At 40.7% G+C, this 57,671-nt stretch carries 48 protein-coding genes (2 of these 48 cut by a window edge); 35 read left to right on the top strand and 13 right to left on the bottom strand.

Features of this window, described 5'->3' with window-relative positions:
- The 6 genes in view from hisC to hisIE are tightly spaced (at most 33 nt apart) and all read left to right on the top strand, a layout consistent with a single transcriptional unit that may run on beyond the window.
- Nucleotides 1–593, top strand: the 3' portion of a protein-coding gene (hisC, locus tag DSM08_RS16780; RefSeq protein ID WP_187773896.1) for a histidinol-phosphate transaminase. 463 nt of this gene lie to the left of the window's left edge; the window shows 593 of its 1,056 coding nt (coding positions 464–1,056); its start codon lies off the left edge, out of view; the stop codon is at nt 591–593.
- A 2-nt stretch (nt 594–595) separates the two neighbouring features.
- A complete protein-coding gene (hisB, locus tag DSM08_RS16775; protein ID WP_149527221.1) occupies nt 596–1,735 on the top strand; it encodes a bifunctional histidinol-phosphatase/imidazoleglycerol-phosphate dehydratase HisB in 1,140 nt (379 codons plus the stop codon).
- Nucleotides 1,736–1,768: 33 nt separating this feature from the next.
- The gene (hisH, locus tag DSM08_RS16770) at nt 1,769–2,359 is read left to right on the top strand and encodes an imidazole glycerol phosphate synthase subunit HisH (protein ID WP_149527220.1); all 591 of its coding nucleotides are present in this window, start codon (nt 1,769–1,771) and stop codon (nt 2,357–2,359) included.
- 15 nt (nt 2,360–2,374) lie between these two features.
- The gene (locus DSM08_RS16765; RefSeq protein WP_149527219.1) at nt 2,375–3,127 is read left to right on the top strand and encodes a 1-(5-phosphoribosyl)-5-[(5-phosphoribosylamino)methylideneamino]imidazole-4-carboxamide isomerase; all 753 of its coding nucleotides are present in this window, start codon (nt 2,375–2,377) and stop codon (nt 3,125–3,127) included.
- Nucleotide 3,128: 1 nt separating this feature from the next.
- Nucleotides 3,129–3,884 carry an imidazole glycerol phosphate synthase subunit HisF gene (gene hisF / locus DSM08_RS16760; RefSeq protein ID WP_149527218.1) on the top strand — a complete coding sequence of 252 codons (756 nt, stop codon included), beginning with the start codon at nt 3,129–3,131 and terminating at the stop codon, nt 3,882–3,884.
- Between the two features lie 12 nt (nt 3,885–3,896).
- Nucleotides 3,897–4,484: a bifunctional phosphoribosyl-AMP cyclohydrolase/phosphoribosyl-ATP diphosphatase HisIE gene (hisIE, locus tag DSM08_RS16755; RefSeq protein ID WP_149527217.1), complete on the top strand. Its 588-nt coding sequence runs from the start codon at nt 3,897–3,899 to the stop codon at nt 4,482–4,484.
- A gap of 224 nt (nt 4,485–4,708) precedes the next feature.
- On the opposite strand, the gene DSM08_RS16750 is transcribed toward hisIE, so the two are convergent.
- Complete coding sequence (locus tag DSM08_RS16750) at nt 4,709–6,484, bottom strand: aminopeptidase P family protein (protein WP_149527216.1); 1,776 nt, start codon at nt 6,482–6,484, stop codon at nt 4,709–4,711.
- Between the two features lie 128 nt (nt 6,485–6,612).
- On the opposite strand from DSM08_RS16750, the gene dacB reads away from it, so the two are divergent.
- The 5 genes from dacB (at nt 6,613) to DSM08_RS16725 (ending at nt 12,395) form a co-directional block, all read left to right on the top strand.
- Nucleotides 6,613–8,043: a D-alanyl-D-alanine carboxypeptidase/D-alanyl-D-alanine endopeptidase gene (gene dacB, locus DSM08_RS16745; RefSeq protein WP_246172323.1), complete on the top strand. Its 1,431-nt coding sequence runs from the start codon at nt 6,613–6,615 to the stop codon at nt 8,041–8,043.
- A 38-nt stretch (nt 8,044–8,081) separates the two neighbouring features.
- Entirely contained in the window at nt 8,082–10,361 is a 2,280-nt protein-coding gene (locus DSM08_RS16740; protein ID WP_149527215.1) for an NADP-dependent malic enzyme, read from the top strand.
- A 9-nt stretch (nt 10,362–10,370) separates the two neighbouring features.
- Nucleotides 10,371–10,955: a Holliday junction branch migration protein RuvA gene (ruvA, locus tag DSM08_RS16735; protein ID WP_149527214.1), complete on the top strand. Its 585-nt coding sequence runs from the start codon at nt 10,371–10,373 to the stop codon at nt 10,953–10,955.
- Nucleotides 10,956–11,030: 75 nt separating this feature from the next.
- A complete protein-coding gene (locus DSM08_RS16730) occupies nt 11,031–11,513 on the top strand; it encodes a GAF domain-containing protein (RefSeq protein ID WP_149527213.1) in 483 nt (160 codons plus the stop codon).
- Nucleotides 11,514–11,606: 93 nt separating this feature from the next.
- Entirely contained in the window at nt 11,607–12,395 is a 789-nt protein-coding gene (locus DSM08_RS16725; protein WP_187773895.1) for a hypothetical protein, read from the top strand.
- Here DSM08_RS16725 and DSM08_RS16720 read toward each other — a convergent pair.
- The 4 genes from DSM08_RS16720 to DSM08_RS16705 form a co-directional block, all read right to left on the bottom strand.
- A complete protein-coding gene (locus DSM08_RS16720; protein WP_149527211.1) occupies nt 12,373–13,278 on the bottom strand; it encodes a WD40 repeat domain-containing protein in 906 nt (301 codons plus the stop codon). The two genes, DSM08_RS16725 and DSM08_RS16720, sit on opposite strands and share 23 nt — an antisense overlap.
- 302 nt (nt 13,279–13,580) lie before the next feature.
- Nucleotides 13,581–14,699, bottom strand: coding sequence for an IS110 family RNA-guided transposase (locus DSM08_RS16715; protein ID WP_149526577.1), 1,119 nt, complete (start codon nt 14,697–14,699; stop codon nt 13,581–13,583).
- 679 nt (nt 14,700–15,378) lie between these two features.
- Complete coding sequence (gene rpsO, locus DSM08_RS16710) at nt 15,379–15,657, bottom strand: 30S ribosomal protein S15 (protein WP_149527210.1); 279 nt, start codon at nt 15,655–15,657, stop codon at nt 15,379–15,381.
- A 118-nt stretch (nt 15,658–15,775) separates the two neighbouring features.
- Nucleotides 15,776–16,987: an acyltransferase family protein gene (locus tag DSM08_RS16705; protein ID WP_149527209.1), complete on the bottom strand. Its 1,212-nt coding sequence runs from the start codon at nt 16,985–16,987 to the stop codon at nt 15,776–15,778.
- 213 nt (nt 16,988–17,200) lie between these two features.
- On the opposite strand from DSM08_RS16705, the gene DSM08_RS16700 reads away from it, so the two are divergent.
- From DSM08_RS16700 to DSM08_RS16675, 6 genes are all read left to right on the top strand, one after another.
- On the top strand, nt 17,201–18,388 hold the full coding sequence (locus DSM08_RS16700; RefSeq protein ID WP_149527208.1) for an ROK family protein: 1,188 nt from the start codon (nt 17,201–17,203) through the stop codon (nt 18,386–18,388).
- A gap of 11 nt (nt 18,389–18,399) precedes the next feature.
- Entirely contained in the window at nt 18,400–21,483 is a 3,084-nt protein-coding gene (locus DSM08_RS16695; RefSeq protein WP_149527207.1) for a SusC/RagA family TonB-linked outer membrane protein, read from the top strand.
- An 18-nt stretch (nt 21,484–21,501) separates the two neighbouring features.
- Nucleotides 21,502–23,415, top strand: coding sequence for a SusD/RagB family nutrient-binding outer membrane lipoprotein (locus tag DSM08_RS16690; RefSeq protein ID WP_149527206.1), 1,914 nt, complete (start codon nt 21,502–21,504; stop codon nt 23,413–23,415).
- 151 nt (nt 23,416–23,566) lie between these two features.
- Complete coding sequence (locus tag DSM08_RS16685) at nt 23,567–25,363, top strand: alpha-L-fucosidase (RefSeq protein WP_149527205.1); 1,797 nt, start codon at nt 23,567–23,569, stop codon at nt 25,361–25,363.
- Nucleotides 25,364–25,515: 152 nt separating this feature from the next.
- Entirely contained in the window at nt 25,516–27,708 is a 2,193-nt protein-coding gene (gene pnp / locus DSM08_RS16680; RefSeq protein WP_149527204.1) for a polyribonucleotide nucleotidyltransferase, read from the top strand.
- Between the two features lie 251 nt (nt 27,709–27,959).
- Entirely contained in the window at nt 27,960–28,841 is an 882-nt protein-coding gene (locus tag DSM08_RS16675; RefSeq protein ID WP_149527203.1) for a collagen-like domain-containing protein, read from the top strand.
- A gap of 40 nt (nt 28,842–28,881) precedes the next feature.
- On the opposite strand, the gene DSM08_RS16670 is transcribed toward DSM08_RS16675, so the two are convergent.
- Nucleotides 28,882–29,205, bottom strand: coding sequence for a DUF493 domain-containing protein (locus tag DSM08_RS16670; RefSeq protein ID WP_149527202.1), 324 nt, complete (start codon nt 29,203–29,205; stop codon nt 28,882–28,884).
- Between the two features lie 74 nt (nt 29,206–29,279).
- Nucleotides 29,280–31,541 (bottom strand): GH92 family glycosyl hydrolase, encoded by a 2,262-nt coding sequence (locus DSM08_RS16665; RefSeq protein WP_223110833.1) that lies wholly within the window; start codon nt 31,539–31,541, stop codon nt 29,280–29,282.
- 160 nt (nt 31,542–31,701) lie between these two features.
- Between DSM08_RS16665 and DSM08_RS16660 the strand changes: the two genes are divergently transcribed.
- Entirely contained in the window at nt 31,702–32,736 is a 1,035-nt protein-coding gene (locus DSM08_RS16660) for a LacI family DNA-binding transcriptional regulator (RefSeq protein WP_149527201.1), read from the top strand.
- On the opposite strand, the gene DSM08_RS16655 is transcribed toward DSM08_RS16660, so the two are convergent.
- Nucleotides 32,696–33,160 carry a methionine-R-sulfoxide reductase gene (locus DSM08_RS16655; protein WP_149527200.1) on the bottom strand — a complete coding sequence of 155 codons (465 nt, stop codon included), beginning with the start codon at nt 33,158–33,160 and terminating at the stop codon, nt 32,696–32,698. The two genes, DSM08_RS16660 and DSM08_RS16655, sit on opposite strands and share 41 nt — an antisense overlap.
- A gap of 240 nt (nt 33,161–33,400) precedes the next feature.
- Between DSM08_RS16655 and DSM08_RS16650 the strand changes: the two genes are divergently transcribed.
- The 16 genes from DSM08_RS16650 to DSM08_RS16575 all read left to right on the top strand — a co-directional run bounded on the left by DSM08_RS16650 (nt 33,401) and on the right by DSM08_RS16575 (nt 50,511).
- On the top strand, nt 33,401–34,681 hold the full coding sequence (locus DSM08_RS16650) for a cytochrome c3 family protein (protein WP_149527199.1): 1,281 nt from the start codon (nt 33,401–33,403) through the stop codon (nt 34,679–34,681).
- Between the two features lie 41 nt (nt 34,682–34,722).
- Nucleotides 34,723–37,734 carry a TAT-variant-translocated molybdopterin oxidoreductase gene (locus tag DSM08_RS16645; RefSeq protein WP_149527198.1) on the top strand — a complete coding sequence of 1,004 codons (3,012 nt, stop codon included), beginning with the start codon at nt 34,723–34,725 and terminating at the stop codon, nt 37,732–37,734.
- Between the two features lie 27 nt (nt 37,735–37,761).
- The gene (gene nrfD, locus DSM08_RS16640; protein ID WP_149527197.1) at nt 37,762–39,243 is read left to right on the top strand and encodes an NrfD/PsrC family molybdoenzyme membrane anchor subunit; all 1,482 of its coding nucleotides are present in this window, start codon (nt 37,762–37,764) and stop codon (nt 39,241–39,243) included.
- A gap of 5 nt (nt 39,244–39,248) precedes the next feature.
- A complete protein-coding gene (locus DSM08_RS16635) occupies nt 39,249–39,785 on the top strand; it encodes a DUF3341 domain-containing protein (RefSeq protein ID WP_149527196.1) in 537 nt (178 codons plus the stop codon).
- The gene (locus tag DSM08_RS16630; protein WP_149527195.1) at nt 39,757–40,407 is read left to right on the top strand and encodes a c-type cytochrome; all 651 of its coding nucleotides are present in this window, start codon (nt 39,757–39,759) and stop codon (nt 40,405–40,407) included. Before DSM08_RS16635 ends, DSM08_RS16630 begins: the two co-directional genes overlap by 29 nt.
- Nucleotides 40,408–40,425: 18 nt before the next feature.
- Nucleotides 40,426–41,661, top strand: coding sequence for a quinol:cytochrome C oxidoreductase (locus DSM08_RS16625; protein WP_149527194.1), 1,236 nt, complete (start codon nt 40,426–40,428; stop codon nt 41,659–41,661).
- Nucleotides 41,662–41,704: 43 nt separating this feature from the next.
- Nucleotides 41,705–43,048: a cytochrome c oxidase subunit II gene (locus DSM08_RS16620; RefSeq protein ID WP_246172318.1), complete on the top strand. Its 1,344-nt coding sequence runs from the start codon at nt 41,705–41,707 to the stop codon at nt 43,046–43,048.
- 27 nt (nt 43,049–43,075) lie between these two features.
- On the top strand, nt 43,076–44,947 hold the full coding sequence (locus DSM08_RS16615) for a cytochrome c oxidase subunit I (protein ID WP_187773894.1): 1,872 nt from the start codon (nt 43,076–43,078) through the stop codon (nt 44,945–44,947).
- Between the two features lie 54 nt (nt 44,948–45,001).
- The gene (locus DSM08_RS16610) at nt 45,002–46,072 is read left to right on the top strand and encodes a COX15/CtaA family protein (protein WP_149527193.1); all 1,071 of its coding nucleotides are present in this window, start codon (nt 45,002–45,004) and stop codon (nt 46,070–46,072) included.
- A 14-nt stretch (nt 46,073–46,086) separates the two neighbouring features.
- Nucleotides 46,087–46,992 carry a heme o synthase gene (cyoE, locus tag DSM08_RS16605; protein WP_149527192.1) on the top strand — a complete coding sequence of 302 codons (906 nt, stop codon included), beginning with the start codon at nt 46,087–46,089 and terminating at the stop codon, nt 46,990–46,992.
- 6 nt (nt 46,993–46,998) lie between these two features.
- The gene (locus DSM08_RS16600; protein WP_246172316.1) at nt 46,999–47,601 is read left to right on the top strand and encodes a cytochrome c oxidase subunit 3; all 603 of its coding nucleotides are present in this window, start codon (nt 46,999–47,001) and stop codon (nt 47,599–47,601) included.
- 9 nt (nt 47,602–47,610) lie between these two features.
- A complete protein-coding gene (locus DSM08_RS16595) occupies nt 47,611–48,348 on the top strand; it encodes a cytochrome c oxidase subunit 3 (RefSeq protein ID WP_149527191.1) in 738 nt (245 codons plus the stop codon).
- Nucleotides 48,349–48,380: 32 nt separating this feature from the next.
- Nucleotides 48,381–48,758, top strand: a complete 378-nt coding sequence (locus DSM08_RS16590; protein ID WP_149527190.1) for a cytochrome C oxidase subunit IV family protein — start codon at nt 48,381–48,383, stop codon at nt 48,756–48,758.
- A 95-nt stretch (nt 48,759–48,853) separates the two neighbouring features.
- Nucleotides 48,854–49,492: an SCO family protein gene (locus tag DSM08_RS16585; protein ID WP_246172314.1), complete on the top strand. Its 639-nt coding sequence runs from the start codon at nt 48,854–48,856 to the stop codon at nt 49,490–49,492.
- 1 nt (nt 49,493) lies between these two features.
- Nucleotides 49,494–50,036, top strand: coding sequence for a DUF420 domain-containing protein (locus DSM08_RS16580; RefSeq protein WP_149527188.1), 543 nt, complete (start codon nt 49,494–49,496; stop codon nt 50,034–50,036).
- Between the two features lie 13 nt (nt 50,037–50,049).
- The gene (locus DSM08_RS16575) at nt 50,050–50,511 is read left to right on the top strand and encodes an ABC transporter ATPase (protein WP_149527187.1); all 462 of its coding nucleotides are present in this window, start codon (nt 50,050–50,052) and stop codon (nt 50,509–50,511) included.
- A 36-nt stretch (nt 50,512–50,547) separates the two neighbouring features.
- Here the strand turns inward: DSM08_RS16575 and DSM08_RS16570 are convergent, their stop codons facing one another.
- The gene (locus DSM08_RS16570) at nt 50,548–50,943 is read right to left on the bottom strand and encodes a DoxX family protein (RefSeq protein ID WP_149527186.1); all 396 of its coding nucleotides are present in this window, start codon (nt 50,941–50,943) and stop codon (nt 50,548–50,550) included.
- 148 nt (nt 50,944–51,091) lie between these two features.
- Between DSM08_RS16570 and metG the strand changes: the two genes are divergently transcribed.
- Nucleotides 51,092–53,158 (top strand): methionine--tRNA ligase, encoded by a 2,067-nt coding sequence (gene metG / locus DSM08_RS16565; protein WP_149527185.1) that lies wholly within the window; start codon nt 51,092–51,094, stop codon nt 53,156–53,158.
- Nucleotides 53,159–53,495: 337 nt separating this feature from the next.
- Here metG and DSM08_RS16560 read toward each other — a convergent pair whose 3' ends face one another.
- From DSM08_RS16560 to DSM08_RS16545, 4 genes are all read right to left on the bottom strand, one after another.
- Nucleotides 53,496–54,572 (bottom strand): IS110 family RNA-guided transposase, encoded by a 1,077-nt coding sequence (locus DSM08_RS16560; protein WP_149527184.1) that lies wholly within the window; start codon nt 54,570–54,572, stop codon nt 53,496–53,498.
- A gap of 406 nt (nt 54,573–54,978) precedes the next feature.
- Nucleotides 54,979–56,271 carry a branched-chain amino acid transport system II carrier protein gene (brnQ, locus tag DSM08_RS16555; RefSeq protein WP_223110832.1) on the bottom strand — a complete coding sequence of 431 codons (1,293 nt, stop codon included), beginning with the start codon at nt 56,269–56,271 and terminating at the stop codon, nt 54,979–54,981.
- 9 nt (nt 56,272–56,280) lie between these two features.
- Nucleotides 56,281–57,045 (bottom strand): dihydropteroate synthase, encoded by a 765-nt coding sequence (folP, locus tag DSM08_RS16550; RefSeq protein ID WP_394344159.1) that lies wholly within the window; start codon nt 57,043–57,045, stop codon nt 56,281–56,283.
- Between the two features lie 240 nt (nt 57,046–57,285).
- Nucleotides 57,286–57,671: the 3' portion of a DUF4920 domain-containing protein gene (locus DSM08_RS16545; RefSeq protein ID WP_149527181.1), read on the bottom strand. 94 nt of this gene lie beyond the right edge of the window; 386 of the gene's 480 nt are visible here — the last part of the coding sequence; the start codon falls outside the window, past its right edge; it ends in the stop codon at nt 57,286–57,288.

The following is a 57,671-nucleotide window of genomic DNA, read 5'->3' as shown; positions in this document are numbered from 1 at the left end:
ATCCGACCGGGAACAGTATAAACGCGAAAGATATCGAAACGATTCTTGTGAATTTTACAGGCATCGTGGTGGTCGATGAGGCCTACATCAATTATTCTAAACAAAAGTCTTTTACACAGGCTCTACCCGAATTTCCAAACTTAGTCATCTTGCAAACGCTCTCGAAGGCTTGGGGATTGGCGGCATTACGTTTGGGTTTAGCTTTTGCCAGCAAGGAGATTATCGAAGTTTTCAATAAAATTAAACCACCATACAATATTAACCAAGCGACGCAAGATTTAGTCTTGGAGGCCTTGGAGGGGGTAGATATCATCAACGAATGGATAAAGGCAACGGTTGCTGAACGTGAGATCTTGGTGTCTAAACTAGCGGCATTGGAACAAGTTGAACATATTACGCCTTCCGATGCTAACTTTGTTTTGGTGAAACTCGCAGAGCCGCGCGCTTTATACAGTAACTTGGTAGAGCAGGGTATCATCGTTCGCGATCGCTCAAAAGTGGAGTTATGTGAAGGATGTCTTCGCGTAACAGTGGGTACAAAACTGGAAAATGAACGTTTATTAGAAGCAATCCAAACCTTTTACAATAAATAATAATGGCTGATCAACTAAAGCGTGTTCTTTTTATCGATAGAGATGGAACATTGATTCTGGAACCTGAAGACGAGCAAATCGACTCTTTTCAGAAACTGAAGTTCTATCCCGGCGCACTTCAATATTTACCTCGTATTGCTAAGGAACTTGATTTTGAACTGGTATTGGTTTCTAATCAAGATGGCTTAGGGACAGATTCTCATCCGGAAGCTAACTTCCTGCCTGTGCATTCCTTTGTAATCGAGACTTTTAAAGGTGAGGGCGTTGAATTCGTAAAGGAGCATATCGATAAGACTTTTCCTCATGAGAATGCAGCAACGAGAAAACCTGGAATCGGGATGTTGACTGAGTATTTCGATGAGACGGCGTATGATCTAAAAAACTCATTTGTTATTGGCGACCGTGTCAATGATGTGAAATTAGCACAGAACCTTGGCGCTAAAGCAATCTGGCTTCGTAATAATGATGAGTTGGGAAAACTAGAGAACCATATTTTTGAGAATGATGCCATCGCATTGGAAACGAAGGACTGGAAGTCTATCTACGAATTTCTGAAATTAGGGACCCGCGTTGCGGAGCATCATCGCAAAACCAATGAGACTGATATTTACATCAAAGTGAATTTAGATGGTTCCGGGAAATCGGAGATTGAGACCGGCTTGCCATTCTTTGATCATATGTTAGATCAACTAGCACGTCACGGTGCCCTTGATTTGACGATCAAGGCAAAAGGCGATCTGCATATCGATGAGCACCATACCATCGAGGATACAGGAATTGCACTTGGCGAGATCTTCTTGAAAGTATTAGGCGATAAGCGCGGTATTGAACGCTACGCTTATACTTTACCGATGGATGATTGCTTGGCACAAGTTGCCTTGGACTTTGGTGGTCGTAACTGGATCGTATGGGATGCGGAGTTCAAGCGTGAGAAAATCGGGGATATGCCGACAGAGATGTTCTACCATTTCTTTAAGTCGTTTTCTGATGCTTCAAAGTCGAATTTGAACATTCAGGCGACAGGTGATAATGAGCACCACAAGATTGAGGCGATTTTTAAAGCCCTTGCTAAGACAATAAAAAAAGCCGTTCGTCGCGATGCTGAGAATATGCAGCTACCGAGTACGAAAGGCGTATTATAAGATTTTTGAGCCGATAAGGCTAGAGAAGAGCGTATGATTGGGATTGTAAATTACGAAGCGGGAAATATTTTTTCTATTACTGCAGCTTTAAAGCGTCTGAATATAGCGCACGGGATGGTGAATACTCCGGAAGAACTGGAGCAGTATGATAAGATTATCATTCCCGGCGTAGGTCACGCTGGAGCAGCTATGGCAAAGCTCGAAGCGCGGGGGATGGTTGAGCCCATCCGACAATTGAAGAAGCCTGTACTGGGCATTTGTGTAGGGATGCAATTGCTAACTGGCTTTTCAGAAGAGGGGAACTCTGATTTAGTGGGTATTATCCCACTAAAGACGTTACATTTTGACGAAAGGATTCAACAAAAAGTTCCGCATATGGGCTGGAACAGCATCGTATTTGAAAATACCTGTCCTCTTTTTCAAGACATTCCGAATAATTCCTATTTTTATTTTGTGCACTCTTACTTCATTGAGTATGATGCAACCTATACCATAGCTAGATGTGATTATGGATTACCATTTTCTGCAGCAATTTCCAAGGATAATTTCTGGGCGGTACAATTTCACCCCGAAAAATCAGGAACTGCAGGAGAGCAACTTTTGCTTAACTTTGCTAAGTTTTAACCGAAATTAACGAATATGTATATAATACCTGCAATTGATGTGTTGGACAAAAAGGTTGTCCGCTTAAGAGAAGGAAACTACGACGACGTAACGACATACCCTATTTCATTAGAAGAACAAATTGAGAAGTACCACGCGAATGGTACCGAGATTGTTCATATTATCGACCTGAATGGCGCGAAAGGCGACTTCAGCAATCAAGCTTATTTGTTCGATATTATCCGTAGAACGGAGATGAAAGTACAATATGGTGGTGGTGTTCGTAGCATCGAAAAGGTGAAAGAGTTGGTGGATGCAGGTGTTTACCGCGTAATCGTTGGCACACAGGCGATCACTAATCCGACTTTCCTTGAAGAGCTAAGTAAATTAAACGAAGGCCGCGTTAAATACGCTGATCATATCGTGATTGCAATCGACGTGTTGGATGAGGTCATCAAATACTCCGGCTGGTTAGAAAGTTCGCCAATCAAATTGGTAGAATATATCGATAAATGTTTAAGCCTAGGTTTCTACCGTTTCCTATGTACGGATATCTCAAAAGACGGAAAACTTGGTGGCGCTGGTGTTGAATTATATCAAAAGCTATTGGATCACTCACCTATTATTAAATTGATTGGGTCAGGAGGTATCAGTTCCATGGCGGATATTGAAGCGCTAAATGCTTTGGGAAGAATGGAGTCTGTGGTTGTAGGTAAAGCGATCTACGAAGAACGCATTACGATTGAAGAGATTAAGGATTGGAACTTAAAAGCGCTAATTAGATTCTAGAATGCTTGCAAAGCGTATAATTCCCTGTTTAGATGTAAAGGATGGTCGCACCGTAAAGGGAGTCAACTTTGTTGATCTTCGCGATGCAGGTGACCCCGTGGAGCTTGCTTGGCAATATTCGCAACAAGGAGCGGACGAGTTGGTGTTTCTGGATATCACAGCAACGCATGAGCGCCGTAAGACCACCGTTGATTTGGTAAGGGCCGTTGCTTCGCAGATCAACATTCCATTTACGATTGGCGGAGGTATCAATGAGCTCAAAGATGCGGATATATTATTGAACGCAGGGGCGGATAAAATATCGATTAACTCCACTGCGGTCAGAAATCCGAAGCTCATTGATGAGTTGGCGGCGACCTTTGGCGTACAGTTCGTTGTCGTTGCGGTGGATACACGCTTTGTAGACGGTAGGAATTATGTGCATTTACGAGGGGGAAGAGATATCACAGAAATTGAAACCGAAGACTGGATCAAGGAGGCTGAGAGCAGAGGTGCCGGGGAGATCTTGTTGACCTCTATGGATCATGACGGCACCAAGAATGGTTTTGATATCCATTTACTTGATAAAATAAATAAGCAAATAAGTATTCCTTTGATCGCTTCTGGAGGCGCAGGGAATCAACAGCATTTTGTTGATGTATTTGAAAAGGCGCAAGTGGATGCTGCACTAGCAGCTTCTGTATTCCACTACGGCGAAATACTAATTCCAGAATTGAAACAAACCCTACAGGAAAATCAAATCCCTGTAAGACTATAAGCTATTTGTAGGATGACAATAGATTTTAATAAAGGCGACGGTTTAGTGCCTGTTGTAATTCAAGATGATCAAACACTGGAAGTGCTGATGTTGGGTTACATGAATGAAGAAGCTTGGAATAAGACCCAGGCAGAAAACAAAGTAACCTTTTATTCGAGAAGTAAGAATAGACTTTGGACAAAAGGTGAAGAGAGTGGAAACTTTTTAGAAGTGGTAAGCTCGCATATCGATTGTGATAATGATACCTTACTGATTAAAGTCCATCCTGCAGGACCTACTTGTCATACCGGAAGCAGAAGCTGCTTCAATACCGAATACAATCAGAACTTCCTTCTTAAGTTAGAAGCTATCGTCAAGAGCCGTTTCGACTTCCCTACGGAAGAGTCTTATGTAAACAGACTTCGTAGTAAAGGAATTAATAAGATCGTTCAAAAGGTCGGAGAAGAAGCCGTAGAGACGGTGATTGCTGCACTTAACGAAACTGAGCACGACTTTATCAATGAATCTTCAGATTTATTGTTCCACTTGATCGTGCTATTGCGCGAAAAAGGAATCAGTCTGAAAGATATCGCTAAGAATCTAGAAGGAAGACATCAGTAGGTATTAGATGTTAGATATAAGATGTTAGATATTAGTGGAGCCGATTAGGCTCCATTTTTTTTGTTTGAACCAGGAAAGGAAGGATGTAGGGATGGGCAGGATCTTGCTTATCCTTAAATCCTTTCTTTCCTGGTTCAAGACAAATTTTCCTTCAACAGTCTAATGTCTAAAATCTAAAATCTTATATCTAAATAAAAAAAGCCCATTTCAGGGCTTTTTTTATTTTAAATTGCTTTTGTTTTATCAGCTAACCAAGTTTTCTCTTCTTCCGATAGGCTTGGGCTTAATTGATCGAATACCCAACTATTGTACTGGTTCAACCAATCGATATGTTTTTGATCAAGAATTGTTTTATCGACTAAGTCCGTAGCGATGTAGCATATTGTTAATGTTTCGAAGTCCATAAACTCACCGAAGTAATTGGATTCGATTACTTTGGAGTGTACCAGGTTTTCAATACGGATACCGTATTGGCCTTCGCGGTATAGACCTGGCTCGATGGAGGTAATCATTCCTGCTTCCACTGGGATATCGATAGCGGCGCTATTGAACACATGTGGACCTTCGTGAACATTCAGGAAGAAGCCAACACCATGACCTGTTCCATGCCCGTAGTTACGAAGTTTGCTCCATAATGGATGTCTTGTAATCGCATCAATTTGGTAGCCGCGAGTACCTTTCGGGAAGATGGCGGTGGAACCTTCGATAGTACCTTTTAATACGAGCGTATAGTCTACACGTTCTTCAGCAGTGATGTTACCTAGCGACACCACGCGTGTGATATCTGTTGTGCCGTCAAGATACTGACCTCCGGAATCTACAAGTAATAGACCTTCTGGTTTCAAGGTCGCATTGCTCTCATCTGTTGCTTTGTAATGTGGCAAAGCTCCGTGCTCTAGATATCCGGCAATCGTATCAAAAGAAATATCTACAAAGCCATCTAATTCCGAACGGAATTGCTGCAAGCGCTCAGCAATGGAGATTTCGCTTAGATTTCCGGAAGCTACATTCTCTTCCAACCATTTAAAGAACTTCGTCAAAGCGACGCCATCCTTGCGCATTGCATTGCGCGTATGCTCTAATTCGGTCTCGTTCTTTACGGCCTTCAATAAGGTTGATGGGTTCAGATCCTCGATAATCTTTACGCTATCCGGAACGGCATCATAGATAGCGAAACAAGTGCGCTTCGGATCTAATAATATATTCTCGCTGTTTATTTGACGAATCGCTTCGAAAGCCTTTTCATAATCTTCAACGGTAACATCGGATGCATTCAAGCTTGCTATATCCGCATCAGATAACTTACCTGCTTGGATGTAAAGTGTATTTTTATCTCCATCGATCAAAAGGAAGCCCAATACAACAGGATTACATTTCACGTCATTACCACGGATGTTCAATATCCATGCTAAGTCGTCTAACGATGATACAAAGTGTGTCGTCGTACGCTTAGCTTTTAGCTTTCCGCGGATAGCCGCTAATTTATCTTTCGTGCTTTGACCGGTGGTCGCAACGTCTAGCAAGTAGGCTTTTGCCGTAGGCAATGCCGGACGTCCTTCCCAGATATTGGCAAGGATATCGATATGGCCATCCACTTGAATACCTAGTGGGAGCAATTCGTCTTGCACTGCTTGTGCTACAGCGACAGCTGCTAAGTTACCGTCGAAAGCAACTAACTGTCCTTTCTCAAGTTTATTCGCCAACCAGGTTGCATATTCTGGTTTCCCTTGTGCTTGTAATTTAACCAATTCGAAACCTGTACCTGCTAGCTGTTCGTTAGCTTGTACAAAATATCTGGAGTCGGTCCATAAGCCTGCGAAGTCTTGTGTAATCACAAGTGTACCTGCCGAACCGGTAAAGCCGGAAGTCCATGCAATACATTTGTAACGATCTGGAAGATATTCGCTGATATGCGGATCGGAGGAAGGAATAATATAGGCATCTACACCCTTTTCTTTCATCACTTGGCGGATGGAAGCTAATTTTTCGATGTATTTCATTATGTTATTTTTAATAATCCGTGCAAGTTATAAAAACTATAGTAATTAAAAGTTTTACTTCATCATAGAATTGAAATTTTACAAGAATTATGTACTACTTGTAGACTATAATGCGATATTTGCTTCCTATGAGAAGATTTTTTTCTTGTCTTTGTCTATCAGCTCTTTTAGTAGTTGGAGGAATTGAAACTACTTTCGCACAAGAGACAAAGACAAAAATCCAAAATGCTTATCAGCAATTTAAGAATGCGCCCTCTTTAACGAACGGGGTTGCGGCACTAACGGTTATCAATTCCAAAACCGGAGAAATTGTATTTGAGGAGAACAGCAAAATCGGTCTTCCCACCGCTTCTACATTGAAGGTAATGACCTCCATTACGGCCTTAGATCTCTTAGGTCCCGATTATACTTTTCCGACGCATTTATATTATACAGGTACGGTAGATTCCATCGGCACACTGAATGGGAATTTAATCATTGAAGGCTTAGGCGATCCTACCTTGGGAAGCGAGCGCTATCCTTCGCATAACGCGGAAACTATTTTAAATAAATGGAAAGCCGCTATTAAGGGACTCGGCATTAAGCAAATCAATGGTCTTGTTATCGCTGATGATAAATTCTACAAGGGAAACCAAGTACCGGGTACATGGATGTGGACCGATATGGGAAATTATTACGGTGCGGGCGTATCGGCTTTGAACTGGAAAGAAAATGCCTATGATGTTAATTTTTCAGTAGGCCGCCCAGGCTCTGCAGCGAGTATAAAATCACATAATATCCCGCCTTTTTATCAGGTTATCAATGAAGTAACGACCGGGTCAAATGGCTCTGGCGATAATGTTTATGGTTATTCCGCACCTTATTCGAACGTTATTTATCTACGTGGAACCTATGGTGCAGATCTGAAAAAGACCATTGAGCTTTCTACGCCAGATCCGGCATTAAGCTTAGCTTACGATTTATCGAAGGTATTAACGGCTGACTCTATCGTCGTGGCAGACAGCATGATTACCACAGCGACCTTATTAAAAAATGCTGGAATAAGCAACTGGGAGGCTAATAAACAGAAGCTATTAACCATTCAATCACCTAAGCTTATTGAGATTATCCATTGGTTCAACCAAAAAAGTATTAATTTGTACGGTGAGGCAATATTGAAAGTGATCGGTGGGATTTCGGCAAATAAATATGAAACCGAGGATGCTGCGACTTTAGTAGCGAAATATTGGGAAAATAAATTGAAGTTGCCGATCGGAGAGATCAGGACGTACGATGGTTCCGGATTATCTCCTCAAAACCGGGTAACCAGCAACGCCTTAGCCCGCGTGATGCAATATGCGCAGGGCAGACCATGGTTTGCAGATTTTAAGAAAGGCCTTCCGACAATCAATGGTATGACCATGAAAAGCGGCACAATTGGGGGCACTTTGGGCTATACAGGCTACCAAAAGGCTGCCGATGGCACAACCTATACTTTCTCCTTGCTAGTAAACAACTACCATGGTGGAGCTGGGCGCATGCGCCAGCAGATGTTTAAATTATTGGATGTATTAAAATAGAGAACAACAACTACTAGAATAGTAAATTTAGAAACGTTATGAACAATAACAACAGAAAAAAGGACGCCTTGCAATACCATGCAATGGGACGTCCCGGAAAGATTGCAGTCGTTCCGACAAAACCACACAGTTCACAGAGAGATTTATCATTGGCATATTCACCAGGCGTTGCTGAGCCATGTTTGGCAATTGCAGAAAACAGTGAAGATGCATACAAATATACAGCGAAAGGTAACCTTGTTGCTGTAATCAGTAACGGTACTGCCGTTTTAGGATTAGGCGATATCGGTGCGCAAGCTGGTAAGCCAGTAATGGAGGGTAAAGGTCTATTATTTAAGATCTTTGCTGATATCGACGTGTTCGACATCGAATTAGATACCAAAAATGTAGACGAATTCGTCAATATCGTAAAAGCATTGGAGCCTACTTTTGGAGGTATCAACCTAGAAGATATTAAAGCTCCTGAGTGTTTCGAAATTGAACGTCGTTTAAAGGCGGAGATGAACATTCCTGTGATGCACGATGACCAACACGGTACAGCGATCATCTCTGGTGCTGCATTAATCAATGCTTGCGAATTGCAAGGGAAGAACATCTCTGAAGTAAAGATCGTGGTAAACGGTGCTGGAGCAGCAGCTATTTCATGTACAGCAATGTACGTAGCTGTTGGTGCTAGAAAAGAAAATATTGTGATGTTGGACAGCAAGGGTGTAATCCGCGCTGATAGAGAAGGTTTGGATACAACCAAAGCAGAATGGGCAACTAATCGTGATATTCATTCGCTAGAAGAAGCTGTAAAAGATAGCGATGTTTTTATCGGTTTATCAAAAGCAGATGTATTGACGCCAGAAATGTTGAAGTCAATGGCTCTAAAACCAATTGTCTTGGCGATGGCAAATCCAAATCCGGAGATTGCTTATGAGCTTGCAGTAGAGACTCGCGATGATTTAATCATGGGTACAGGTCGTTCTGACTTTCCTAATCAGGTAAACAACGTATTGGGATTCCCTTATATCTTCCGCGGCGCTTTAGATGTACGTGCTACTGCGATCAACGAAGCGATGAAGATTGCTGCTGTAAAAGCAATTGCTGAATTAGCAAAGCAACCGGTTCCTGAAGAAGTTAACATTGCGTACAACGCAAACAACATCCGTTTTGGTGCTGACTATGTAATCCCTAAACCTACTGATCCTCGCTTGATCACCGAAGTTTCTATCGCTGTTGCAAAAGCAGCTATTGAATCAGGTGTTGCTCGCAAAGTTATTGAAGACTGGGATGCATACCGCGAAGAGCTTCACAAGCGTTTAGGAAAAGAAGACCGTCTGATCAGAAACTTGACTGCTAAAGCGAAGAACAGCCCTAAGAGAGTTGTTTTTGCAGAGGCAGATAACTATAAATCCTTACGCGCGGCTCAGATCGTGAAAGAAGAAGGAATTGCATTCCCTATTCTACTGGGTAATGAACAAAAAATCAAAGGTTTGATTGAAGAATATGCTTTCGAATTAGATGGTGTAGAGATTATCGACCCATTAGCAGAAACGAAGTCAGAGCGTTTTGAAAAATATGCTGAGCATCTTTATACCAAAAGACAACGCCGCGGGATTAATAAATTAGACTCTCGGAAGTTGATGACTAATAGAAACTACTTTGCCGCGAGTATGGTAGAATTTGGTGATGCAGATACATTAATTTCTGGATTAACGAGAAACTACGCTTCTACGATTCGTCCGGCATTGCAGGTTATTGGTGCTAAACCAGGATCTCGCGTTGCAGGTATGTATATCATGATGACTTCTAGAGGACCTTTATTCTTTGGTGATACGACGGTGAACGAGAATCCGAACGCACAAGAGCTTGCGGAGATCAGTGTTTTATTAGATGCTGCTGTAAAGCGTTTCAATGTGAAACCTCGTCTTGCGATGTTATCTTACTCTAACTTTGGCTCAAACGATGGCGTTATCTCCGATAAAGTTCGTGACGCTGTAAAAATCTTGCACAAAGAGCATCCGGAAATCGTTGCTGACGGTGAAGTTCAAGCAAACTTTGCACTGAACAGTGAGATGCTTGCTGATAACTTCCCATTCTCTACATTGAACGGTGCGCCTGCAAACACTTTAGTATTCCCGAACTTAGAATCTGGCAATATTGCCTATAAGCTTTTACAATCAGTTGGAAACGCTGAAGCGGTTGGTCCTATTCTATTGGGTATGAACAAGCCGGTACACGTATTGCAGTTAGACAGCTCCGTTCGTGAGATCGTCAATATGGTTACTATTGCTGTTGTTGATGCGATTGAGCATCAGGCAATGAACAAATAAACATTCGAGATGTACGAATATTTTAAAGGAAAACTAGTATTCAAAGCGCCTACCCACGTTGTTATCGAGGTAGGCGGTATTGGATACTATGTGCATATTTCATTGACTACCTTTAGCCAGATTAAGGATCAGGAAGATTGCAAGCTCTTTATCTCCTTTCAGGTTCGCGAGGATTCACAAACTCTTTTCGGATTTGCGACAGAGGCAGAGCGCCATCTCTTCCATCACCTCATATCGGTATCCGGTATCGGACCGAATACAGGACGTATGATGTTATCCTCGATTACTCCGGAGGAAATCCAACAAGCGATTGTGGCAGGGCAGGTCAATGTTATTCAAAAGATTAAGGGTATAGGCCCGAAGACCGCTCAGCGCGTTATTCTTGAGCTCCAGGATAAGCTTAAGAAACAAGGCCCAGATGCATTAATCCCATTGGTTGTGAGTAAACCTTCTTCGGCAGAAGAGGCCCTGACAGCCTTAGTTATGTTAGGTTTTCCTAAGCAGCAGGCGGAGAAGGCGCTACAAGTCATTACGACTACTGACCCTGACCTCACTGTTGAACAACTTATAAAAGCAGCTTTAAAAAGGTTGTAATGCAAAGGAGGAAGTCTCTATTCCTCCTTTGATCATATTTTCTTTTCAGATTAACTTCATAAATACTTCCAGAATATGGCAGAAGACTTATCCATAGCGCAGGGTAGCAAAGAAGACCAATATCTTTCTTTAGTTCCGCAGATTAAAGGATTGATCAGCGGGGAGACGAATCAAGTTGCGAATATGGCGAATATAGCAGCAGCATTGAAAGAGCAGTTCAACTTTTTTTGGGTTGGATTCTATTTAGTGGAGGGCGAGCAGCTTGTGTTAGGTCCTTTTCAGGGGCCTGTTGCCTGTACCCGCATAGCCTACAATAGAGGCGTTTGCGGCACTGCATGGGCTAAGCAAGAAACCTTGGTTGTACCCAATGTTGAAGAGTTCCCAGGGCATATTGCCTGCAGTTCCCTGTCTAAATCAGAAATCGTTGTTCCGATCCTCAAGGATGGCCAATGTATTGGGGTTTTAGATGTAGATAGTGCCGAGTTAAATACGTTTGATGATGTTGATGTAAAATATCTTCTACAAATAATAAAATATTTCGTAGAGAACATTATTTAAGTATATTTGTTCAACAAACGTACAAACCAACACTAACTATTTAAAATGGATGGAGTTCGGAACCTAGCTCTATTTAACCTGATTATTGTCAGTTTGAATTTTATCTGGATTTTGATCATAGATGGGAATTCCATTTTTGGGGTCTCCCTCTTTCGTGCGTTCAATCTATTCCCAACCCATCTCACGCCGGCAGACTTTACCTTTAAAGCTTGGTTAGTGATTGCTATAGCAATGATAATCGTCACAGCTTTGATGTATAGAGAAACTGGCAATGAGCATTTAAATATTCGCAGCGTACGCAAGGTGATGCGTATCGACTATATGCTGATTCTCAACCAGCTGTTTTGTGGCATGAGTATGGTGCTAAAGTTGAATCAATTTATGATTATTTCCATAATCTTCACAGTAGCCTGCATTATTACCTTACTCATTATCAACAACCGTATGGAGATCGAGAAATTAACAGCTCACTCGTTCACCAAATATTTTATACGTCTAGCTTTCGGGATGTATACGGGTTGGTTACTGTTCGTATTTGCTTTTAACATGGTGACAACTTTTGTGAAAGCGGGGGTCGTTCATTCCGAAACCGAGCAGTTTATCATTGATGTCAGTATATTAATACTAACTTTCGGTTTTGCTATGTTTTACTCTTATTTGAAGATGCTCCCGACAGTTTCAGTTGCTTTTTCATGGGGAATATTTGGGATCATTCATCAAAACTTGAATCATCCAGCCTATGAGCAGCATAACATTCTGATCCTTCTATATGTTCTTTTCGGATTAGGATCGCTGGTATCCATCTACAATTTTTACCGCTGTACCATCAAAAGAGCTGCGAATAATGTTGCGTCGCAGACTAGCCCACCTTCCATACCTTAACCAACTTATCATCGGAGACGGTGAAAATTCTATCCTTATTCCAGATCATCGAATTGATAGATAAGTGGTGTGAATCATAAAAACGATCTCTGGATATATTTTTCAAGAGCGTAAGATCTTCTTCTTTCCAGACCTTCCAGGTCTTATCGCGGCTTGCTGTGGCAAAAATATCATCATGTCCGCCATTATCAATGCTATAGACGGTAAACATATGCGGGGTAATTTGCTGTATCGTATCTAAGGTATTAGTTTCCAACTTAAATAACTGCGCATCTCGGCCACTCGAGATCAGATGATTATTCATAAAGATCAAGCTTGTAATTGGCATGCTATGAACCTGCTTTTTAACACGCTCCTGATAATCGTCCGCTTGGTAAAGATGGATCATACCATTCTTATCACCAAATGCTAATTGCTTTTGGTCTTTAGATACCGCAATAGCGCGAACTGTAGTATCTGCAATCTTAAACCTATATAAGAGTTCGTAGTTACGTAAATCCCAAACATAAGCATAACCTTCCTCACCGATCGCTATCATCTCATGCTTATCAGTTAGAAACGCTATGGAGAATATGGCTCCATGCTCGGTTTTCAAGTTGGCAACCAAAGTTTGATCGGTGGTATCCACTAGCAATACTTGTCCGGAACGCATTCCAATAGCTAATAAATCTGTATCGGGAACAGCCTTCAGTACATATACGGAAGAACCCACCTTGCACAGAAGTTTTTGGAAAGCCATCTTCTCTAAATCCCAAACAACAACGCCTTTATCATTTCCAGCGGTGTAGAGAAGCTGGGAATTGCTCGTTTGCGCGAGGGTAAATATCGGATTTTGATGACCTACTAAAGTGGCTTCTAGGGTGATGTCGATCTTGTTCTGCATGGTAAACAAAGATACATGGAATAGCTCGGAATAGGTAGTATTTAGTATTTAGTATTTCCTCTATAAATACTAATCGAACAAGCCTTTAAAGATCATCTAAAGGCTTGTTTCTATTTGATTAGGCATAGTCTTGCTTTACCAGGCATTTGCCTAGTCCGCTTTTAAATAATAATAATTTCCTCTACGAGCTTTTAGCTCACACGCAATTTCTTGCCAGAAAGTTCCTTATTATGCCAGTTTAGAAATCGGGGTATAGTCCACCATAAATACTAGGGCCTTGGTACTTTCCTTTAAAAGGCCTGCTAGATTGCTTGGGCAAAATAGGGTTCCTTTTTGGCTAATATGTTCCAAATTATCACCAACAGCTTTCTAGCATTTGCTATAAGCGCTTTGTTGTGGTGCATTCTTTTTCTGAATCGTTGATATCGCGCCATAAAAGCGCTTCCCTTTGTTCTGGATGCTCCCCAAGCACATTGTACGAGCATCAAGCGAAGATATTTATTTCCGTGTAGGGTCTTTCTTCCTTTAATCTTACCCGCACTTTGGTCGTTCCGCGGTCTAAGACCGGTCCAACCTACTAAGGCTGTTGCCGATGTAAAGAATTTCATGTCCGTCCCTATTTCAGAAATGATACAGGCAGCTGCGTGCTCTTTCACTCCAGGTATGGTCACCAATAGTTCCATTTGAAGATTGAAATGCTGATAGCATAGCTTCAGTAACTCTTTCTTGCAGAATTCGAGCTGATCATGGTGGAAATTGATATCCTCCACGATCATCCTCAATATCTCGATGTCTACTGAAGTGAATGTTCCTGTAAGCGAAGCTCGGATCGTTTCCGCGCCGCTTTTCCTAACAATCCGAGCATGGACCAAGCTCAATAAATAATCCGGGTTCAAATGATTCTTAGCGATAGCCTGAACAACTTTCTTCATGGACTTGCAGCCGATATCAGAGACGTAATTACTCAAACGGATGTTGCATCTTTGAAGCATCTCATCCATTTCCTGTTCACTGCGACGCAATTGTTTGTTGAGCTTGGTAATCTTACGGTTGTAAAGCCGCAATTGTTGGATGATGCTAGGAGGAACAAAGCTCCCTTTAATCAGATCCTTCATCAATACCGTAGCGATCCACTCGGCATCCTTGACATCGGACTTCCTTCCAGGAACCTGCTTGATGAACAGTGGATTGACCAATTTAACATCAAAATCCGATTCTAGAATATTCCATAACGGGTACCAATAGATACTGGTGCTCTCCATGGCAACAAGTCCGACACCATGATCAACAAGCGTGTCACGAAGCCGTTCAAGGTCAGGGGTTAAAGTCTTAAAAACCTCTTCATACTTTTCGTTGTTTTCACTTAGAATGCACATAAAAACACTATCTTTATGTACATCAAGACCACAAAATTTTTCCATAATTATGTTCTATAATTAATACTATAATGGAAACAAAGTTGTGGTCTTCTTGATTTTTATTCCACGCAGTTATAATTCTACAAATTCATATATCAGTTTAGTATTTAGACCTATGGTTTAGATAAGAGGGGGGTGAACTAAGAAAGGGAGGAAAGTTTGTTTTGAACTAGGAAAAAGGATTTAAGGACGCTTTGTCTTTGAACCAGGAAAGGAAGGATGCAGGGATTGACAGGATATTTTGTATGCCGTAAAAAATGGAGACCATATTGACCGCCATAGATCTTTATACTAAGTACTAACTACTAAATAATATTTCTGAACCAGGAAAGTAAGGATTTTAGGATTAGCAGGATCGTGCGTGGTTTTGGATAACGGTATGGGCATCGTGAGTTAAAGGAGACGTTTAGTGAAACGTCTCCTATATAAAATACAAGCCACCCCTTCATATGTCACATTACCCGATCCTGCAAATCCTTGCATCCTTTTTTCCTGGTTCAAAACAATCCCTCTTGTTTAAACCAAACGTTCAAAACAGAATACTTCCAGCTATGACAAACCACTTTGAAAAGGAAAACAATGTTTACTGTCTAATATCTATTGTCTAACATCTAAAATCTAGACAAAAAAAACCGTCTTTGATTATCTCAAAGACGGTTTTAAAAAACTTTGTACTAAAAGCTTACTTGATGATATCACGTAAACCTAATGCTTTAATAATAGCACGGTATCTTTCGATATCTTTTTTGTACAGATAAGCTAATAATGAACGACGTTTACCTACTAATTTTTGTAGAGAACGTTGTGTGTTAAAATCTTTTCTGTTGTTTTTTAAGTGCCCAGTTAAGTGAGCAATTCTCTTAGTGAATAAAGCTACTTGTCCTTCTGCAGAACCAGTGTTTGCTGCTGCACCTGCAAATTCTGCGAAGATATCAGCTTTGTACTCTTTACTTAAATACATTTCTTGAATAATATTGAAGCGTTAAAAAATTTATTAATTGGTCGCAAAGATAGCGTCTCCAATTGGATTGTTAAAATTTATTTTCGAGAATTTATTCAAAAACAGGGTTTTAGGCCTGTTACACTTTGATATAAATATTCTTTTTGTCTAACCAGTAACAGATTACCCACATAAATGCAAGGAATACCAAGGAATATGCGAAGGACCCTACCTCAGGTGGACCTGGAATCTGAGCACAAATATTCTTGTAGAACCATGATAAAGGACTTGAGAAGATTGCTTCGCCAGCTTCATTTGTCCCAGCAGGAATGCGTATCAAGCCTAAGGCTTTCGGAAGTAGGCCGCTCAATACAAAGATGAATAATGGGTTCTTCCCAAATACATCGAAGAATTGTGTTAGTTTATTCTTTACACCTTGTACCTCAATGTACCAAATCATCCCTCCAATCGTCATGATGCCTAAGCCGGTCGTATAAAGTACATAGGAGCTCGTCCATATCTTTTTATTGATTGGAAATCCTAAGGACCATGTCCATGCTAAAACGACAAGGATAAAGCCAGTAACCAATAAACCCGACAGGAGTTTGAAGTGAGGCTCATTGCTTGCCGGTACTTTGGTCCAGAGCCAATTCACCGATCCTTGATTTTTGATGAAGACACCTGCTAAGTAACCGAATACCACTTGAACAATCGCAGGAAGGGTGCTCATTAATCCTTCTGGATCAAATGGAATACCTTCGCCTTTGTACATATGCGCGACGCCCAAAATAGCTTTATCATAATCAGTGCCGAACCAGGTTTCAAGCGAATAAGGGTCGCCTGTTCCTAAGAAGGCGCACATACCCCAATATGCAAATAGAATGATCGCAGATATGTAAATCAGATTTCTAGGTTTGAAGTAGTATGCGAGCACAGAAGCGAAGAAGTAAGCAATGGCTATCCTTTGCAAAACGCCAAGGATGCGTACGCCTTTTTCAGGATCCGTACTGCTTACCCATTCTTTGAACTGTAATGCTCCGTCTGCCCATTGTACAAATGGAAACCAGTTTAATCCTAATCCGATGAGGAAAATGAGGATTGTTCTTTTGATGACCTTCTTCCAGAATACACCATCACCAGCTTCCTGCAAACGAGGTATTACGAAAGACATCGCATTTCCGACTGCGAATAAAAAGAAGGGGAAGACTAAGTCTGTCGGTGTGCAACCATGCCAAGGTGCGTGTTGTAAAGGGGCAAACATATGAGACCAGGTTCCTGGATTGTTCACCATGATCATCAGGGCGACCGTCGCACCCCGAAATACATCTAATGAGTAGTAACGTTGTTTCATAGCTAATAATTGAAACTAAGTTACAATTTATAGTGGTATTGAAAACGCAATGGATAAGATATTGGAAATGTTGGGGAAAATTTAAGAAATTCCGCATTCCAATCCGTCAGATTAGAAGGAAGTTATATCTACTTATTAAATAATTTAAAAAGTATTTGGATGTTTTCTAAAAATTAATTTAACTTTACCCCAATATTACCAAATCATAAACAATTGGAGAGGCTTAAATTATCGATAATCAAACGTTTATACTTTGCGAAAGTGCAATCGATTGCCGAATTGAGTACTTCGGTAGGCAAGAGCGTGCCTAACATCACTAACTCCGTCAACCAATTGATTAATTCGGATTTGGTTATTCAAAATGGCCTCGCGCCATCTACAGGCGGCCGTCGTGCTGCAAGTTTTGCCCTGAATGCTGAAGCACTCCCTTTCATTTTATCTGTAGCAATCGACCAATTTTATACTTCTACTGTCATTCTAGATTTTGCGAATAAAAAGCAGACTGAAATATTGACAGAGCACATCAGATTAGAGAACGAAGATGCTTATGCTAAAATTTGTACCCTAATTGCTAAAACCTTACAGCAGGTTGAAAAGGCGTCAGTGTTTATTATAGGGCTTACTTTACCAGGGTTTGTCGATGGGGTAGAAGGATTGAACAACTCTTTTAGCAAAAGTTCTTCATTATATAAGATTCGCGAAAATATCGAGAAGGAGTTTGGAATTCGGACGGAAGTCGAGAACGATTCGACGGCAATCGCTATCGCGGAGCATAATTTCGGAAAGGGGAGAGATGCCAAAGATGTGATGGTAGTGAATCTAAATTGGGGAGTCGGCCTAGGGATGATCATCGATAATGATCTTTATCGAGGCCACAGTGGATATGCTGGAGAATTTAGTCATATTCCACTATCCAATTTGAGCAAGCTTTGTTCATGTGGAAAGAAAGGATGCTTAGAGGTTGAAGCGTCTTTAATCGCTGCGCGTGAGTTTGCGATAGAAATGTTGAAAGAAGGCGAGGAATCGGTATTACAAGCAAGCTTCTTGGAGCAGGGTTATATCACAGGGGATGAATTACTAGCTGCGGCAAACGCTGGTGATCAATTAGCAATAAAGGCACTTCGTCGGATCGGATATATGTTAGGTAAGGGAATAGCAACGCTTATTCATATTATCAACCCGGAGAAAATCATCATCTCGGGACGTGGTGCTAAGGCGCAACGTGTCCTGTTACCTGAGATTCAGAGTGCGTTACATGAATTCGCGATTCCGCGGCTTTCTAAAAATACGAAGCTTGAATTTTCTGATACAACAAATGTACAATTATTAGGTGGCGGATGTGTTGCTGTGGGCCAATTGGATAGAACTATTTTAAAAGCAATTAACAGAATTATAAATTAAAATCATCAACAATGAGCAATTTTTACTTAAAATGTTGCAGTCTATCGCTAGTTATGTTGCTAAGCATAACAACGATTTTCGCACAACAAGCTGTTACAGGGAGAGTGACAGATGGTAATACAGGAGTTGCTGGCGTTAGTGTCACGGTAGTGGGAACCACACGTGGGGGACAAACAGACGCCAATGGTAACTATTCGGTTGACGCCAATAATGGCGAGAAGCTACGTTTTTCTATCGTTGGTTATACAACGCAGATCATTACAGTTTCTGCTAGAACACATAATGTGACGCTACAAGCAGACGATACGTCGATTGATGAGGTTGTCGTAACTGCGATGGGTATCAAGAGAGAAAAGAAATCTCTAGGTTATTCTTTTCAGGAAGTAAAAGGTGAACAGCTGACTGACGCGAAAGAAACGAATATTTCAAATGCGTTAGTGGGTAAAGTTGCTGGTTTACAAGTAATCAAAGGTTCTGCAGGCCCTGCCTCATCAACAAAGATTACTTTACGTGGTAATAACTCATTAGCGGGCGATAACCAACCATTAATTATCGTAGATGGTGTTCCGATGAACAATTTCTTAGGTTCAAAAGGTGGCAATGGTTTAGCGAACAACGACTTTTGGAACCCGGGTACAGATATGGGTAATGGTTTAGGGGATATCAACCCTGAAGACATTGAGAGTATGTCCGTTCTGAAAAGTGGTGCAGCATCAGCTTTATATGGTTCACGTGCTGGTAATGGCGCGATCGTTATTACGACGAAATCGGGTAGAGCGCAAAAAGGTACAGGAATTACCTATTCATCAACATTAGGATTAGAAACGTTATTTACTTTGCCAAAACTGCAAAACTCTTTTGCGCAAGGTAAAGATGGTGTTTTCGATAATTTGCAATTATATAGCTGGGGTCCGGAAATGGGATCTACTTATCAAGCCTATGATAATATTCAGGATTTCTTTAAGACAGGCGTGAATCATACCCAGAATATTTCATTCCAACAGCAATATGAAAATACGAGCGTTTACACCTCTGCAACGTATTTGAATGATCAAAGCAAGATTCCGGGATCTAGTTTAGAGCGTTTAAATTTGATGTCAAGAGTGACTTCTAATTTCGGTGAAAACAAACGTTGGAGTACAGATGTCAAAGTTCAATACATGAACAACAATGCTGTAAATCGTCCTACATCTGGACAGAACAATGGAAATGCCTATAGCACTTTGTTCACCATGCCTAGATCATTGAGTATTTTGGATTACAAAAACCCATTGACTAACACAGGAAAGATGTTCTGGTACGGAACAACAAACTCAATCAACCCATACTGGTTAGCGGAATACCAACAAAATAACGACGTTAGAAATCGTTATATGATGAATGCAAACATCAAGTATAAGTTAACAGATTGGTTAGATGCAGAAGCACGCACAGGTATGGATTCATACGTGACGCGTTTTGATAATCGTACATACGGAGGTAGTCCAATGGCTGCAAACGGTAAATATGCAAACGGTAAAACAGAGTTTGCTGAGCGTAACTATACCTTAGCATTACATGCAAGAAAAGATGAGTTGGGTGGTAGCAAATGGGGATTGTCAGGATCCTTATTCGGCCAGATCATGAAATCGAACGAGACGATGTTGAATGTGAATGCTGGTGAGCTTGAGGTTCCAAATTTCTTCTCTGTGCAAAACGGTGTGGGTAACCCAGCGGTTGATCAGTTGAACAACAGAAAGCAAATCAATTCGATATATGCTACGGCAGAGGTTAACTACGATGGTTTCTGGTTCTTGACTTTAACAGGTCGTGAAGACTGGTCATCCACATTATTAGATCCTTTCTTCTATCCATCAGTTAGTACTTCCTTAGTAATTTCTGATATGATCAGAAAAAGAGGTGGCAACCTTCCTGAGTTTATCAGCTTCTTAAAAGTTAGAGGTTCCTATGCTGAGGTTGGAAATGACACAAGACCTTATCAACTATACAACAGCTATTCCGTAGGGAAAGATCCAAATGGCAATGCGGTTGGTAGTTATGACGATGTGAAATTCAACCCTGCTCTCGTAAATGAGTTGATCAAAGCGTTAGAATTTGGTTTTGATACGAGATTATTCAACAGCCGCTTAGGTTTAGATTTTGCATGGTATAAAAACAATGCTACCAATCAAATTATTGAGGTTCCTATGGATCCAATGAGCGGTTTCAGAGCAGAATTGATTAATGCCGGTAATATTCAGAATACAGGTTTTGAAATTGCTTTAGATGGTCAAATCTTACAGTCTGACGCAGGATTAAACTGGAATTCTTCGGTTAACTTTTCGAAGAATACCAATAAGATTATCGAGTTGACTGACGAGATTACAAACTATACATTAGGCGGATTTGATAACCTTGCTGTTCGCGCAAATGCGGGCGAGCTATACGGAAATATCTACGGTACAAAATATCGTCGTGTGGAAGATGCGGCAAGCCCATTCTATGGTCAAAAGATTCTAGATGGTAATGGATTACCACAAACGACTGATGCGGTATTATTGGGTAACCAAGCACCGAAAGCATTAGTTGGCTGGATCAACAGTTTCTCCTACAAAAACATTGGTTTATCTTTCCAGATTGACGGTCGTTTCGGCGGTGAATTCTTCTCAGGAACAAACTTGAATTTACAGCGTAACGGTGTGGCAGATATCACTGCGCCAGGTGGTAAGCGCGAAGACTTCGTTGTTGATGGCGTTGTTGCAGATGGAAATGGATATAAAGAAAACACGAAATCGGTTTCTCATCAACAATACTGGGATCGTGTGACTAATTCGGGTAACCTAGGTGTGGGTGAAGAGAATATTTACGACGCGACAAATATTCGCTTAAGAAATATTACGTTGAGCTATAACCTACCATCGTCAGTATTGAAAAGCAATGTTTTACAGCGTGCAAAAATTGCATTTACTGTAAACAACGCATGGATGATCAAGAGTTATGCTAATGGAATTGACCCGGAATCTGTATTCTCGATCAACTCCAATGCGACAGGATTTGAGAACTTCTCAACTCCAACGTCTAGATCATTCTTCATTAACCTAACATTAGGATTTTAATTTTAAGAGCGAAGACAAATGAAAAATATTATATCAAAAGCGGGATTGTTTTTTGCACTTGCGGCAAGCGTAACGTCGTGTTCGGATTTTGAAGAGATGAACACTCCCCCTCTGAAAGTAAATGAGGGCCAAGTACAAGTAGAATATTTGTTTAATGATGCATTAATTGGCGCACAACAAGATCCCAATATTGCGGAGCGTGTTTTTGTGCTGTATTGGAAAACTGCGGCAAGACAACACCTATCAAACGGTCTTGCTGTCGGTACGCACAATGACAGTTGGTCCAACGAATATTGGGGTAGAGGTTATGGTGCGAAATGGTTAACCAGTATCAACAAAGCAATTAAAGTAGGCGAAGAGCGCATAGCTGCAAATACGGCAGAACCACATATCAACAATATGGTTCAGATTTCTAGAATTTGGAGAGCTTATTTGCTTAGCGAATTGTCTGACAACTTCGGTCCGGTTCCATTGGAAGGATTTGAAGGCACGAATCCAAAGTATAACACTGTGGAAGAAGTTTATACCTTCATATTGAACGAGTTGAAAGATGCGGTTTCAAAACTAGATGCTGATAATCCGGTTCCTAATACCAAGACAAAGTTTGATAATGCTTATGGCTTTAGTGTAGATAGCTGGACGAAATACGGAAACTCCTTACGCATGCGTTTTGCAATGCGTATCGCTGAGGTTGCTCCTGCAAAAGCGAAAGCAGAATTTGAAAGTGCAGCAGCAGGCGGTAACTACATTAAGAATGCAAGTGAAATGTTCGCTATTCAAGAGAAACCAGGATGGGACCCACTATCGGGTGTCATGAGCCGCGAATGGAATGGACAAGTGCTATCAGCAACGTTAAACAATCTATACTTAGGTTTAGGTGGTATTAAGTCTCAAGATCAACTTGCAGCGAGCTTCCATTCAGCGATTAAGCCAGCAAACTATGTAGGAAAGCGTATGTTAGAGCATTATTCTGTTAAAACGAATGACCCTTCTGCAGGGTACTTCTTCGATGGGCTTCCTAATACAATCGATCCACGCGCTTACAAAACATTCTATATTCCTGGAGATGTTTCAAGCAGCACTTGGTCAAACTATCCATCTTGGACGAATGATGCAAAGGAAACAGAGGTAACAATGAAACGCGCTTCTGGCGATATCAAGTTGAACACTAAAAATACATGGAGTACGACTGCTATTGGTGACTTTGGTGCATTGGGTACAGCAAATGGCATCCGTTCGGTACAAATTGGAAAGATTCCTGGCCTATCACAAGCATTTAGAGCAAGTGGTGCAAAACGTGTATTCTTTGCAGCATGGGAATCTTATTTCTTATTAGCGGAAGCGGCATTGAAAGGTTGGTCTGTAGGAACAACAGCACAAGCTGCGTATGAGAATGGGGTAAAATCAAGCTTTGAGTACTGGGGTGTTTCTCAACATGCTGCTGCTTACTTGGCATCTGAGGATTACAACCGCGTTGGAACGTCAGCTAAATTTACACACACAACAGAGCCTGGAAATTCGCACAGCATGAGCTATGTCGATGGCTATACTAATGCTACAGGAACTGCAAGTATCGCTTATCCGGCAAATACCATCTATAAAAACGGTACTGTTCGTAACGATGCTTTAACGAAGATTATTACGCAAAAATATATTGCTAATATGCCATGGTTGCCACTGGAGGCATGGAGTGATCACAGAAGATTAGGATTGCCGTTTTTCGAAAATCCAGCTGTTGAAAATCCATTGACAAATCTTCCGGATTTAAATAGTGGAAACGTAATGACAAACCGTGTGAAATTCTTCCCTCAACGTATTCCTTTCCCTTCTGTGTTTAGAGAATCGTCGCCTGAAGGATATGCACAAGCGGTGACTGCATTAGGTGGTGAAGACAAAGTTTTAACTCCACTTTGGTGGGCTAAGAAAAACTAATTCAGTTTTACATCATATCGAATTCCTATAGGGCACTGCCCTATAGGAATTTATTGTTTTTGCCAGTCAGGATGGCTGAAATTATAGCGATAGACTACACGAATTACTATATTTGAACAACTCATTAAAGCCGATATTTACACTATAATTCATGAGAAAATTAAGCCTATTATTTTTATTTATCATTTACACGTTTTTTGCCACTGCACAGAGCGACAAGGCTCAGTGGTTAGCGGATGCCCGCTACGGAATGTTCATTCATTGGGGGCTCTATAGTGCTACCGAGGGAATTTGGAAGGGAGAGCGCCTGCGCCATCCAAATAACTATGCAGAGTGGATCCGATATAGGAATCGGATAGGCGAAGCTGAATATGGAGAATTAGCAAAGCGATTTGATTGGGAAAAGATCAATCCTGAGGAATGGGTTTTGCTGGCCAAAAAGGCCGGTATGAAATATATCATTATTACTTCAAAACATCACGATGGAGTTGCACTTTGGGATACGAAAGTGGGGAGCTATTCCTTGCCAAAGTTGAGCGGGAGCGGGCGAGATGTAATTAAGGAGATAGCCGATGCCTGTCGAAAGCATAACATGAAATTGGGCTTTTATTATTCTCATTGGATCGATTGGCAACACCCTTATGCCTGGAGCCATAATCAAGAAGTAACCGGGCGAGTAACGGACGCGCAATACAATCAATATTGGCAGGAAAAGGTGATCCCACAGGTACGTGAGCTTCTGACAAACTACGGTGATATTGCGTTGATGTGGTTCGATATGTGGATCCCTTATCAGGAAAGTATCATCAAGAAGGAACAGTTGGATCAGCTGGCGAACATGATACACCAATTGCAGCCAAATTGCTTGATAAATTCTCGTTTAGGGCTTCCAATTAGTAATGAAAATGTTGATTTTGAAACTTTGGGTGATAATGTATTCGGAGAAGCTTATACGGATCATATTTGGGAAACGCCGGGTACTATTGCGCATTCCTGGGGTTTCAATGCGCTAGAGAACGAATGGAAATCCACCAATCAGATTTTCCAATCCTTGATCAATAATGTGAGTTTAAATGGATCATATACCCTAAACATTGGACCTAGAGCAGATGGGTCTGTGCCTTTCGAGGGAGTAGAACGTTTGGAGACGATTGGTAAGTGGTTAGCACTATATGGCGAAGCTTTGTATGCCAACAAAGGGCTGAAATTAAAAAGTACGCAACATGACTGGGGGCGAATTACTCAGGATCAAAGCGGGAAGAACTTATATCTTCATGTTTACAATTGGCCATTGGATAAAAGACTTCGCGTTTCTGGGCTGATGGGAAAGCCGGTTCGTGCAACACTTTTGACCCCCAACGGGCAGCTTAATTTACCGGTGGAGCAGTTCGGCCCTTTGATGCATATCCAGGTTCCCGATAGACAACCGGATCCTTATGTTTCGGTGATTAAGTTGAGTTTCGATGAGATCTATTTAGATGATCAAGTAGTGGGGGAATCCACGTTTGGCGGTTTTGCATTGAATGCAAGAAATGTTATTACTCCGGGAGTTGGATTGAAAGCATTCGACGGTACGCGGCCGGACTATTTAGCATTGAAGGGAAATCAGGAGGTTGCGTGGAAGCTGTATCTGCCGAAAGCCGGAAAATATAGATTGACGTCGAATATCCATAATGGAAATGGTAAAGAAAGTGAGTTAAAACTTTCGGTTCAACGTTTGAGCTTAGAAGCAAGCGCCGCTGCGAAGCGGTATAAGCAAGATTTTACTATCCTTGCTAAACCCAATGGAAAAGTAACGGTCGAGCCGAACGAGAATTGGTATGTAGAGGAGTTTTTGGATCAGGATGCTGGTACATTCCTGGCTGATCGTGCCGGTTATTATGAAGTACACTTTTCATCTTCAGATCCGATTTGGTTTAATAGGATTTGGGTTGAAGCGATAAAATAATATCCGATTAGGAAACTTCTGGTTTCTAGGTTCGAAAAAATAAGTCGCTACTAGGATTAGGGAGGAAATTTTAATTACCTTTGTGCGATTAAAAAGGTCAAAATTAAATTGATGCATTCTATTTGAGGCAACTGCATCACAAAGAAAACACAATGAGTTATAACGAACACAAAGTAACGATTGAGATGGGCGGCGGACTTGCGCCTATCGAATTGTCTACCGGGAAGTTAGCGAAGCAAGCGGACGGATCGGTTGTATTAAAACAAGGAAACACGATGCTATTAGCAACGGTTGTTTCTTCAAAAGAAGCTAAGGCTGGAGTTGATTTTCTTCCCTTATCTGTAGATTACCAAGAGAAATACGCGGCTACAGGCCGTATCCCAGGCGGTTTCTTACGCCGCGAAGCTAGACTTTCAGATTATGAAGTTTTAATTTCAAGATTAATAGATAGAGCATTACGTCCATTATTCCCAGATACTTATCATGCGGACACACAAGTAATGGTGAGTTTAATTTCTGCGGATAAGGAAATTATGCCAGATGCATTAGCAGGATTAGCAGCTTCTGCTGCGATCGCGGTGTCTGATATTCCATTCAATGGTCCTATTTCAGAAGTTCGCGTGGCGAAGGTTGATGGTCAATTAGTGATCAACCCAACGGTATCTGTTTTAGAGAATGCGAGCTTAGAATTTATCGTTGCGGGATCTGCACAAGATATCGTGATGGTTGAGGGTGAAGCGAAGGAGATTTCAGAAGCAGAGATGGTTGAAGCTATTGCTTTTGCTCACGAAGCGATCAAAAAGCAAGTTGCGGGACAAATTGAATTAAGCAGATTAGTAGGTTCAGAAACCAAACGTGAGTTTGTTCATGAGCCTTCAAACCCTGAATTGAGAGAAGCTGTGTATGCAGCGACTTATGATAAAGTGTATGAGGTAGCAAAATCAGGATCAACTAAACATGAGCGTACAGAGCGATTTGCTGAAATCGGCGAAGAATTCTTTGCAACGCAAGGTGAGGAGATCGATGATGATACTGCTTTCTTGTTAAAGAAATACTACCACGACGTTCAATACGATGCGGTACGTAATTTAGTATTAGACGAAGGAATTCGTTTAGATGGTCGTAATGTTCGTACAGTACGTCCAATTTGGTCTGAAGTAGATTATTTACCTGCTGCTCACGGTTCAGCTGTGTTTACACGTGGTGAAACTCAATCCTTGACATCAGTAACCTTAGGCGCGAAAGATGATGAACAAATGATCGATGGCGCATTCTTCCACGGTTATAACAAATTCATTTTACACTATAATTTCCCAGGATTCTCTACGGGTGAAGTAAGACCAAATAGAGGTCCAGGTCGTCGTGAGGTTGGTCATGGTAACTTAGCCATGCGCTCATTGAAACAAGTACTGCCAACAGGCGAAGATAATCCTTACACTATTCGTGTAGTTTCAGATATTTTGGAATCCAATGGTTCTTCCTCTATGGCTACCGTTTGTGCTGGTACTTTAGCATTGATGGATGCGGGTGTTAAGATTGCAGCTCCAGTGTCTGGTATTGCAATGGGATTGATCACAGATGAGAAGACTGGTAAATACGCTATTTTATCGGATATCTTGGGTGATGAAGATCATTTGGGCGATATGGACTTTAAAGTTACAGGTACACAAAAAGGTATCGTAGGTTGTCAAATGGACTTAAAGATCAATGGTTTGAAATGGGAAGTGTTAACTCAGGCCTTAGATCAAGCTAAAGAGGCTCGCTTACATATCTTAGGCGAAATGGCTAAGACTATTCAAACTCCTCGTGAAGATTACAAACCACACGCTCCACGTATCGTTCAAATTACTATTGATAAAGAATTTATCGGTGCTGTGATCGGACCAGGTGGTAAAGTGATTCAAGAAATGCAACGTGAAACCGGTGCTACAATCTCGATCGAAGAGGTTGATAACAAAGGTATCGTTCAGTTCTTTGCAGAAAATAAAGATTCTATCGACGCAGCAATGGCACGCGTAAAAGCAATCGTTACGAAACCGGAAATTGGTGAAGTATATGAAGGTAAAGTGAAGTCTATCATGGCATTTGGTGCTTTCGTTGAAATTTTACCAGGAAAAGATGGTTTATTGCACATCTCTGAAATTGACTGGAAGCGTCTAGAAACAATGGACGGTGTTTTCAAAGAAGGAGATATGGTAACTGTTAAGTTATTAGATATTGATAAGCAAGGAAAAATGAAGCTTTCTCGTAAAGCTTTATTACCTCGCCCTCCAAGAGAAGATAAGGCAAAACAAGAGCAAAAGCCAGCGACAGACGCTCCGGCAACAGATGCTCCTCAAGCGTAATTCACTTCATAAGATAAAAGATAGCCATCCGAACAGATGGCTATCTTTTTTTCTGAGCGTTTCTGTTTTCAAAGGACACCACGTACTCTCTTTCCTGATGGTGTTTCAATAGAAACATGGAAGGTTTTTACTCATTAATTGGGCTGCTCCACTCGCTGGAATACTTCTGTCGCTCATTTACAAAATTGAATCTTTATAAATACACTAGTTTTAGTTCAGCAATCATTGGTACTGAATTAAACTTGATATGTATGAAAACAAAGATTCTTATGCTCTTACTTGGAATAGTTATACTATTTGCTGGAGCATGTAAAAAAGGTGATATGGGACCTCAGGGGCCGAAAGGTGATCAGGGTGAAGTTGGCGAAAAGGGGGCTCAGGGGATAAAGGGGGCGGATGGCTCGGTATTCTTAAGTGGTGCAACGGTTCCAGCAGCAACATTAGGGAAAATTGGTGATTTTTATTTTCGGACTGTAACAGGCGACCTCTATGGGCCAAAGTTGGCGGCAGGTTGGGGGAGCCCCACTCGTATAAAAGGAGACGATGGGAAGGACGGTGTGAATGGTACAAACGGCACAAAGATTCTTTCAGGAACTGCGGTTCCTGCAGCAACATTGGGAGTCGTGGGAGACTTTTATATGAATACAGCGCAGATGATTTTATATGGTCCCAAAACGGCAAGTGGTTGGGGAGTTGGTACAAATTTGAAAGCCGACGCCAGGGTTTTGTATTCCGGCTGGAAAACGGCTGTAAGATATAAAGATAGTATTATGGACGGTACAACGATGAGGATTGCTCATATTTACTCGTCGCAACTTTCAGAAACCGTTATTCAGTCCGCTGCGATTTTGGTTTACTTAGATTACGGTGGAGGTGCATTTCCTTTGCCCTACACTAGTCGTGCCGGTGGTCGAATAAGTACAATTGCTTTTAAACTTAAGCTGAGAGAACTTGTGTTATACAGATTCGTTCATGATGGTGGTGCGTTGCTACCGTTGTCGACTGGAATTAATTATAGGTTTGTGATTATTCCTTCCAATCTCTATGTGAGTTTGAAGAGGAGGAATATCGATTTTAACAACATAGAGGCAGTCGAGCAAGCGATGAAAGAAATACAATCGGAACAAGAATAATAAAGGAAGGGTGCCAATTTGGCACCCTTCCTTTATTATTTTATAACATCATTACACCCGGTATCTCTGCGACCTTTTTGTAATATTCTATTACTTCGTCGGCAGAATTTACAAAGTTTTCAATGGTAATAGAAGTATATTTTCCCCCTGATGAACTTTTTTCGGAAAACTTAGCGGAAGAATGGGTAAATAAGGCTTTAACCTGCTCGCCCTGATCAGAGTCAGTTTTCACGATGAACTTAAAGGTATAGATCGAAGGAAACTGTTCTACTTCTACCAATTTCTCTCTAAAGTTTTTGTAGAAATCCTGTCCGTTGTTTCCGTCCTGAATGTCTTTTATGTTAATGTTGTTGAAATCACTCATTATGTTTTTCTCCTTTCCCTTATGTTATCAAATTGTGTACCTAAGGTTATAACATGACAATTTATCCAATGGTTTTAGTTTTCCATGGAAGAGGGCTGATCTTTTCGCTTAATTCCGTATTTCTTATTCGGTACTGGCGACATTTCGAATACCAATTCGCCGCCCTTTAGCATCTCCGCATGCGTTATATAAGATTTTGTATATCTCTTTCCGTTCAATCTGATCGACCTAATGTATATATTCTTTTCGCTGTTGTTTTTAGCGCTTATGCGGAACTTTTTCCCTCCGGGCATATGGATTGTTGCTCCGTCTAATACAGGGCTTCCAAATACATATTCTCCGTTGACAGGGCTTGCTGGGTATAAGCCCATCATGGACCATACTGCCCATGCGCTCATCTGTCCTGCATCTTCGTTTCCGGCATAGCCATCTGGTCGGTCGTGGTACATCGAATCAATAATGGCTCTTACCTTTTCCTGTGTCTTCCAAGGTTTGCCGATATAGCTATACATGTAGGCGATATGGTGGCTCGGTTCATTACCATGTGCATACTGACCAATGAATCCGGACGCGTCAGGCGATTGGTTTTCACCGGTCATATGAGATGGTGCGGTAAATAGAGTGTCCAACATCTTATCTAGACCATCTTTTTTAGGGAATAGCTTCGCTAGTCCACGAACATCGTGAGGAACGAAGAAGGAGTGTTGCCAAGCATTACCTTCGATGTATTGGCTTTTGTCAAAATCGTGTTCGGAATAAAAAGGATCGAACGGCTCGATGAACTTTCCGTCTTTCTTTTTGGCGCGCATAAAACCAGTTTGGGGGTCGAAATGATTGATATAGCTCTTGGCGCGCTTGGTAAATTTATTATAATCATCCTGTTTTCCCAGTTTTCTAGCAACTAATGATATGCAATAGTCATCGAATGCGTATTCCAATGTTTTGGTCACAGAACCACCGTTGACATCTTGCGGAACATAGCCATATTCTATATAAGCAGGTACTTCACGGATGGATTGATGTGCACTCGCTAACATCGCCTGATATGCTCGCTCTTGATCGATTCCCGGCCAGTCTTTCAATATCGCATCGGCTATAACTGGGATAGCATGGTATCCGGTCATGGTATTCGTTTCGAAGGTGCTCAGATCCCAAACGGGAAGCAGTCCGTTTTCATCATAGAATGCGAGCATGCTATTGATGATGTCGGTGTATCTTTCGGGTTGGGTGATGGTAAATAATGGTTTTAAGGCTCTGAAAGTATCCCAAAGAGAGAACAGGGTATAGCGTTGGCCGTTGTTAGGCATGGTGCGCTGCTGTCCCTTATAGTTTTTGTATTCGCCGTCTTGGTCCGAGTAGAGGGTCGGCGAGATTGCGGTATGATATAAAGCGGTATAGAAAATTTTCTTCAAGCGATCATCTTTACTTGCTACTTCAATCTTTCCTAATTCCTTTTCCCATTTCTGCTCAGCTTGATCTTTCACTGCGTCGAATGACCAATTTGGTATTTCGTTTAAGGCTAAAAGGGCTTTCTGCTGATTGCTTGTAGATAGAGCGACTTTTAATTCAATTTGCTTGCTATTCGGAAAAATGAACTGCGCATTGACAGCTGGTTCTGTAAGTTTTCCTAGGTTTTCTACGCGTAATTCTTTTGTGCTGCTTTCTTTCCCGTTGAGTAGATATTGTTTGAAAGGAGCAGAAAAGCGTATAGCAAAGTAAATATGTTGCTGATTGGCCCAACCATAGGAATATCTTTTCCCAACAACGGTACTGTCGTTCAAAATTTGGATTTCGGTGTCCGTTGGTTTGTCCCAATTGTAGGCATGATTTAGGTCTAAGCGTACGGTTGGTTCTGCGGAGGCTGGGAATTGATATTGATGATATCCGACGCGTTCTGTTGCTGTAAGTCTTGCTTGGATCTGATTGTCCAACTGTACCGCATAATATCCTGGGCCTGCCGATTCATTTGCGTGCGAAAATGAAACACGTGTATCGATTTTATAATTTTTGATCGGTTTCAGCATTGGCATGATAGCGATGTCCAACCAATCACCGATTCCGGTTCCGCTAAGGTGCATATGACTGAATCCGGCGATGGAATCTGCAGAGATATGGTATCCACTGACCCAATCCCAACCATTTTTACCGTTGTCGGGAGATAATTGTACTAGGGAGAAAGGGACGGTAGCACCAGGATAGGTGTGTCCATGTCCTCCGGTTCCTATAAAAGGATCGACATAACGCGTTAATGTCTGGGCGGCAGCATTGCTAACTAATGTCAGCATCGCCGAACCTAAGAAAAGTGATTTTAGCGTCCGGGTATAATGAAAGGTCATAATATTCGTTATAAATAGTGTACTCTATACAAAAATAGTTTTATTTATTTAATAAATCCTTTTAGCGGATTATTTAGCAAATAATTTAGCAATTGCTTGCTAAAATTTAGCTGAAATTATATATTTGGTAAAATTTCCTATAATCCACTGTTGACCTAGCATGAGAAAGCGTATTTTAATTAGTGATATTGCAAAAACTCTTGGAGTTTCCGTTACGACTGTATCTTTTATTTTGAACGGGAAAGCTAAAGAGAAACGAATTAGTGAGAGTTTAACCAAGCGTGTGTTAGAATACGTCAAGAAGGTAGGTTATAAGCCTAATCAGTTAGCTCAAAGTTTGCGAACTGGACAGTCCAAGATTTTAGGTTTGATTGTCGAAGATATTTCCAATCCTTTCTTCTCAAATATTGCGAAATACATTGAGCGAATTGCCTATGAAAATGGCTATCACATCATCTACTGTAGTATGGACAACGATCCTACGAAAGCTAGAGAGCTTATTCAATTGTTTTATGATAGGCAGGTTGATGGCTACATTATTACGCCTCCAGAAGGTTTGGAGGATACTTTGAGCAATTTGAATAAAAATAACGTCCCTTTGGTACTGTTTGACCGATATGTACCGCAATTAGATACCCATTACGTCGTATTGGATAACTTTAACGGGGCTTTTGAGGCTACAAAACATTTGCTAGATAATCCGAAAAATAAGAAGGTAGGTTTCGTTTCGCTCTATTCGAATCAGACACAGATGCGCGATCGTTTAGAAGGCTATATGAAAGCGATTGATGATTATCAGCAGCAGGCGTACATCAAGAAAGTTCGTTTGGATGAAGAGGAAGAAACAGCCGTAGAGCAATTGTATGAGTTTATTCATGATAATAACTTGGACGCTGTTTTATTCGCAACCAATTATTTAGCTATCGATGGTCTGAAGGCCGTAAAGGAGCATGGAATGAAGCTACCTAATATGGTTGCTTTTGATGATCACACGTTGTTCAAATTGCATGATCCCGATATTTCGGTGGTTACTCAGGATACTGTAGCAATCGCGAATGAACTGATACATACCTTGTTGAATGAAATCAAGGGGAAAAATAAGGAACTACAAAAAATTGTAATCCCTTGTGAGCTTCTTGTAAGAGGTTCGTCGGCTATTGTTGAGGAGCCGCAGGAACAAACTTCATTGAAATAGAATTTACACAATGTCTCGTGTTTTTGGCGGTGAATCCTTCACCCTCAAAAACATGACCTAGGTGTGCACCACACTTCGCACACAGAATTTCGGTTCTTCGACCATCTGCATCAACTTCTCTTTTTACAGCACCTGGTATCTCATCGTCAAAACTCGGCCAGCCACAATGTGATTCAAATTTATCTTTCGACTCGTATAATGGGGCGTCGCAACGGCGACAGATATAAGTTCCTTTGGCTTTGTTGTCTAATAGCTCTCCAGTAAAGGGTCGTTCCGTTCCTTTATGAAGAATGACATATTCTTCTTCTGGAGTTAATTTGTTGTATTTCGTTTCGTCGTTCATAGTCGTATGTGTATGCTTGGATTGTGATTGTGCACAACTTGTAAATAAAAAATAGAGAAAAAAGAAATATATCCATTTCATAGTGACACTAAGTTAATAATAAAAACGTGGTATAAAATCACATTATTGTTATATTAGGGCACTTTATGACGATTCTATGATATCTATTTAGAATGATTATAAATTGACAAATTACGTCATCAGATTGTCAGGGATTGCTTAATAAGTTATACTTTTGTGCATTGTTTTGTACGCTTCTGTGTACATACTCTAAGTGTCAACAATTAATTATTACACATAAAATAGTATAAAGTGCTAAATATGAGAAATATCTCATCCGTTTTGGGAAGACTTGCGAAGTCAATATCGATCAGTTTGGTATTGTTATTTGCCGTTACAACAACCTCGCAAGCACAGGATGCCGCGAATGGTGCTGCTCTCTTCAAATCGAACGCTTGTAACTCTTGTCACGCTGTTGGTAAGAAAATTACAGGTCCAGATTTAAAGGGTTTATCTGAGCGTCGTGAAGAGGCTTGGATTGTTAAGTGGATTCATAATCCACAAGGGATGGTTGATTCAGGAGATGAGCAAGCTGTTGCATTGAAGGCTGAATACCCTACAATGATGGCTCCTTACGCTCACTTGTCAGAGGCTGATATTAAAGATATCATCGCTTATGTACAAGCAGAGGAAGTTAAATTAGCTGAGAAGCAATCGAAAGCTCCGGCTGGAGGTGCTGCTGCTAGCAGTGATGCCAGTGGAATGATGATCATAGGCTTAGTTGCTTTGTTCGTCGTTGCTGTTGCGGTAATCTTTGCTTTAAACCGTGTTACAAAAACTTTAGAGAAGGTGATTGCTGCTAACCAAGCGACAATTGCTGCTGCACAAGCTCAACATGAAGAGGCTGGCGAAAGTAGTTCTGCTAAGTTTGCGAAAGCATTCTTGAAGAACAAGAAGTTGGTATTCTTTGTGGTATTGATGGTTGTGGGTCTTTTAGGCGTTGCGGGTTGGAAAGCCATGTGGAACGTGGGTGTACATGAAGGTTACAAGCCTGTACAACCGATTAAGTTCTCTCACCAGATTCACGCAGGTGTTAACCAGATTGAGTGTCAATATTGTCACGGTGGTGCGTTCAAATCTAAGAATGCTTCAATTCCATCAGCGAACGTATGTATGAACTGTCACAACACAGTAACTGCATCTGATCACTATGATGGTGAGATTTCACCAGAGATTTTGAAAATCTATCGTGCGGTTGATTATGATCCTGAAACTAGAACTTACGGAAACAATCCTCGTCCTATCGAATGGGTTAGAATTCATAACTTACCTGACTTTGCATACTTTAACCACTCACAGCACGTAGTTGTTGCAGGTGTTGAGTGTCAAACATGTCACGGTCCGATCCAAGATATGGAAGAAGTTTATCAATATTCTCCACTTACAATGAAATGGTGTGTTGACTGTCACAAAACGACAGAAGTAAATGCGGACAACGCATATTACGATCAATTGATCAAAGCACACGAGAAGTTGAAAAAAGGTGAGAAGATGACTGCTGCAATGATCGGTGGATTAGAGTGTGGTAAGTGTCACTATTAATAGAGTTTAATTAGAAATACGGAATCTTATATATAGCTTAAATGGAAAGCAATAAAAAATATTGGAAAGGTTTAGAAGAGTTAAATCAGACTCCAGCTTTTGTAGAAGGAAGCAAAGGGGAGTTTGCTGAGCCTATTCCCGTAGAAGATGTGTTAAATGAAGCAGGTTTAAGTACAAAAACTCCACGTCGTGACTTCTTGAAGGCATTAGGCTTTGGATTAGGTGCTGTAACTTTAGCTGCATGTAACCGTACGCCGATTCATAAGGCTGTACCTTATGTAATCAAGCCGGAGGAGGTAACTCCAGGTATCCCTAACTTTTACGCATCATCCTTCAATGGTCAGAGTGTAATCGTTAGAACTCGCGAGGGACGTCCAATCTCTTTAGAGGCTAATAAAAATTCAGTTGGCTTAAATCAAGGTACTGACGCGCAAACTGCAGCTTCTGTACTTGACTTATATGATATGTCCAAACTACAGAATCCGCAAATTGCTGGTAAAGATGTAGAATGGTCTCAGTTGGATAAAGCTGTTGTTGATGCTTTGAACAAGGCGCAAGGTGCTGGTAAGCAAATTACCATCGTTGCCAACACAGTAAACAGTCCTTCAACATTAGCTGCTATCGCTGCTTTAGCTGCGAAATACCCTTCAACCAATTTAGTTCAAGTTGATGCTGTTTCTTACAGCGGTATTATCGAAGCAAATAGAACAGCATTTGGTAAAGCAGTTATCCCTTCATACCACTTCGACAAAGCGCAGGTTGTTGTTTCAGTAGCAGCAGACTTCCTAGGTTCATGGGTAGCAGGGGAAGAGCACACACAAGATTATATTAAAAACCGTGATCATAAATCGTTGAAAGGCGGTAAAATGTCACGTCATATTCAATTCGAATCGGGTCTATCGATGACAGGTTCGAATGCTGATGCGCGTGTTGCGATTAAGCCATCGGAAGAAGGTGCTGTATTAGTTTCATTATACAATGAAATCACAGGACAATCTGTAGCTGGTGGTACGAACAATGCAAAAGCGAAAAAGGTAATCACTTTAGCTGCGAAAGAATTAGTTGCTGCTAGAGGTGCTGCTTTAGTCGTTGCCGGATCAAATGATACTAACGTTCAATTGTTAGTAAATGCGATCAACTCAGCATTAGGCGCATATGGAGCGATTATCGATTTAGATAATTACTCAAAACAATATCAAGGTTCGGATGCTGCTTTCCAACAGTTCTTAACTGCTGCTAAAGCTGGTCAAGTTGGTGTTGCTTTCTTCTTGAATAGCAACCCGGTTTATGATTATTTCAAAGTTGATGATGTAAAAGCTGCGATCGCGAAAATCGATTACTCGGTATCATTCGCTGATAGAGCAGATGAGACAGCTTCAGAATTGAAAGCAATCGCTCCTAACTGTACTTTCTTAGAAGCATGGGGTGACTCCTCTGCAAAAGAAGGTTTATTCACCATCGTTCAACCTACTATCAATCCTGTATTTAACACACGCCAAGCTGAACAGTCATTGTTAGTATGGGCAGGTGTTAATAAACCAATCCACGATTTCGTGAAAGAATACTGGGAAGCTAATATCTTAGCGGGTACAGGAAAAACATGGAAAGACGTTTTACAACAAGGTTTCGTATTTAAAGGAACTACGACAGGATCATCATACAGCGCTGCTGTTGATGCGAATGCTGTAGCTGCGGCAATTGCGAACGATAGCAAACGTATCGCTGGTGGGGTAGAATTGAAATTATACGAATCTACTACATTGAGAGATGGTCGTTATGCAAATAACGCATACTTACAAGAGTTGCCAGATCCAGTATCAAAAGTAACTTGGGATAACTATGCAGCTATCAACCCTCAGGATGCTGAAGAACTAGGGGTTAAAGAAACTGGAAAAGTGACTGTTGAAGCTAATGGTTACAAAGTAGATTTACCGGTTGTATTGCAGCCTGGTCAAGCTAAAGGTACGGTTTCCATTGCTGTAGGTTATGGTCGTACGAAAGTAGGTAAAGCAGGTAATAATGTAGGTGTGAATGCTTATCCATTCGCAAGCTTAGTAAATGGTACTGTTCAATTTACAGCTAAAGCTACTGTTTCGAAAGCATCAGGAATCTACGAATTAGCACAAACGCAAACTCACCACACGATTGAAGGTCGTAACATTATTCGTGAAACTTCATTTGCTAAATATTTAAAAGATCCAAATTCAGAGTCAGGTCGTTTTGCTGATACACATCAGACTTACGACTTATGGAACAAGTTTGAGCAACCAGGTCACCGTTGGGTGATGGCAATTGACTTGAACGCTTGTACAGGTTGTGGATCTTGTATCGTTGCATGTAACGTAGAAAACAATATTCCGGTTGTTGGTCGTGACGAGGTTCGCCGTCGTCGTGAGATGCACTGGTTGCGTATTGACCGTTACTACACAATCAACAGTGGTGAAGCGAAGCTTACAAAAGAAAAAGAGATTGCGAAAGCAGACGGTTTAGATTACGAAGATGTAACTGTTGTTCACCAACCGATGTTATGTCAACACTGTGAGCATGCTCCATGTGAGACTGTATGTCCGGTATTGGCGACTGTTCACTCTTCAGAAGGTCTTAACCATATGGCTTACAACCGTTGTTTCGGTACTCGTTACTGTGCAAACAACTGTCCATATAAAGTACGTCGTTTTAACTGGTTTAACTACTGGAATGATTCACGCTTTGACAACTACTTGAATAACGAATTTACACAATTAGTATTGAATCCTGATGTAACGACACGTTCTCGTGGGGTTATGGAGAAATGTTCAATGTGTATCCAACGTATTCAAGCTGGTAAATTGCAAGCTAAGATCGAAAATCGTAAAGTTAAGGACGGAGATATTCAAATGGCTTGTCAAGCAGCATGTTCGGCAAATGCGATTATCTTTGGAGATGCTAACGATCCAGAATCAGAAGTTTCAAAAGCACTACGTAACGAGCGTGTTTATTACGTACTAGAAGAGATCAACGTGCAACCAAATATTGGTTACATGACTAAGGTAAGAAACACATTTGAAGCGTAATTTATTCAATACTGAAATAAAATAACTATGTCATCGCATAACGAATCAATATTAAGAGAACCATTAGTAACCGGCAAGAATATCACGTATGCAAAAGTTACAGATGATATCTTGCTACCGGTTGAAAATAAACCGAACAAAGCTTGGTGGATTGGCTTTACAGTAGCTGTCCTTGGAGCAATGTTATGGGTAGTAAGTGTTGGATACACTTTCTGGACAGGTATCGGCGCCTGGGGTTTGAACAAAACCGTAGGTTGGGCTTGGGATATCACCGACTTCGTATGGTGGGTGGGTATTGGTCACGCCGGAACGCTGATTTCCGCAGTACTTTTACTTTTCCGTCAAAACTGGCGTAACTCGATTAACCGCTCGGCAGAGGCGATGACAATCTTTGCCGTAATCTGTGCCGCAACATACGTTGTTGCTCACATGGGACGCCCTTGGTTAGCATACTGGATTTTCCCATTGCCAAACCAATTCGGATCTTTATGGGTAAACTTTAACTCACCACTTGTATGGGACGCATTTGCGATCTCTACATATTTCACAGTTTCCTTAGTATTCTGGTACTGTGGTCTATTACCGGATATCGCGTCAGTTCGTGACCGTGCTTCTGGTTTAAAACGTAGAATCTATTCAATCCTTTCTTTCGGATGGAATGGTTCAGTAAAGACTTGGCAGCGTTTTGAGATCGTTTCATTGATCTTAGCTGGTATCTCTACACCTCTTGTACTTTCGGTACACACCATCGTATCCATGGACTTTGCAACTTCCGTAATTCCAGGATGGCACACGACGATCTTCCCTCCATACTTCGTTGCTGGAGCGATTTTCTCAGGTTTCGCGATGGTACAAACATTATTGTTAATCCTTCGTAAAGTAATGAACTTTGAGGACTACATCACGATGTTCCATATTGAAGCGATGAATAAGATCATCATGACAACGGGATCTATCGTAGGTATTGCATACTTAACAGAGTTATTTATTGCATGGTACTCGGGTTCTGAATATGAAATGTATGCATTCGCAAACCGTGTTGCGGGTCCTTACGCTTGGGCTTACTGGGCGATGATGACATGTAACGTGATTTCGCCACAATTATTCTGGTTCAAGAAAATTAGAACAAGTATTCCAATCTCTTGGGTATTATCAATTGTGGTAAACATCGGTATGTGGTTTGAGCGTTTCGTAATTATCGTTACTTCATTACACCGTGACTACTTACCATCATCATGGGCGATGTTCTACCCAACTTGGGTTGACGTGGGTATTTTCGTTGGATCAATTGGTTTATTCTTCACCTTATTCTTATTGTTCCTTCGTTTCTTACCAGGTATTGCTATTGCAGAGGTTAAGTTATTGTTGAAGAGCGCGAGTTTACAACAGAAAACTAAGCTTGTTCAAGAAGGCGCATTCCCTGAGGATCAAGTTGAGTTCTTCAGAAACTCTTTGGAGAAATACGATACAGTTACAGAAGAGGATATTAAAGAATTACGTAAAAAATAGTAGCAATGAGCAATACAAAATATATACTAGGTAGTTTTGCGGATCCTGATGAAATGATGCACGGGATTGACAAGTTGCAAGCAAATAACATTAGCATTTATGATTGTTTTACACCAATGCCGATCCACGGTATTGAAGCTAAGCTGGGCGTAAAACCATCACGTTTACCAATTGCTGCATTTTTATTCGGAGCAACAGGTACAATTTTAGGATTCAGTTTATTGTTCTACACAATGGCTTATGATTGGCCGATGAACATTGGTGGTAAGCCATCATTGCCATTGCCAAACTTTGTTCCGGTTACATTTGAGGTTACAATCTTAATCTGTGCGTTAGGAATGGTTGCTACATTCTTCTATCGCAACCACTTATTCCCAGGACGTGCTCCACGTGTGATGGATCTTCGTGCAACGGATGACAGATTTATAATTGCAGTTGATGCTCGTGAAAATACTGATCATGCGTTGATCGATAGTCTATTGAAAGAAGCGGGAGCAGTAGAAGTTAAATACAATGAAAGAAAATATGTTAGCTATGAATAAGAAGAATTTTCTTGGAACTGTATGTGTTGCTGCCGCGTTAGCTGCAGTGGTTTCTGCCTGCGGAGATGGTACGACACGCAGTACAGGTTTAGAATTCTCGAGAAATATGTATGATCCAATTGCATTCAATCCGGATCAGCCAAATGATAATTTTAAAAATAAGCAGACAGCGCAATTACCTCCGGCGAGCACTACGCCAATCGGGTTTGAGCGTTTTGATTATCCGAATACAGTTGAAGGGTATGAGTTAGCTGGTGCAGAGGTTAAGAATCCTTTGTTAGTTACTCAAGCGAATTTAGCTGAAGGTGAGACGTTGTTCTTAACTTATTGTGCAGTTTGTCATGGTAAGGATGGAGCAGGAGATGGCCCTATTACTAAGGATAGATCAGTTACTGACTCTAGAGGTACAAGATCGTTAGAGAACTTCCCTCCGCCGCCATCATACCATCAGTCTGCTGGAGTTCCATCTTCAAGAGGTGGTAAAATGTCAGAATTAACGGACGGAAAGATTTATCACACCATTACTTATGGATACAACTCGATGGGAGCTCACGCTTCACAGTTGACTCCAGAAGAGCGTTGGAAAGTGGTTATGTACGTTCATGAATTACAAAAAAAATAATTAACATCGATATTATAAATGGGAACTCACAATCATCATCACGATTATAATTTCAGCGAGCAATTTCAATTCGCCGGCATCGCTAAGGTGTTGAGCTTGGTTGCGATCGTTGTAGGAATTGCCGCAATTGCACTTGGCTTACTTTCCAGTGACCATATCATGGTTGAGCGTACATATGCCAATTTATTATTGATGGGCTATTATTTTACTTGTGTGTGTGCAGCTGGAGCATTCTTTGTTGCATTACAATTAGTAACTCAATCAGGCTGGTCTGCAGGATTAATTCGTATCCCTCAGGCAATGGCTAGTATTTTACCAATCGCTTCAATCTTATTATTAGTGATTGTAGCTTTGGGTTTAACTACACATAACCTTTACCACCACTGGCATGCAGATGGATTAACAGATCCTAGCAGTCCTAACTATGATAAGTTGGTTGCGGGTAAAGCAGCTTTCTTAAATGTACCGGGATTCTTGATCCGTCAGATCATCTTCATGGGAAGCTATAGTATTTTCGCTTTTATCTTAGCTAAACTTTCATACAATGAAGATTTACAAGGTGGTTTAAACTCTTACAAAAAAGGATTTAAATTGTCTGCTATCTTTTTAGTAATCTTTGGTTTCACTACACCAATTTGGTCTTTCGACACGATCATGTCTTTAGAGGCGCACTGGTTCTCGACCATGTTCGGTTGGTATAACTTCGCAGCAATGTGGGTTAGTGGAATCGCAGCAATCGTTATCATCCTTGTTCTTGTGAAAAAAGCAGGTTACATGGCATGGGTTAATGAAAACCACTTACACGATTTAGGTAAATTAATGTTCGGTTTCTCTATCTTCTGGTGTTATGTTTGGTTTGCTCAGTTCATGTTGATTTGGTATTCAAATATTCCTGAAGAGACAGTTTATTTCTATAAACGTTGGGAACCTGAATACAAACCTTGGTTTTGGTTGAGCATTATTATTAACTTTGTGGCGCCATTATTATTATTAGTGGATAGAGATGCTAAGCGTAAGGGTAATGTAATGTTGTTCGTAGCGATCATGTTATTATGTGGTCACTGGTTAGATTACTACATTATGATTATGCCTGGTACAGTTGAATCACACAGAGGATTTGGTTTTGTAGAGATTGGTACTGCTATAGGATTTGTTGGATTGTTTACTTTCTTAGTAATGTCTAAATTGAGTAAGCATGCATTAGCTCCGAAGCACCATCCGCTTCTTGATGAAAGTTTACATCATCAGATTTAATAAAAGATAAAGTTGGGATAACGTTCAAACGTCTTATAAAAAAATGAAGTTTACATTAAATAACAGATTCAAGTCCTTAATCGGAGGTTTATTAGCGATCAACTTGATGTTGGCTACGCCACTATTTGCTTCCATTCAGGACACGGCTACCGTTGCTACACAAACTGAGCAAGCAGCTGTAGCTGCTCCGGCAGACTCTGCGGCAACTGCAGTTGTAGATTCGGCAGCGGCTCCGGCGGCGACTGATTCGACGACTGTAGCAGCAGCATCTAGTTCTTCATCGTCTAGCTCTGCGGCGGCAGCTCCAAAAGAAGAAAAGAAAATTGATCCACAGGTTTACAAAAACCTGTTGTATTATGTTTTCATTTTATTAATTGCCTGTGCAGTTGTAGGGGTAGTTTTTAAAGTACTTTCTATTTATTCATTGACAAAGAAGGTTAATGGTAAATACAATCCATTAGCAAACAATACTATTCAAGCAGTTTTACTGTTTGTTTTTCTTATTGCCTTTTTAGCATTCACGTATTATTCATACGCAGTATGGGGAAGCTGGGCATGGAGAGAAGCAGTGACAGAACACGGTAAGGATATAGATAGAATGTTCATTATTACGACGGTTATTATCACCATCGTTCTAGTGTTAGTTCACATTTTATTATTGACGTTCAGTTTAATCTACAGAATGCGTGCGAAGCGTACGGCGTATTACTATCCGCACAATGATGCTATCGAAAGATTATGGACAATCGTTCCTGCTGTTGTTTTAACTATCTTAGTATTATTCGGTTTCTTTACTTGGAGATCAATTACGAACATTCCTGAGGATCTTAAGAAGTCAGCTTTACAAGTTGAGGTATTAGGAGAGCAATTCCAATGGACAGTTCGTTACCCGGGTAATGACGGTGTAATTGGTAAACGTAATTATAAATTGACGACTCCAACGAACTCTTATGGTATTGATTTCAACGATAAAAGTTCTTGGGATGATGTTAAAGGTGATGAAATCGTAATCCCGGTTAATAAGCCAGTTCGTTTCCACATCTTATCAAAAGATATCATTCACTCTTTCTATATTCCTGATTTCCGTGTACAAATCAACGCGGTACCAGGTATGACGAATTACTTCCAATTTACTCCAACGGTAACTACAGAAGAGATGCGTGATCGTCAGAATGATCCAGCTTACGACTACTATATGTTGTGTGCTAAGATCTGTGGAAGTAGCCATTATAACATGAAGAAAAAGGTTATTGTGGTTTCAGAAGCAGAATATAAAGAATGGTTAAGCAAACAAGCTAAGTTCTTTACAGAAGATCTTCAAAAAGAATTCGCACAAAAAGAAGACAATACAATTAAGGAGAGCCGTATTGCAGCTTCATTAAATTAATAGAACAGAGAGAATTTATATTAGAATATGTCAACTACAGTTATATCGCACGACGCAGCTCATCACGGTCATGATCATCATCATGAGACGTTCTTGACGAAGTATGTCTTCAGTCAGGATCACAAGATGATTGCAAAGCAATTTTTGATCACAGGTATTGTGATGGCAGTATTTGCCATGCTTTTGTCGATCTTATTCCGTATTCAACTTGCATGGCCAGACGCTGAATTCCCTATCTTGGAGGTTTTCTTAGGCAAATGGGCTGAAGGTGGTCGTATTAGACCCGATTTCTTCCTTTCCTTGGTAACAATCCACGGTACGATGATGGTATTCTTCGTATTAACGGCGGGTTTGTCTGGTACATTCAGTAACTTATTAATCCCTTACCAATTAGGAGCACGTGATATGGCATCGCCATTAATGAACATGCTTTCTTACTGGTTTTTCTTTGTTGCCTGTGTGATCATGGTAGCTTCTTTCTTCGTTGAAAGTGGTCCGGCATCTGCAGGATGGACAATTTATCCACCATTATCTGCTGTTCCTACAGCGATCCCTGGTTCTGGATTAGGTATGACCTTATGGTTAATCAGTATGACCTTATTCATTGCGTCTCAGGTATTAGGTGGTGTAAACTACATCAGTACTGTATTAAACATGCGTACGAAAGGAATGGAATTATGGAAAATGCCTTTAACTATTTGGGCGTTCTTCTTAACTGCAATCGTAGGTTTATTATCATTCCCAGTATTAGTATCTGCAGTAGTATTATTGTTCTTTGACCGTTCGGTTGGTACTTCATTCTATTTATCAGACTTAGTAGTTGGTGGTAACATTCTTCCTAACGAAGGTGGTTCTCCAATCTTATTCCAACACTTATTCTGGTTCTTAGGGCACCCAGAAGTATATATCGTTGTTATGCCTGCATTAGGTTTAACATCAGAAGTAATTTCTACAAACTCACGTAAACCTATCTTCGGTTACCACGCGATGGTTTACTCTTTAGTAGGTATTACTGTATTATCATTTATCGTTTGGGGTCACCACATGTTCGTTACGGGTATGAGTCCTTTCTTAGGCGGGGTATTCATGATCACGACGTTGATTATTGCGGTTCCTTCAGCGGTAAAGGCATTTAACTATATCGCTACGCTATGGCGTGGTAATATCCGTTTTACTCCAGCGATGATGTTTGCTATCGGTATGGTATCATTCTTCGTATCTGGTGGTTTAACAGGTTTATACTTAGGTAATGCTGCCTTAGACATCAACTTACACGATACTTACTTCGTTGTTGCTCACTTCCACTTGGTAATGGGTTCTGCATCGATCTTCGGTATGTTGTGTGGTGTTTACCATTGGTATCCAAAGATGTTCGGACGTATGATGGACGAGCGTTTAGGTTATTTCCACTTCTGGTTAACATTCATTGGTGCTTACTTGGTATTCTTCCCGATGCACTTTATGGGTATCGACGGTGTTCCTCGTCGTTACTACGCTTTCACTGAGTTCCCTTTCATGGAGAAATGGGTATCAGTTAATATTTTGGTTACTTGGGCTGCGATTGTTTCGGCTGTTGGTCAGATCGCTTTCTTATGGAACTTCTTCGCATCAATCTGGTGTGGAAAACGTGCTCCTCAGAACCCTTGGAATGCAAATACATTAGAATGGACTACACCTGTAGAACATATTCACGGAAACTGGCCAGGAGAGATCCCTACAGTGTACCGTTGGCCTTATGACTACAGTAAGCCAGGTCATGATGCTGACTTTATTCCTCAAAACGTTCCACATTCGCAAACGATGAGTTCTAACTTGATCCACGATTGGGAAGGTAATGAAGAAGGAATTGCTGCTCAGCGTGTTTATGACAAAGAGCATAACAGAGAAACAGAAGGGTAGGGTAAAACCTACCTCTCTTTTATACGATAAAATTTTGTAAAGGGAGGGATATTGATGTTCCCATCAGCTGAGAGGCGATTTATTCGCACAACAAAGATCACGATCTTCGTTCTTTTTTTAGTGATTACAGCAGGCGGAATTGTTCGGAGTACAGGTTCAGGAATGGGCTGTCCGGACTGGCCTAAGTGTTTTAACCGCATTATTCCACCTACAGATATTTCTCAACTGCCAGCAGGCTATGAGCAACATTATGTAGAGGGACGCGTTAAGAAGAACACACGCTTTGCCAATATGATTGAGTTCTTTGGTTACAAGGATTTAGCAGATCAAATTCGTCATGATGAAACTATTCTTCAACATGAAGAGTTCAATCCTGTGAAGACTTGGACAGAATATATCAATCGTCTGACGGGCGTTGTTGCAGGATTTTGTTTGTTGTTTTCAGCTCTCTTTTCTTTTACCTATTGGAAAAAGAAAAAGTCCATCACCGTATGGAGCGTTCTTAATCTTATTGTCGTTGTTATACAAGCTTGGTTAGGCTCAATAGTAGTTTCTACTAACCTTACTCCTTGGGTAATTACGGTGCATATGCTTCTTGCTATTGTTATTGTGTGTATAAGTATTCATACTTATTTCCTAGCAGTAACCTTACGCGATAAGTCGCTTCTGCACGCTAATTCCAGAGACCGAAGCATTTTTATTCTTTCGGTAGTTTCCATCGTTCTTTTGGTAATCCAAGTCGTTTATGGAACAGAAGTAAGAGAGGCCATTGACCATCTCAATGCACAGCAAATACAACGTGATTCATGGATTGAGTCGATAGGTGCAAACTATCATATTCACCGTGTGCTGGCTTACGTTACACTTGCTATTACGGCTTATCTGTTTTTTAAAACTAGATCCGTATATGTGAAAGCGACTGAGCAATATCGTTTTGCACTGATTGCCTTTGTGCTGGTTTGTATACAAATGTTAACAGGAATTATTTTAGCGAGGTTTCATGTTCCTGCCGTTGCACAAACAGTGCATCTCGTAGTAGCGACTTTGTTCTTTGGGGCACAATATTATTTAATGCTACTCGTGAGTAAGCCAAAGCAAGATGCTTTAAGCCATACGACGGTTTAGGATTTATTTTGATTATGAAGGAATTTATTTCAGATTTTAACAAACTTGTTAAGTTAAGACTTACTCTAACGGTAGTTTTTTCAGCGTCGATTTCATTTTTAATTGGTGCTACACAACAAGGAGATATAATCTGGTTTAATTGGGCATTGCTAACTGTTGGAGGTTTCCTAGTAACCGGTGCCGCGAATGGGTTTAATGAAATCATCGAGAAGGATTTAGATAAATTGATGGAGCGCACAATGGATCGACCATTGCCTGCTGGAAGAATGACTACAGGGCAAGCGTTGGTTTTGAGTGTGTTTATGGGAATTGCTGGTACATTGGTTTTGGTGAATTTAAATTTCATCGCCGGATTGATCTCCGTATTTTCCATTTTCTTATACGCATTTGTTTATACACCATTAAAGCAGAAATCGCCAATTGCGGTGTGGGTTGGAGCTATTCCAGGCGCCTTGCCACCCCTAATCGGATATTATGCGGCTTTCGAGTCTTCAGGATTCGGTTTAGCATATGCTGCAGTTAGTGAGAAGGCTGTGGTGATTACGCCGCTAGTTTTATTTGCTATACAGTTCTTTTGGCAGTTTCCACATTTCTGGGCAATTGCTTGGGTAGCAGATGATGATTACAAGCGTGCAGGCTTTAGATTGTTGCCAACGACGAGAAAAGATAAAGGATCCGCATGGATGATCTTTATTTCTGCAGCATTAATGATCCCCGTAGGTTTCTTGCCTATGTACTTCGGATTCGGAGGATGGATCTTTACGATAGTGTCATTGATTGGCGCACTGATGTTCACCTGGTATGGTATCCAACATCTTAAAAAAATGGAAATTAGTACCGCTAAGCGAATTATGTTTACATCATTTGCTTATTTACCGATCACACAATTGGTCTTATTACTAGATTTTAAACCTTTTTAAGTTTAAATGGAATTGAATTTAACGATGGATAATCAGAGTTTGTTAAGCGAGGAAGCAGTTAAGTCAAGAAAAGCCAAAAAGTTTAATTTATGGCTTGGAATGATTGGCATGTTTATGATGTTTGCAGCTCTTTCCAGCGGTTTTATAGTTTACACGGCGAGTGGAGTGGATAAAGGAATCAAAACAATTCTACCGTACGCGTTCATCTATAGCACTGCGGCTATCGTGCTTAGTAGTTTAACGATGCACTTAGCTTATAACGCAGTGAAAGCTCAGAATTTCGCTAAGCAAAAGCTGTTCTTAGGGATTACGATTGCATTGGGTGTAGTATTCTTTTTCTTACAGGTAGACGCTTGGTCTGCTTTAACGGAAAGAAATATCACCTTTGTGAATTCAAACGCTTCACAGTCGTTTATTTATGTGTTTACAGGTTTACACTTGGCGCACATTATTGCTGGAATATTGGTATTGGCAAGATGTCTTTTTGGAGTGCTAAAAAACATCCCTTATATCAACAATGTATTCCGGATGGAAATTGCCGCTATTTTCTGGCATTTTCTAGATCTATTATGGATATATATTTATGTTTTCTTACTTTTGAATCAATAACACTAAACAATGAGTACAACAGTATCGCAATTGGATAAGGTAAAAGAGGGCCCTTGGAGCGGAGGTAAATCTCCATGGAATTTGGAGTATGGAAAAATCATGATGTGGTTTTTCTTAGTATCGGATGCATTTACATTTTCTGCATTCCTAATCTATTATGGTGCTCAAAAGTTCGCTCAACCTACTTGGATTGATGCAGATAAGATCTTCCAATCTATCCCAGGAATCGCTGAATCAGGTCAACCCCTAGTATTCGTAGGTATCATGACCTTTATCTTAATTATGTCTTCCGTGACGATGGTATTAGCTGTAGAAGCTGGACACCGTAATTCGAAGCACGAAGTCGTAAAATGGATGTTATGGACTATTTTAGGTGGTTTGTGTTTCATCGGCTGTCAAGCTATTGAGTGGTCTCACTTACATCACCAAGGTTTTTGGTTCGGTCGTAACCCAGCTACAGGTTTAACAGATCCTGACGCAATTGTCAATGCATTACAGCCTTATTTCACTAAGGAGATATCTTACACTGCTGCATTGCAATTCTCTAACTTGTTCTTTACCATTACTGGTTTCCACGGATTCCACGTTTCCATTGGTATCTTGTTAAATATCATCGTATTGTCGATGACATTAAACAATACTTTTGAAAGAAGAGGTACTTACCTAATGGTAGAAAAAGTTGGTCTTTACTGGCACTTTGTAGACTTAGTTTGGGTATTCGTATTTACCTTCTTCTACTTAATCTAATTTTTTGGACTAATATTAATAACAAAGATATAATGAGTAATCACGATCATATTGCTGCACACGATGCGCACGGACATGAAGAAGGAATGGATAAAAAACGTATCTGGTCCGTATTCTTTATCTTATTAGCATTAACTGCGTTAGAATTCTTAATCGCATTAGGTTTTGTACATCACTGGGGAGTCCTTCAAAAAGGAATGTTAGTGAATGTGATTTATATTGTGCTAACACTAGTAAAGGCATTTTATATTGTTGCTTTCTTCATGCACTTGAAGTTCGAAAAATCAGGGTTTATAATCTGCTGTAGTATAGTGTTTTTATTTATTGTGTATTTCATCATCTTGCTTCTTACAGAAGGTGATTTCTTACACGGTGCAATGACTCACCAACCTATTTTCCCTCACAAATAAGAAAGCTTGTAATGAGTAAAAATACTCGTTCTAAGAACATATCAAAATTAATAATCCTGGCACTTGTACTATTTGTGCCAGGATTTTTATATATAATGGTTAATAATATGGGCTCTAATGAGTACGTAAGATTACCAGTATTTGGTGAGAAAAGCCTCTCGGGCAAAATGAACCGTGTAATGGGACGAGAGATTCCAGACACAGTCTTTCACCAAGTGAAACCACTGAATTTAATTGATTTGAATGGTAATGATGTTCCCTTTCTTCAATCGGACACCATTATCTCTGTTGCACATTTATTCTATTCTCGTGACTCTGCCTTATCGAAGCAGCTAATTCACGACTTGAGCAGTATCGCAGAGCGATTCAAGTATAACCCGAAAGTTCGCCTATACTCCATCAGTGTAGATCCGCGGGATACCAAGAGCGATTTAGAGCGTGTTGTTGCACCTTATGCTAAAATTGGGAATCCCAATTGGTTTGTCGCTTACAAGCCAAAGGAAGACATATTGGGCTATGCGCGTGAGCAATTGATGATTGAAGGGATGATCAATCCGAGTGATAGCAGCAGCTTTGTTATCGGAAGCAATTTCGTTCTTTTAGATTCAAAGCGCCGCATTCGTGGTATCTATGATATCAGTTTGAAAACGGAGACGGCTCGTTTAGAGGATGAAATAAAAGTTCAGTTGGTTGAAGAAATCAGAAATAATCCCCTTAAAGTAGAAAGGAAGTAACATGGCAATGACCGAAGAAGAAAAAAAATATAAAGGAATCATTTGGACACTTTCCATCATCATTCCTTTAGCTGTTGCAGCGTTGTTTGGTGTTAATTTAAAGCGTATGGGTTTCGATGTGGAGCCTTTGGGTTTTCTGCCCCCGATCTATGCAACGATTAACGGTATTACAGCCGTATTGTTAGTTATTGCTGTTGCCGCCATCAAACGTGGAAATGCAAAGGTTCATGAAAATTTGATCAAACTGTGTATGGTCTGCTCAGCTTTGTTCTTAGTGATGTATGTAGCCTATCATATGACCTCGGAATCTACCAAGTTTCTTGGCGAAGGAGCTATTCGTTATGTATATTATTTCATTCTGATTACACACATCGTTTTGTCGGTGATTATTATCCCATTCGTATTGTTTACTTTTGTGAGAGGTATTGCTGGAGCGTACGAACGCCATAAGAAGCTTGCCCGCATTACATATCCAATGTGGTTATATGTTGCTGTAACTGGTGTTATTGTCTACTTGATGATTTCACCTTATTATACTCACTAAGAAAGGGGACCCTATGAAGAAGATTTGGATTTATCAAGCTGATCGTTTCTTTACGCAGCCAGAGCTGGAAACGGCACAGGCACAATTAAAAGATTTTGTTGCAGAATGGACTGCCCATGGCAGCCAATTGGCTGGGAATGCGGAAATAAAGCATAATCTTTTTGTAATACTGACAGTAGACGAAGAACTAGCGCAGGCGACAGGTTGTTCGATTGACAAATCGGTCCACATGCTTAAAAAGCTAGAAGCGGATCTTCAAATCGATCTTTTCAACCGTATGTTATTGTCTTATCGAGATATCGAGGGTAATATTCAACTCGTGTCGCGTGATGTATTTGCCGCCCTGTATAAGGAAGGGGAGATCAATGAAGATACAATTGTCTATAACAATCTAATTCAATCTGCAGACGAGTTGGAAACAAAATGGGAAGTTCCATTTAAAGAAAGTTGGCACGCAACGGTATTCAAGAAATAAATAAAAAGCCTCTCAATCCGAGAGGCTTTTTATTTATTATTTTTTATCGACACTCAATCGCCCCGGCCCCATGGTCGCAAATGCTACATAGACCGAAAGAAATTCAATGGCATGCGAAGCGCCTGAAAGGCCATCGCCTTTGCTTAGATGCACGACAACCGCAATAAGCATCGTAAATGCTAATAACCAAGAAGCAGGACGAGTCCACAATCCTAAAATCAATAGAAATGAACCTACAGTTTCCGTAAATCCTGCTGAAAAACCCCACATCGTTGGTAGGAAGTTAATCCCAATTGTTTGCATAGATTGACCTATCTTCGTCCAGCCCTCAACACCCCCCATTAGTTTTGGAATCCCGTGGAATGCAATCATCGTCGTACCGATAACTACCCGGATAATTAATAAGCCAATGTCAGTTTTTGAATTACGCATGTTTTTACTCGTTTAATGATAAAATTTGAATCCAATATACTGATTTTTTGCAGCTAATACTGCTGAGATGTATTAGAATAGTACATTTTGACGTATCTTTGTACGATACATAGCAGTACAATTTTTTAATCTTAATCAGCTATTTACATTGGATATTTTTAATAAACAACGCTATACCATTACCTCGGCATTACCTTATGCCAATGGTCCATTACATATTGGTCACCTTGCTGGAGCTTACATTCCCGGAGATATTTTTGTTCGTTTTCTACGTCTAAACAATAAGGATGTTGTATATGTCTGTGGATCTGACGAACATGGCGCGGCGATTACCATCAAAGCAAAAAAAGAAGGCGTAACGCCACAGCAAATTATTGATAAGTACAATCAGCAGATCAAAGAAAGTTTCGAAGAATTCGGAATCTCTTTCAATATCTATCACCGTACTTCCGAACCTATTCATCATCAGCTTTCTCAAGAGTTCTTTTTGAATCTATATGAAAAAGGAGAGTTTATTGAGCGCTTTTCGGAACAATACTACGACGAAGAATTTCATCAATTCTTGGCCGATCGCTACATTGTAGGAACTTGTCCGCATTGCGGAAATGACGGTGCCTACGGCGACCAATGTGAAAAGTGTGGGACATCGCTTAACCCAACAGACTTAATTAATCCTAAGTCAACTTTAAGCGGTAATACACCAATTCTTAAAGAAACTAAACACTGGTATCTGCCCTTGGACAAGTATCAGCCTTGGTTAGAGAAATGGTTGATCGATGGCAAGAAAAACGTATTGAAATCTAATGTATTCGGTCAATGCCAATCCTGGTTGAAATCCGGATTACAGCCACGCTCAATGACGCGCGACTTGGATTGGGGCGTTGATGTACCGTTGGAAGAAGCAGAAGGTAAGAAACTATACGTATGGCTAGATGCGCCAATTGGCTATATCTCTGCTACAAAGCAATGGGCAATCGATGAGGGCAAAGACTGGGAACTATACTGGAAAAAACAAGACAATACAGCCGATGATTCTACATTAATCCATTTTATCGGTAAAGACAATATCGTTTTCCACTGTATTATTTTCCCTGCTATCTTACATGCGCATGGCGAATATATATTGCCAGAAAATGTACCTGCAAACGAGTTCTTGAATTTAGAAGGCGATAAGCTTTCGACGTCTCGTAACCATGCCGTTTGGTTGCATGAATACTTACAGGAATTCCCAGGTAAACAAGACGAGCTTCGTTATATGTTGACTTCTATTCTTCCTGAAACTTCAGATAGTGAATTCACTTGGAAGGACTTCCAGGCACGTGTGAACAACGAACTAGTTGCCATCTTCGGTAACTTCGTAAACCGCGTCATGGTTCTTTCGCATAAATATTTCGACGGAAAAGTATTAATGGGTTCTCCATTAACCGCTGCCGATGAAGAAGTATTGAAAGAATTAGCGACCTTCCCTGACTTAATCAAACAATCCCTATCGCAATACCGATTCCGCGAGGCGTTAGCACAGTTTATGAACGCTGCACGCTTAGGAAATAAGTATCTAGCGGATGAAGAGCCATGGAAAACAATCAAAACCGACGAAGAACGCGTTAAAACGGTTTTATTCGTGGCTGGACAAATCGTTGCAAACCTTGCAGTATTAGGACAACCATTCTTACCATTCACCAGTACCAAGATCTTCGAAATGTTGAACCTAGCGAAAAGCGACTGGGATACTGCAGGAAAAGCAGATCTATTAGTGTCTGGACATGAATTGGGCGAAACGCAGCTGTTATTTGATAAGATTACCGACGAGCAAGTGGAGTTCCAGTTGAATAAACTAGCACAAGCGAAAGCATCAAATGCCTTAGCAGCGCCAAAAGCGCCTCAAAAAGCAAATGTTTCTTTCGATGATTTCGTAAAAATGGATATCCGTGTCGGCCGAATCATAACGGCTGAAAAAGTAGCGAAAACAAAAAAATTACTGAAATTAACCATCGATACAGGCATCGACAAACGTACCGTGGTATCCGGAATCGCAGAATTCTTCCAACCTGAAGAAATCGTAGGTAAACAAGTTTCCATACTTGTAAACTTAGAACCTAGGGAAATCAAAGGTATTCAGTCCCAAGGAATGATCTTGATGGCAGAGGATGCAGACGGTCGCTTAGACTTTGTTAATCCAACATCAGAAATATCAGTGGGAAGCGGAATCCGTTAAAATCCTCTTCTCTGCACCATAAAAAAAGCAGTCCGTTTGGACTGCTTTTTTTATGGTGTAGGGAAGAGGATAGTATTTAGTAGTTAGTATTTCCTCTATAAATACTAATCGAACAAGCCTTTAAAGATCATCTAAAGGCTTGTTTCTATTTGATTAGGCATAGTCTTGCTTTACCAGGCATTTGCCTAGTCCGCTTTTAAATAATAATAATTTCCTCTACGAGCTTTTAGCTCACACGCAATTTCTTGCCAGAAAGTTCCTTATTATGCCAGTTTAGAAATCGGGGTATAGTCCACCATAAATACTAGGGCCTTGGTACTTTCCTTTAAAAGGCCTGCTAGATTGCTTGGGCAAAATAGGGTTCCTTTTTGGCTAATATGTTCCAAATTATCACCAACAGCTTTCTAGCATTTGCTATAAGCGCTTTGTTGTGGTGCATTCTTTTTCTGAATCGTTGATATCGCGCCATAAAAGCGCTTCCCTTTGTTCTGGATGCTCCCCAAGCACATTGTACGAGCATCAAGCGAAGATATTTATTTCCGTGTAGGGTCTTTCTTCCTTTAATCTTACCCGCACTTTGGTCGTTCCGCGGTCTAAGACCGGTCCAGCCTACTAAGGCTGTTGCCGATGTAAAGAATTTCATGTCCGTCCCTATTTCAGAAATGATACAGGCAGCTGCGTGCTCTTTCACTCCAGGTATGGTCACCAATAGTTCCATTTGAAGATTGAAATGCTGATAGCATAGCTTCAGTAACTCTTTCTTGCAGAATTCGAGCTGATCATGGTGGAAATTGATATCCTCCACGATCATCCTCAATATCTCGATGTCTACTGAAGTGAATGTTCCTGTAAGCGAAGCTCGGATCGTTTCCGCGCCGCTTTTCCTAACAATCCGAGCATGGACCAAGCTCAATAAATAATCCGGGTTCAAATGATTCTTAGCGATAGCCTGAACAACTTTCTTCATGGACTTGCAGCCGATATCAGAGACGTAATTACTCAAACGGATGTTGCATCTTTGAAGCATCTCATCCATTTCCTGTTCACTGCGACGCAATTGTTGGATGATGCTAGGAGGAACAAAGCTCCCTTTAATCAGATCCTTCATCAAAACCGTAGCGATCCACTCGGCATCCTTGACATCGGACTTCCTTCCAGGAACCTGCTTGATGAACAGTGGATTGACCAATTTAACATCAAAATCCGATTCTAGAATATTCCATAACGGGTACCAATAGATACTGGTGCTCTCCATGGCAACAAGTCCGACACCATGATCAACAAGCGTGTCACGAAGCCGTTCAAGGTCAGGGGTTAAAGTCTTAAAAACCTCTTCATACTTTTCGTTGTTTTCACTTAGAATGCACATAAAAACACTATCTTTATGTACATCAAGACCACAAAATTTTTCCATAATTATGTTCTATAATTAATACTATAATGGAAACAAAGTTGTGGTCTTCTTGATTTTTATTCCACGCAGTTATAATTCTACAAATTCATATATCAGTTTAGTATTTAGACCTATGGCGGATATAGATGTGAGATATTAGATGTTAGACATTAGAGTTTTCCTGGTTCAAGACCATATTTAAACGGATACTTCAGACGAAACCATACTCTTATATCTCATATCTAATGTCTCATATCTAAATACAACCGTTAAATTTTGTTAATTCAAGCTACTACAGACACGAAAGGCATAGCAATTGCGTTTATGTATTAAAGCAAAAGTAAAAGAGTAAAAATTTCATAATTTAGGTTAATAATTGGTTTGGTAAAAATCCTGAGGTTCCCCGCCTCAGGATTTTTTTATATGATTAACCTTCTTTCGATAGGCTTTTATCGATCACTAGGAATATCAGGAAGAAGATCGCCGAAGGCACTACCCAACCCAATTCGTAGGCAAAAAACGGAATCTTATCCAAAATAGCTAATGTTGAGTCATTCAGCATGCCTAAGTATTTCAAAAGATTGAATGCTGCGATAATTGTCGAAGCTAGCAAAGCGCCTACAAAAGGCAGTTTATGCGTAATGAAGGGTCCAAAAACTACGGTGTAAAGAACTAAGGTAATGACGATAGGATAAACAAAAATCAAAATCGGATACGCGAGAGAGATGATATTATCCACCCCAGTAATGGACAACAAGCATGATAAAATACAACACACCGTCACGAGCAGTTTATAGGAAAGCTTGTTTTTTGTCAATTGGGAAAAGAAGGTTCCGACAGCAGAGGTGAGAGCAATGGCTGTCGTTAGACAAGCTAATGCGATGCTCAATGCGATCGCGATCATGCCATAATGGCCTAGAACGGACTTCGATATATGAATCAATAGCTCCGAACGCTTCATGTTTAGATCTGTAATTCCGGAGGTCGCGCCCAACTGTATCAGTCCACCATAAATCAGGAAAAGACAAATCGCCGCCAATAAGCCGGCAGCAATTACCACTTGATTTTTAGATTTTACACTGTTGTAGCCCTTCGTTCTAGCCGCCGCAATGATAATGCCTGCGAAAATAACAGAAGCCAATACGTCTAATGTTTGATAGCCCTCGGTGAATCCCAAAGTAAATGATTCGCCTGTATTTAAAGATTGAGCATTATAATCTGCTATCGGCGAAAATACACCAATAGAGATAAGGCCGAGCAAGAGCACGAGCAATACGGGTGTAAGAATATTACCGATAATATCAACCACCTTTGACGGTTTGATCGTTAATACCCAAGTCACTGCAAAAAAGATGATAGATGTCCATATAGGGCTACTATTGGGAAACGATGGCAGGACGCCGACTTCATAGGTCGTCGCGGCCGTTCGTGGAATGGCGATCATTGGACCAATACAAAGCATAATCACACTTCCTAAGATTGGTGCTATGCCATTATTGATTCTATTTCCTAAATCATTGAACGTATCGCCCGAATTGACGATAGATAAAATTCCAAAGAAGGGTAGTAAAATGCCGGTTAATCCGAAGGCGAGTATGGTTATCCAAACGTGGTTTCCAACTTGTAAGCCGATAAATGGTGGTAATAAAAGATTGCCAGCTCCAAAAAACATGGCAAATAGAGCAAATCCGATGGTAATGATATCTCCGGTCTTTTTCAAAATAGGGGTTTAAGTAAAAAATAAATCAACTAATTGTTTTGCTTCCTTCACGTCATGCACTCGAAGTAGCTGGACGCCACGTTCGAGCAATAAGGTGTTCAGGGCGGTTGTACCCGTTAATACTTGGTCTGCTGTCGTATCTAGTTTTTTGTAGATCATAGACTTTCGCGAAACTCCGCCTAAGATAGGCAATCCAAAGTAATGAAGCTCATCAACACGTAATAATAGTTCATAATTCTGAGGGATAGTCTTCGCAAATCCATATCCGGGATCTAGAATAATGTCTTTAAGGCCTAAAGCACGGAGTGTCGCAACTCGCTCGCCAAGGAAATAGGCTACCTCATTCACAACGTCTTCATATTCTGTTAGGCTCTGCATTGTCTGTGGTGTCCCGCGCATATGCATCAGGATGTAGGGCACCTGTAACCTCGCTACGGTTTCAAACATTTGCTCATCTAATGTGCCTCCCGACACATCATTGATGATGTGTGCACCAGCCTGAATACAGGCGTCGGCTACATCAGCACGAAAAGTATCAATGGAAAGTATGGCTTCAGGATACTTTACAGCAATGGCCTCGATGATAGGCACCGCACGATCTATTTCTTCTGCTGCGTCAATGGTTTTTGCACCAGGGCGGGTAGAATAGGCTCCAATATCGATAATATCAGCACCTTCCTCCAATATCTGTTGTGCCCGAATCAATGCAGCCTCGACTTGAATGTATTTTCCACCATCGTAAAAACTATCGGGAGTAAGATTCAATATTCCCATAATTTTCGGACGATCGAAGGTCATTAAACGACCCTTGAGATTGATGCTTTGGGCGGGAGATGTTTGGAAGATAGGCATGGAGATAGGGGAGATAATGAAATTAGTTAATTCAATAAATCGCGCTTTTCTTGCTGTAATTGTATAGAGCCCTTTAACAAAAGGGCTCTCAATATGTATTTAGAACAATTTATGAATTGCTCTTAAGCATTTCATAAAACTAGACTCAGTAATTCGAGCTGCTTATTTTACGACAAGTACACCGTCTGCTACCACAGAGATATCTTGTTTTGGTTTATTGATCTTGGCAATCTCTTCTTTGCTTTTTCCCATGTCTTCAGCATAGTGTTTTTGCCATTCAACAGTTGTTTCTTTAACTTTCGCCTTACCAGCAACAACGACAGTTTTTCCGATTAAATCTTCAGGAACAAAGTATGCATAATCAGTAAAACGTACCATGATAGGCTCTTGGTCCCCTTCTCTTTTCAGCGTTAGGAAACATCCTTTTTTCTTACATACCTGAACAACCTGACCCTCGATTTTACCGTCGAATGTCTTGCTTTTCGCTAAGTTTGACTCTAGCTTCTTAACAGAAACTGCGCCGTTTTTGTCGATTTTCTTACCATAGT

Origin of the sequence: Sphingobacterium hotanense (assembly GCF_008274825.1) — a bacterium.
GTDB lineage: Bacteria > Bacteroidota > Bacteroidia > Sphingobacteriales > Sphingobacteriaceae > Sphingobacterium > Sphingobacterium hotanense.
Note: the sequence above shows the minus strand (reverse complement) of the source record. Positions and strands in the feature narration are given on the sequence as shown.

What these genes read in the sequence shown, in the direction of transcription:
- hisB (WP_149527221.1), top strand. Translation starts at nt 596, where the DNA reads ATGGCTGATCAACTAAAGCGTGTTCTTTTTATCGATAGAGATGGAACA.
- hisH (WP_149527220.1), top strand. Translation starts at nt 1,769, where the DNA reads ATGATTGGGATTGTAAATTACGAAGCGGGAAATATTTTTTCTATTACT.
- DSM08_RS16765 (WP_149527219.1), top strand. Translation starts at nt 2,375, where the DNA reads ATGTATATAATACCTGCAATTGATGTGTTGGACAAAAAGGTTGTCCGC.
- hisF (WP_149527218.1), top strand. Translation starts at nt 3,129, where the DNA reads ATGCTTGCAAAGCGTATAATTCCCTGTTTAGATGTAAAGGATGGTCGC.
- hisIE (WP_149527217.1), top strand. Translation starts at nt 3,897, where the DNA reads ATGACAATAGATTTTAATAAAGGCGACGGTTTAGTGCCTGTTGTAATT.
- DSM08_RS16750 (WP_149527216.1), bottom strand. Translation starts at nt 6,484, where the DNA reads ATGAAATACATCGAAAAATTAGCTTCCATCCGCCAAGTGATGAAAGAA.
- dacB (WP_246172323.1), top strand. Translation starts at nt 6,613, where the DNA reads ATGAGAAGATTTTTTTCTTGTCTTTGTCTATCAGCTCTTTTAGTAGTT.
- DSM08_RS16740 (WP_149527215.1), top strand. Translation starts at nt 8,082, where the DNA reads ATGAACAATAACAACAGAAAAAAGGACGCCTTGCAATACCATGCAATG.
- ruvA (WP_149527214.1), top strand. Translation starts at nt 10,371, where the DNA reads ATGTACGAATATTTTAAAGGAAAACTAGTATTCAAAGCGCCTACCCAC.
- DSM08_RS16730 (WP_149527213.1), top strand. Translation starts at nt 11,031, where the DNA reads ATGGCAGAAGACTTATCCATAGCGCAGGGTAGCAAAGAAGACCAATAT.
- DSM08_RS16720 (WP_149527211.1), bottom strand. Translation starts at nt 13,278, where the DNA reads ATGCAGAACAAGATCGACATCACCCTAGAAGCCACTTTAGTAGGTCAT.
- DSM08_RS16715 (WP_149526577.1), bottom strand. Translation starts at nt 14,699, where the DNA reads ATGGAAAAATTTTGTGGTCTTGATGTACATAAAGATAGTGTTTTTATG.
- rpsO (WP_149527210.1), bottom strand. Translation starts at nt 15,657, where the DNA reads ATGTATTTAAGTAAAGAGTACAAAGCTGATATCTTCGCAGAATTTGCA.
- DSM08_RS16705 (WP_149527209.1), bottom strand. Translation starts at nt 16,987, where the DNA reads ATGAAACAACGTTACTACTCATTAGATGTATTTCGGGGTGCGACGGTC.
- DSM08_RS16695 (WP_149527207.1), top strand. Translation starts at nt 18,400, where the DNA reads ATGAGCAATTTTTACTTAAAATGTTGCAGTCTATCGCTAGTTATGTTG.
- DSM08_RS16690 (WP_149527206.1), top strand. Translation starts at nt 21,502, where the DNA reads ATGAAAAATATTATATCAAAAGCGGGATTGTTTTTTGCACTTGCGGCA.
- DSM08_RS16685 (WP_149527205.1), top strand. Translation starts at nt 23,567, where the DNA reads ATGAGAAAATTAAGCCTATTATTTTTATTTATCATTTACACGTTTTTT.
- pnp (WP_149527204.1), top strand. Translation starts at nt 25,516, where the DNA reads ATGAGTTATAACGAACACAAAGTAACGATTGAGATGGGCGGCGGACTT.
- DSM08_RS16675 (WP_149527203.1), top strand. Translation starts at nt 27,960, where the DNA reads ATGAAAACAAAGATTCTTATGCTCTTACTTGGAATAGTTATACTATTT.
- DSM08_RS16670 (WP_149527202.1), bottom strand. Translation starts at nt 29,205, where the DNA reads ATGAGTGATTTCAACAACATTAACATAAAAGACATTCAGGACGGAAAC.
- DSM08_RS16665 (WP_223110833.1), bottom strand. Translation starts at nt 31,541, where the DNA reads ATGACCTTTCATTATACCCGGACGCTAAAATCACTTTTCTTAGGTTCG.
- DSM08_RS16660 (WP_149527201.1), top strand. Translation starts at nt 31,702, where the DNA reads ATGAGAAAGCGTATTTTAATTAGTGATATTGCAAAAACTCTTGGAGTT.
- DSM08_RS16655 (WP_149527200.1), bottom strand. Translation starts at nt 33,160, where the DNA reads ATGAAATGGATATATTTCTTTTTTCTCTATTTTTTATTTACAAGTTGT.
- DSM08_RS16650 (WP_149527199.1), top strand. Translation starts at nt 33,401, where the DNA reads ATGAGAAATATCTCATCCGTTTTGGGAAGACTTGCGAAGTCAATATCG.
- DSM08_RS16645 (WP_149527198.1), top strand. Translation starts at nt 34,723, where the DNA reads ATGGAAAGCAATAAAAAATATTGGAAAGGTTTAGAAGAGTTAAATCAG.
- nrfD (WP_149527197.1), top strand. Translation starts at nt 37,762, where the DNA reads ATGTCATCGCATAACGAATCAATATTAAGAGAACCATTAGTAACCGGC.
- DSM08_RS16635 (WP_149527196.1), top strand. Translation starts at nt 39,249, where the DNA reads ATGAGCAATACAAAATATATACTAGGTAGTTTTGCGGATCCTGATGAA.
- DSM08_RS16630 (WP_149527195.1), top strand. Translation starts at nt 39,757, where the DNA reads ATGAAAGAAAATATGTTAGCTATGAATAAGAAGAATTTTCTTGGAACT.
- DSM08_RS16625 (WP_149527194.1), top strand. Translation starts at nt 40,426, where the DNA reads ATGGGAACTCACAATCATCATCACGATTATAATTTCAGCGAGCAATTT.
- DSM08_RS16620 (WP_246172318.1), top strand. Translation starts at nt 41,705, where the DNA reads ATGAAGTTTACATTAAATAACAGATTCAAGTCCTTAATCGGAGGTTTA.
- DSM08_RS16615 (WP_187773894.1), top strand. Translation starts at nt 43,076, where the DNA reads ATGTCAACTACAGTTATATCGCACGACGCAGCTCATCACGGTCATGAT.
- DSM08_RS16610 (WP_149527193.1), top strand. Translation starts at nt 45,002, where the DNA reads ATGTTCCCATCAGCTGAGAGGCGATTTATTCGCACAACAAAGATCACG.
- cyoE (WP_149527192.1), top strand. Translation starts at nt 46,087, where the DNA reads ATGAAGGAATTTATTTCAGATTTTAACAAACTTGTTAAGTTAAGACTT.
- DSM08_RS16600 (WP_246172316.1), top strand. Translation starts at nt 46,999, where the DNA reads ATGGAATTGAATTTAACGATGGATAATCAGAGTTTGTTAAGCGAGGAA.
- DSM08_RS16595 (WP_149527191.1), top strand. Translation starts at nt 47,611, where the DNA reads ATGAGTACAACAGTATCGCAATTGGATAAGGTAAAAGAGGGCCCTTGG.
- DSM08_RS16590 (WP_149527190.1), top strand. Translation starts at nt 48,381, where the DNA reads ATGAGTAATCACGATCATATTGCTGCACACGATGCGCACGGACATGAA.
- DSM08_RS16585 (WP_246172314.1), top strand. Translation starts at nt 48,854, where the DNA reads ATGGTTAATAATATGGGCTCTAATGAGTACGTAAGATTACCAGTATTT.
- DSM08_RS16580 (WP_149527188.1), top strand. Translation starts at nt 49,494, where the DNA reads ATGGCAATGACCGAAGAAGAAAAAAAATATAAAGGAATCATTTGGACA.
- DSM08_RS16575 (WP_149527187.1), top strand. Translation starts at nt 50,050, where the DNA reads ATGAAGAAGATTTGGATTTATCAAGCTGATCGTTTCTTTACGCAGCCA.
- DSM08_RS16570 (WP_149527186.1), bottom strand. Translation starts at nt 50,943, where the DNA reads ATGCGTAATTCAAAAACTGACATTGGCTTATTAATTATCCGGGTAGTT.
- DSM08_RS16560 (WP_149527184.1), bottom strand. Translation starts at nt 54,572, where the DNA reads ATGGAAAAATTTTGTGGTCTTGATGTACATAAAGATAGTGTTTTTATG.
- folP (WP_394344159.1), bottom strand. Translation starts at nt 57,045, where the DNA reads ATGGGAATATTGAATCTTACTCCCGATAGTTTTTACGATGGTGGAAAA.